58 protein-coding genes, 3 pseudogenes and 3 other annotated features are annotated in these 57,671 nt (G+C 36.6%); of the genes and pseudogenes, 42 read left to right on the top strand and 19 right to left on the bottom strand.

Annotated features, from left to right (window positions below; translation table 11 throughout):
• Positions 1 to 56 precede the first annotated feature (56 nt).
• From H0173_RS08875 to H0173_RS08820, 13 genes and pseudogenes are all read left to right on the top strand, one after another.
• Entirely contained in the window at positions 57 to 1,001 is a 945-nt protein-coding gene (locus H0173_RS08875) for an alpha/beta hydrolase (protein WP_221845996.1), read from the top strand.
• A gap of 130 nt (positions 1,002 to 1,131) precedes the next feature.
• The gene (locus tag H0173_RS08870; RefSeq protein ID WP_221845995.1) at positions 1,132 to 1,812 is read left to right on the top strand and encodes a response regulator transcription factor; all 681 of its coding nucleotides are present in this window, start codon (positions 1,132 to 1,134) and stop codon (positions 1,810 to 1,812) included.
• A 1-nt stretch (position 1,813) separates the two neighbouring features.
• Entirely contained in the window at positions 1,814 to 2,815 is a 1,002-nt protein-coding gene (locus tag H0173_RS08865) for a sensor histidine kinase (protein ID WP_221845994.1), read from the top strand.
• A 99-nt stretch (positions 2,816 to 2,914) separates the two neighbouring features.
• The gene (locus H0173_RS08860; RefSeq protein WP_221845993.1) at positions 2,915 to 3,598 is read left to right on the top strand and encodes an ABC transporter ATP-binding protein; all 684 of its coding nucleotides are present in this window, start codon (positions 2,915 to 2,917) and stop codon (positions 3,596 to 3,598) included.
• Positions 3,595 to 6,195, top strand: coding sequence for an ABC transporter permease (locus H0173_RS08855; RefSeq protein ID WP_221845992.1), 2,601 nt, complete (start codon positions 3,595 to 3,597; stop codon positions 6,193 to 6,195). The genes H0173_RS08860 and H0173_RS08855 overlap by 4 nt, the downstream gene beginning before the upstream one ends.
• Positions 6,196 to 6,286: 91 nt before the next feature.
• A pseudogene (locus H0173_RS22690) lies at positions 6,287 to 6,379 on the top strand (DUF6954 family protein); the annotation flags it as partial.
• 449 nt (positions 6,380 to 6,828) lie between these two features.
• Entirely contained in the window at positions 6,829 to 7,260 is a 432-nt protein-coding gene (locus H0173_RS08850) for a YfmQ family protein (protein ID WP_221845991.1), read from the top strand.
• A 123-nt stretch (positions 7,261 to 7,383) separates the two neighbouring features.
• The gene (locus H0173_RS08845) at positions 7,384 to 8,814 is read left to right on the top strand and encodes an aminotransferase-like domain-containing protein (protein ID WP_221845990.1); all 1,431 of its coding nucleotides are present in this window, start codon (positions 7,384 to 7,386) and stop codon (positions 8,812 to 8,814) included.
• Positions 8,815 to 9,022: 208 nt separating this feature from the next.
• Positions 9,023 to 9,433 carry a hypothetical protein gene (locus H0173_RS08840; protein WP_221845989.1) on the top strand — a complete coding sequence of 137 codons (411 nt, stop codon included), beginning with the start codon at positions 9,023 to 9,025 and terminating at the stop codon, positions 9,431 to 9,433.
• A 1-nt stretch (position 9,434) separates the two neighbouring features.
• Positions 9,435 to 10,097 (top strand): PspA/IM30 family protein, encoded by a 663-nt coding sequence (locus H0173_RS08835; protein ID WP_221845988.1) that lies wholly within the window; start codon positions 9,435 to 9,437, stop codon positions 10,095 to 10,097.
• Positions 10,098 to 10,232: 135 nt separating this feature from the next.
• Complete coding sequence (locus H0173_RS08830; RefSeq protein ID WP_221845987.1) at positions 10,233 to 10,907, top strand: response regulator transcription factor; 675 nt, start codon at positions 10,233 to 10,235, stop codon at positions 10,905 to 10,907.
• On the top strand, positions 10,897 to 12,306 hold the full coding sequence (locus tag H0173_RS08825) for a cell wall metabolism sensor histidine kinase WalK (protein ID WP_260631103.1): 1,410 nt from the start codon (positions 10,897 to 10,899) through the stop codon (positions 12,304 to 12,306). Before H0173_RS08830 ends, H0173_RS08825 begins: the two co-directional genes overlap by 11 nt.
• A gap of 165 nt (positions 12,307 to 12,471) precedes the next feature.
• The gene (locus H0173_RS08820; protein WP_221845986.1) at positions 12,472 to 12,891 is read left to right on the top strand and encodes an NUDIX hydrolase; all 420 of its coding nucleotides are present in this window, start codon (positions 12,472 to 12,474) and stop codon (positions 12,889 to 12,891) included.
• A gap of 58 nt (positions 12,892 to 12,949) precedes the next feature.
• Here H0173_RS08820 and H0173_RS08815 read toward each other — a convergent pair whose 3' ends face one another.
• From H0173_RS08815 to H0173_RS08805, 3 genes are all read right to left on the bottom strand, one after another.
• The gene (locus H0173_RS08815) at positions 12,950 to 13,417 is read right to left on the bottom strand and encodes a CBO0543 family protein (RefSeq protein WP_221845985.1); all 468 of its coding nucleotides are present in this window, start codon (positions 13,415 to 13,417) and stop codon (positions 12,950 to 12,952) included.
• On the bottom strand, positions 13,414 to 13,911 hold the full coding sequence (locus H0173_RS08810) for a CBO0543 family protein (protein ID WP_221845984.1): 498 nt from the start codon (positions 13,909 to 13,911) through the stop codon (positions 13,414 to 13,416). Before H0173_RS08810 ends, H0173_RS08815 begins: the two co-directional genes overlap by 4 nt.
• A gap of 148 nt (positions 13,912 to 14,059) precedes the next feature.
• Positions 14,060 to 14,560: a CBO0543 family protein gene (locus H0173_RS08805; protein WP_221845983.1), complete on the bottom strand. Its 501-nt coding sequence runs from the start codon at positions 14,558 to 14,560 to the stop codon at positions 14,060 to 14,062.
• A 422-nt stretch (positions 14,561 to 14,982) separates the two neighbouring features.
• On the opposite strand from H0173_RS08805, the gene H0173_RS08800 reads away from it, so the two are divergent.
• Positions 14,983 to 16,206 (top strand): MFS transporter, encoded by a 1,224-nt coding sequence (locus H0173_RS08800; protein ID WP_221845982.1) that lies wholly within the window; start codon positions 14,983 to 14,985, stop codon positions 16,204 to 16,206.
• 97 nt (positions 16,207 to 16,303) lie between these two features.
• Here the strand turns inward: H0173_RS08800 and H0173_RS08795 are convergent, their stop codons facing one another.
• Positions 16,304 to 17,188 carry a LysR family transcriptional regulator gene (locus H0173_RS08795; protein ID WP_221845981.1) on the bottom strand — a complete coding sequence of 295 codons (885 nt, stop codon included), beginning with the start codon at positions 17,186 to 17,188 and terminating at the stop codon, positions 16,304 to 16,306.
• A 173-nt stretch (positions 17,189 to 17,361) separates the two neighbouring features.
• Between H0173_RS08795 and H0173_RS08790 the strand changes: the two genes are divergently transcribed.
• The 6 genes from H0173_RS08790 to H0173_RS08765 all read left to right on the top strand — a co-directional run bounded on the left by H0173_RS08790 (position 17,362) and on the right by H0173_RS08765 (position 21,322).
• Positions 17,362 to 18,579 carry an MFS transporter gene (locus H0173_RS08790; RefSeq protein WP_221845980.1) on the top strand — a complete coding sequence of 406 codons (1,218 nt, stop codon included), beginning with the start codon at positions 17,362 to 17,364 and terminating at the stop codon, positions 18,577 to 18,579.
• Between the two features lie 375 nt (positions 18,580 to 18,954).
• Positions 18,955 to 19,494 (top strand): hypothetical protein, encoded by a 540-nt coding sequence (locus H0173_RS08785; RefSeq protein WP_221845979.1) that lies wholly within the window; start codon positions 18,955 to 18,957, stop codon positions 19,492 to 19,494.
• Between the two features lie 181 nt (positions 19,495 to 19,675).
• Positions 19,676 to 20,131 carry a GNAT family N-acetyltransferase gene (locus tag H0173_RS08780; RefSeq protein ID WP_221845978.1) on the top strand — a complete coding sequence of 152 codons (456 nt, stop codon included), beginning with the start codon at positions 19,676 to 19,678 and terminating at the stop codon, positions 20,129 to 20,131.
• Between the two features lie 125 nt (positions 20,132 to 20,256).
• Positions 20,257 to 20,769 (top strand): DNA topology modulation protein, encoded by a 513-nt coding sequence (locus H0173_RS08775; protein WP_221845977.1) that lies wholly within the window; start codon positions 20,257 to 20,259, stop codon positions 20,767 to 20,769.
• Between the two features lie 15 nt (positions 20,770 to 20,784).
• Entirely contained in the window at positions 20,785 to 20,967 is a 183-nt protein-coding gene (locus tag H0173_RS08770) for a hypothetical protein (protein ID WP_221845976.1), read from the top strand.
• A gap of 130 nt (positions 20,968 to 21,097) precedes the next feature.
• Positions 21,098 to 21,322, top strand: a complete 225-nt coding sequence (locus tag H0173_RS08765; RefSeq protein WP_221845975.1) for an ATP-dependent Lon protease — start codon at positions 21,098 to 21,100, stop codon at positions 21,320 to 21,322.
• 36 nt (positions 21,323 to 21,358) lie between these two features.
• On the opposite strand, the gene H0173_RS08760 is transcribed toward H0173_RS08765, so the two are convergent.
• A complete protein-coding gene (locus tag H0173_RS08760) occupies positions 21,359 to 21,805 on the bottom strand; it encodes a GNAT family N-acetyltransferase (RefSeq protein ID WP_221845974.1) in 447 nt (148 codons plus the stop codon).
• 126 nt (positions 21,806 to 21,931) lie between these two features.
• Between H0173_RS08760 and H0173_RS08755 the strand changes: the two genes are divergently transcribed.
• Positions 21,932 to 22,486, top strand: coding sequence for a DJ-1/PfpI family protein (locus H0173_RS08755; RefSeq protein WP_221845973.1), 555 nt, complete (start codon positions 21,932 to 21,934; stop codon positions 22,484 to 22,486).
• A 94-nt stretch (positions 22,487 to 22,580) separates the two neighbouring features.
• On the opposite strand, the gene H0173_RS08750 is transcribed toward H0173_RS08755, so the two are convergent.
• Together H0173_RS08750 and H0173_RS08745 are read right to left on the bottom strand one after the other, a co-directional pair.
• On the bottom strand, positions 22,581 to 23,942 hold the full coding sequence (locus H0173_RS08750) for a DUF4179 domain-containing protein (RefSeq protein WP_221845972.1): 1,362 nt from the start codon (positions 23,940 to 23,942) through the stop codon (positions 22,581 to 22,583).
• Entirely contained in the window at positions 23,935 to 24,465 is a 531-nt protein-coding gene (locus H0173_RS08745) for a sigma-70 family RNA polymerase sigma factor (RefSeq protein WP_221845971.1), read from the bottom strand. Before H0173_RS08745 ends, H0173_RS08750 begins: the two co-directional genes overlap by 8 nt.
• Positions 24,466 to 24,752: 287 nt before the next feature.
• Here H0173_RS08745 and H0173_RS08740 point away from each other — a divergent pair, with 287 nt between their 5' ends.
• The 3 genes from H0173_RS08740 to H0173_RS08730 all read left to right on the top strand — a co-directional run bounded on the left by H0173_RS08740 (position 24,753) and on the right by H0173_RS08730 (position 26,645).
• Positions 24,753 to 25,385: a class I SAM-dependent methyltransferase gene (locus tag H0173_RS08740; protein ID WP_221845970.1), complete on the top strand. Its 633-nt coding sequence runs from the start codon at positions 24,753 to 24,755 to the stop codon at positions 25,383 to 25,385.
• A 77-nt stretch (positions 25,386 to 25,462) separates the two neighbouring features.
• Complete coding sequence (locus H0173_RS08735; protein WP_221845969.1) at positions 25,463 to 26,020, top strand: hypothetical protein; 558 nt, start codon at positions 25,463 to 25,465, stop codon at positions 26,018 to 26,020.
• Between the two features lie 52 nt (positions 26,021 to 26,072).
• Positions 26,073 to 26,645 (top strand): nucleotidyltransferase family protein, encoded by a 573-nt coding sequence (locus tag H0173_RS08730; protein WP_221845968.1) that lies wholly within the window; start codon positions 26,073 to 26,075, stop codon positions 26,643 to 26,645.
• Between the two features lie 102 nt (positions 26,646 to 26,747).
• On the opposite strand, the gene H0173_RS08725 is transcribed toward H0173_RS08730, so the two are convergent.
• On the bottom strand, positions 26,748 to 27,245 hold the full coding sequence (locus H0173_RS08725; protein WP_221845967.1) for a CBO0543 family protein: 498 nt from the start codon (positions 27,243 to 27,245) through the stop codon (positions 26,748 to 26,750).
• A 495-nt stretch (positions 27,246 to 27,740) separates the two neighbouring features.
• Between H0173_RS08725 and H0173_RS22885 the strand changes: the two are divergent.
• The 3 genes and pseudogenes from H0173_RS22885 to H0173_RS08715 all read left to right on the top strand — a co-directional run.
• Positions 27,741 to 27,845: pseudogene (locus H0173_RS22885) on the top strand (DUF2935 domain-containing protein); the annotation flags it as partial.
• 55 nt (positions 27,846 to 27,900) lie between these two features.
• Positions 27,901 to 28,407, top strand: a complete 507-nt coding sequence (locus H0173_RS08720) for a hypothetical protein (RefSeq protein WP_221845966.1) — start codon at positions 27,901 to 27,903, stop codon at positions 28,405 to 28,407.
• Positions 28,408 to 28,419: 12 nt separating this feature from the next.
• Positions 28,420 to 28,923 (top strand): hypothetical protein, encoded by a 504-nt coding sequence (locus tag H0173_RS08715; RefSeq protein WP_260631102.1) that lies wholly within the window; start codon positions 28,420 to 28,422, stop codon positions 28,921 to 28,923.
• Between the two features lie 142 nt (positions 28,924 to 29,065).
• On the opposite strand, the gene H0173_RS08710 is transcribed toward H0173_RS08715, so the two are convergent.
• Both H0173_RS08710 and H0173_RS08705 read right to left on the bottom strand, forming a co-directional pair.
• Positions 29,066 to 30,709 carry a hypothetical protein gene (locus H0173_RS08710; protein ID WP_221845965.1) on the bottom strand — a complete coding sequence of 548 codons (1,644 nt, stop codon included), beginning with the start codon at positions 30,707 to 30,709 and terminating at the stop codon, positions 29,066 to 29,068.
• Between the two features lie 2 nt (positions 30,710 to 30,711).
• Complete coding sequence (locus H0173_RS08705; protein WP_221846203.1) at positions 30,712 to 31,491, bottom strand: ABC transporter ATP-binding protein; 780 nt, start codon at positions 31,489 to 31,491, stop codon at positions 30,712 to 30,714.
• A 306-nt stretch (positions 31,492 to 31,797) separates the two neighbouring features.
• Between H0173_RS08705 and H0173_RS08700 the strand changes: the two genes are divergently transcribed.
• Positions 31,798 to 33,273 (top strand): amidase family protein, encoded by a 1,476-nt coding sequence (locus H0173_RS08700; RefSeq protein ID WP_221845964.1) that lies wholly within the window; start codon positions 31,798 to 31,800, stop codon positions 33,271 to 33,273.
• A gap of 38 nt (positions 33,274 to 33,311) precedes the next feature.
• On the opposite strand, the gene H0173_RS08695 is transcribed toward H0173_RS08700, so the two are convergent.
• Entirely contained in the window at positions 33,312 to 34,139 is an 828-nt protein-coding gene (locus H0173_RS08695; protein ID WP_221845963.1) for a TetR/AcrR family transcriptional regulator, read from the bottom strand.
• Positions 34,140 to 34,239: 100 nt separating this feature from the next.
• Between H0173_RS08695 and H0173_RS08690 the strand changes: the two genes are divergently transcribed.
• On the top strand, positions 34,240 to 37,323 hold the full coding sequence (locus H0173_RS08690; RefSeq protein ID WP_221845962.1) for an efflux RND transporter permease subunit: 3,084 nt from the start codon (positions 34,240 to 34,242) through the stop codon (positions 37,321 to 37,323).
• A gap of 547 nt (positions 37,324 to 37,870) precedes the next feature.
• Here the strand turns inward: H0173_RS08690 and H0173_RS08685 are convergent.
• Complete coding sequence (locus H0173_RS08685) at positions 37,871 to 38,725, bottom strand: nuclease-related domain-containing protein (RefSeq protein ID WP_221845961.1); 855 nt, start codon at positions 38,723 to 38,725, stop codon at positions 37,871 to 37,873.
• A gap of 131 nt (positions 38,726 to 38,856) precedes the next feature.
• Between H0173_RS08685 and H0173_RS08680 the strand changes: the two genes are divergently transcribed.
• Positions 38,857 to 39,402, top strand: a complete 546-nt coding sequence (locus H0173_RS08680; RefSeq protein WP_221845960.1) for a hypothetical protein — start codon at positions 38,857 to 38,859, stop codon at positions 39,400 to 39,402.
• 71 nt (positions 39,403 to 39,473) lie between these two features.
• Here H0173_RS08680 and H0173_RS08675 read toward each other — a convergent pair whose 3' ends face one another.
• The gene (locus H0173_RS08675; RefSeq protein WP_221845959.1) at positions 39,474 to 40,448 is read right to left on the bottom strand and encodes a glycerophosphodiester phosphodiesterase family protein; all 975 of its coding nucleotides are present in this window, start codon (positions 40,446 to 40,448) and stop codon (positions 39,474 to 39,476) included.
• 117 nt (positions 40,449 to 40,565) lie between these two features.
• On the opposite strand from H0173_RS08675, the gene H0173_RS08670 reads away from it, so the two are divergent.
• Positions 40,566 to 40,979 (top strand): VOC family protein, encoded by a 414-nt coding sequence (locus H0173_RS08670; RefSeq protein ID WP_221845958.1) that lies wholly within the window; start codon positions 40,566 to 40,568, stop codon positions 40,977 to 40,979.
• Positions 40,980 to 41,157: 178 nt separating this feature from the next.
• On the opposite strand, the gene H0173_RS08665 is transcribed toward H0173_RS08670, so the two are convergent.
• Positions 41,158 to 41,586, bottom strand: a complete 429-nt coding sequence (locus tag H0173_RS08665) for a DUF2383 domain-containing protein (protein ID WP_221845957.1) — start codon at positions 41,584 to 41,586, stop codon at positions 41,158 to 41,160.
• A 237-nt stretch (positions 41,587 to 41,823) separates the two neighbouring features.
• On the opposite strand from H0173_RS08665, the gene H0173_RS08660 reads away from it, so the two are divergent.
• The gene (locus H0173_RS08660) at positions 41,824 to 42,057 is read left to right on the top strand and encodes a hypothetical protein (RefSeq protein WP_313770622.1); all 234 of its coding nucleotides are present in this window, start codon (positions 41,824 to 41,826) and stop codon (positions 42,055 to 42,057) included.
• 82 nt (positions 42,058 to 42,139) lie between these two features.
• Here H0173_RS08660 and H0173_RS08655 read toward each other — a convergent pair whose 3' ends face one another.
• Both H0173_RS08655 and H0173_RS08650 read right to left on the bottom strand, forming a co-directional pair.
• The gene (locus H0173_RS08655; protein ID WP_221845956.1) at positions 42,140 to 42,568 is read right to left on the bottom strand and encodes a VOC family protein; all 429 of its coding nucleotides are present in this window, start codon (positions 42,566 to 42,568) and stop codon (positions 42,140 to 42,142) included.
• A gap of 172 nt (positions 42,569 to 42,740) precedes the next feature.
• A complete protein-coding gene (locus H0173_RS08650; protein ID WP_221845955.1) occupies positions 42,741 to 43,052 on the bottom strand; it encodes a hypothetical protein in 312 nt (103 codons plus the stop codon).
• A gap of 202 nt (positions 43,053 to 43,254) precedes the next feature.
• Between H0173_RS08650 and H0173_RS08645 the strand changes: the two genes are divergently transcribed.
• The gene (locus H0173_RS08645) at positions 43,255 to 44,364 is read left to right on the top strand and encodes a YcdB/YcdC domain-containing protein (RefSeq protein WP_221845954.1); all 1,110 of its coding nucleotides are present in this window, start codon (positions 43,255 to 43,257) and stop codon (positions 44,362 to 44,364) included.
• Positions 44,355 to 45,491, top strand: coding sequence for an S-layer homology domain-containing protein (locus H0173_RS08640; RefSeq protein ID WP_221845953.1), 1,137 nt, complete (start codon positions 44,355 to 44,357; stop codon positions 45,489 to 45,491). Before H0173_RS08645 ends, H0173_RS08640 begins: the two co-directional genes overlap by 10 nt.
• Positions 45,492 to 45,512: 21 nt before the next feature.
• Here the strand turns inward: H0173_RS08640 and H0173_RS08635 are convergent, their stop codons facing one another.
• A complete protein-coding gene (locus H0173_RS08635) occupies positions 45,513 to 46,418 on the bottom strand; it encodes a DMT family transporter (protein ID WP_221845952.1) in 906 nt (301 codons plus the stop codon).
• 110 nt (positions 46,419 to 46,528) lie between these two features.
• Here H0173_RS08635 and H0173_RS08630 point away from each other — a divergent pair, with 110 nt between their 5' ends.
• Positions 46,529 to 47,398 (top strand): LysR family transcriptional regulator, encoded by an 870-nt coding sequence (locus H0173_RS08630; RefSeq protein WP_221845951.1) that lies wholly within the window; start codon positions 46,529 to 46,531, stop codon positions 47,396 to 47,398.
• Between the two features lie 28 nt (positions 47,399 to 47,426).
• Here H0173_RS08630 and H0173_RS08625 read toward each other — a convergent pair whose 3' ends face one another.
• Complete coding sequence (locus H0173_RS08625) at positions 47,427 to 47,903, bottom strand: DinB family protein (protein ID WP_221845950.1); 477 nt, start codon at positions 47,901 to 47,903, stop codon at positions 47,427 to 47,429.
• Positions 47,904 to 48,042: 139 nt separating this feature from the next.
• Between H0173_RS08625 and fabZ the strand changes: the two genes are divergently transcribed.
• The 4 genes from fabZ to H0173_RS08605 all read left to right on the top strand — a co-directional run bounded on the left by fabZ (position 48,043) and on the right by H0173_RS08605 (position 52,852).
• Positions 48,043 to 48,468 (top strand): 3-hydroxyacyl-ACP dehydratase FabZ, encoded by a 426-nt coding sequence (gene fabZ / locus H0173_RS08620; RefSeq protein ID WP_221845949.1) that lies wholly within the window; start codon positions 48,043 to 48,045, stop codon positions 48,466 to 48,468.
• 58 nt (positions 48,469 to 48,526) lie between these two features.
• Positions 48,527 to 48,753 (top strand) — a binding site (T-box leader).
• A 35-nt stretch (positions 48,754 to 48,788) separates the two neighbouring features.
• Positions 48,789 to 49,011: a binding site (T-box leader), on the top strand.
• A 36-nt stretch (positions 49,012 to 49,047) separates the two neighbouring features.
• Positions 49,048 to 49,271 (top strand) — a binding site (T-box leader).
• A gap of 47 nt (positions 49,272 to 49,318) precedes the next feature.
• On the top strand, positions 49,319 to 51,238 hold the full coding sequence (thrS, locus tag H0173_RS08615; RefSeq protein WP_221845948.1) for a threonine--tRNA ligase: 1,920 nt from the start codon (positions 49,319 to 49,321) through the stop codon (positions 51,236 to 51,238).
• A 218-nt stretch (positions 51,239 to 51,456) separates the two neighbouring features.
• A complete protein-coding gene (locus H0173_RS08610) occupies positions 51,457 to 51,915 on the top strand; it encodes an NUDIX domain-containing protein (RefSeq protein WP_221845947.1) in 459 nt (152 codons plus the stop codon).
• A 22-nt stretch (positions 51,916 to 51,937) separates the two neighbouring features.
• The gene (locus tag H0173_RS08605; protein WP_221845946.1) at positions 51,938 to 52,852 is read left to right on the top strand and encodes a phosphotransferase family protein; all 915 of its coding nucleotides are present in this window, start codon (positions 51,938 to 51,940) and stop codon (positions 52,850 to 52,852) included.
• 15 nt (positions 52,853 to 52,867) lie between these two features.
• Here the strand turns inward: H0173_RS08605 and H0173_RS08600 are convergent, their stop codons facing one another.
• Positions 52,868 to 53,254 (bottom strand): RidA family protein, encoded by a 387-nt coding sequence (locus H0173_RS08600; protein WP_221845945.1) that lies wholly within the window; start codon positions 53,252 to 53,254, stop codon positions 52,868 to 52,870.
• 224 nt (positions 53,255 to 53,478) lie between these two features.
• On the opposite strand from H0173_RS08600, the pseudogene H0173_RS08595 reads away from it, so the two are divergent.
• The 3 genes and pseudogenes from H0173_RS08595 (at position 53,479) to H0173_RS08585 (ending at position 57,625) form a co-directional block, all read left to right on the top strand.
• A pseudogene (locus H0173_RS08595) lies at positions 53,479 to 54,860 on the top strand (M28 family metallopeptidase).
• Positions 54,861 to 54,971: 111 nt separating this feature from the next.
• Positions 54,972 to 55,868 carry an HNH endonuclease gene (locus H0173_RS08590; protein ID WP_221845944.1) on the top strand — a complete coding sequence of 299 codons (897 nt, stop codon included), beginning with the start codon at positions 54,972 to 54,974 and terminating at the stop codon, positions 55,866 to 55,868.
• A gap of 587 nt (positions 55,869 to 56,455) precedes the next feature.
• Entirely contained in the window at positions 56,456 to 57,625 is a 1,170-nt protein-coding gene (locus H0173_RS08585) for a DUF4317 domain-containing protein (RefSeq protein ID WP_221845943.1), read from the top strand.
• Positions 57,626 to 57,671 lie beyond the last annotated feature (46 nt).

Genomic DNA, 57,671 nt, shown 5'->3' with positions numbered 1-57,671 from the left:
ACGCTTTTTCCCCTTAACCGTCTTATCAATATACAAAATGATGGGGGTCAATACTGATGAAAGAGCAATCGATTCAATTTGAAACTGATATTATCATAAAAGGTACGGTCAATTATCCAGAGATATTTGAGGGAAAGCTTCCTCTTGTAGTTATTTTACACGGATCTGGCCCGATAGATAGAGACGGCAATGTTAAGAATTTCTCGATGAATGCCTACCGTATGCTGGCAGAGTTTTTTGCTTCTTTTGGTGTAGCGACTCTTCGCTATGATAAAAGAGGGTCCGGGGAGAGCGGCGGTGACTTCTATGAAACTGGCATGTGGGATCTTGTAAATGATGGTGTTGCTGCGGTTCAGGCTGCAAGACAGCTGCCGGAAGTTGATCCAGAAAGAGTATTTTTGCTTGGTCATAGTGAAGGCTGTACGGTTGGGCCTGCTGTAAATAAACGGGTGCAGGCAGCAGGAATTATTTTTCTAGCCGGTCAGGCTGACAACGTCCGAAAAGCATCCGAATTCCAAACACACTTAGTAGAGAAAGAGGCTGCCGGCATGAAAGGCTTTCAAGGCTTCCTGCTTCGTGCATTAAAAGTTCATACTACTACAGTAAATAAACAGGCGAAGCTATTTCAAGAAATTTTAACCTCAAACCAGACAGTGTATAAAAAAGGAGTGGTTAAAATTAACGCCAAATGGATGCGTGAAATTTTTGAATACAATATGACACCTGACCTTGAAGCCATTACATGTCCAATTATTGCTATAACAGGTGATAAAGATGTCCAAGTCGATCCTACACATGTACAGGTTTTTGCGGAAAAGGTAAATGGTCCAGCGGAGGGCTATAATGTTGTAAAAATGAATCATCTTCTTAGAGATCAAGAAGAACCTGTTTCATCGATTAAAGTCAAAACCATTTATAAAAAGGGTTTAACCAACCCATTAAGTCATGAAATGCTAACACTTATCAAACAATGGTCGGAAAAATATATGCTTGCCAAATAATACTAATCCGAAACGTTTCTGCCACTGTGCGGAAACGTTTTTATGTATAGATATATCATTGGTGAAATTACTAGTTTACATATATGATAAAAAATGTAATTCAAATTTATAACGTAAGGATGAGCGTTTTATGAAAATTTTACTCGTAGAGGATGATAAAACGATTTGCTCAGGACTTCAATATTCACTTCAGCAGGAAGGCTATTCAACGATAATTTGTCATAATACCAAGGATGCGATAGATGTCATTGCTAAGGATATACATCAAATTCAATTATGCTTGTTTGACCTATCCCTTCCAGATGGAAGCGGGTATGAATTATGCAAGCTTGTGAAGGAAAAGAGTGATATCCCGGTTATTTTTCTAACAGCCATTGATGATGAGGTTAATGTTGTAATGGGATTAGATATGGGTGCAGATGACTATATTACAAAACCCTTTCGAATTCGTGAGCTTCTATCCAGAATGAAATCGGTCCTCAGAAGATACTATAAGCAAACGATGAATGTCGTATTGGAATTTGGAGCTATCAAAATTAATACGTTAGAGGGAAAGGTTTATAAAAATGGAGAGGAAGTTGTACTCACTGCGTTAGAATATCGATTACTGCTGATTTTCTTTAATCATATTGGACAAGTTCTCACACGGAATGGGCTCCTAGAGCAAATTTGGGATGTAGCTGGTGACTTCGTGAATGACAATACCTTAACCGTTTATATTAAAAGGCTTCGTGAAAAGCTTGAAGATCAGCCACAAAACCCAACTATTATCAAGACTGTACGCGGTTTAGGCTATAAGGTTGGTGAGTAGCTTGCTCCGAAATAAAGAAATTCAATTAATAATACTTTGCTTAAGTTTAGTAGCCCTTACCGGTTCGACAATTGCGTTTTTTCTATCAATAACGGCTGCATTTCTTGTCCTTATTACATCAATTCTCATTATCGGAATTAGTTTATGGTTCACGCGCTGGCGATATCGTGAAATTGAAAAGCTATCGGGCTATTTGCGGCAAATTAGCAGCGGTAATTATTCGTTGGATGTTCGTGATAATCGTGAGGGTGAGTTAAGTATTTTAAAGAATGATATTTATAAAGTGACGCTGATGCTTTCGGAACAAAGCACTCTTTTACAAAAAGATAAAGTACGATTAATGAATGCAATTTCTGATATTTCCCATCAGCTCAAAACACCGCTTACCTCTATGGTTGTGATGGCAGATTTATTAAGTGAACCGAATCTCCCTAATGAAAAGCGGGAGGAATTTACGCAAAATATTCTAACACAGTTAGAGAGAATAGAATGGCTGGTTTCATCATTATTAAAGCTATCTAAAATCGATGCGGGCACCGTTCATTTTAAAAAGGATGAAATAGACGCAGCGGCCCTTATTAAAAAAGCGCTCCAGCCAATGTTAATTCCAATGGATATAAAGGAGCAGAAGCTTACCATAAATGGTGAAAAAAATGTCACTTTTATCGGTGACTTAAATTGGACAACAGAAGCCTTTATTAATCTTTTTAAAAATTGTGTAGAGCACACTCGAAACGGAGGTCATATTTCAATCTCTCTTAATGAAAATGCTTTGTTTACTGAAATAAAAATAGCTGATAACGGCAAAGGTATTCCGAGAGAGGATCTTCCTTATATATTTAAGCGATTCTATAAAGGGAAAAATGCCGGTGAGGATAATGTCGGCATTGGACTAGCGATGGCTCACAGTATTATTTCCAATCAAAACGGGGTAATCGATGTGAAGAGTCAGGAAGGAAAAGGTACAGAGTTTACAATAAAATTTTACAAGCAAATCATTTAAGTCATCTTTAAGTGACTAAATTGTCACTTCAAAGTCACTCCAAAGTCATTTTGGACAGATAAACTATGATTCATCAGCTAATGTATGGAGGGTTTTACAATGGAAATATTGAAAATAGAAAATCTGTCTAAAATTTATGGCAAAGGGGAAACAGCTGTAACAGCACTTGATAATGTATCCTTTTCTGTGAAAAAGGGTGAATTTGTCGCCATTATTGGTCCATCAGGTTCAGGAAAATCTACTCTATTACATATGCTTGGAGGTGTAGACAGACCGACCAGCGGAAAAGTGTTAGTAGATGGTACAGATATTTACAAGCTTAATGAAACACAGCTAGCCATTTTCAGAAGAAGACAGATTGGGCTTATCTATCAGTTTTACAATCTAATCCCGGTATTGACTGTTGAAGAAAATATTACATTACCGCTTTTGCTGGATGAACATAAAGTCGATCAAAAGCAGTTCGATGAACTTGTACACATTCTAAATTTGCAAAATCGATTAAACCATTTGCCTAATCAGCTTTCAGGCGGGCAGCAGCAAAGGGTTTCGATTGGGAGAGCACTCATTAGCAATCCAGCTATTATGCTTGCCGATGAACCAACAGGAAATTTAGATAGTAAGAATAGCAGTGAAATTATTGATCTATTAAAAATGTTTAATAAGTCCTTGAATCAGACTTTGATTGTGATTACCCATGATGAGAGAATCGCCCTTCAGGCAGACCGTGTTATTTCGATAGAGGATGGCAAGATCGCCAAGGACGAGGTGATTCGTTCATGAATATTGTCAACAAAGTTACGATTAGGCATTTAAAGCAGAATAAAAGAAGAACTTTGGTTACTGTAATAGGAGTTATTATTTCTGCTGCAATGATCATGGCTGTTGCGACACTTGGCGTTTCTTTTTTAGATTTATTGAAAAGGCAAACGATTGCAACAGAAGGAGAATGGCATGTTCTTTATAATGATGTGAATCCAAAACAGCTTGAGGCCATTAAAAACGATGAAGAAACGAAAGAGCTTGTTGTATCAAAATCAATTGGATTTGCGTCCTTAAAAGGAAGTAAAAATGAAAATAAACCATACTTGTATATTAAGGCATATAACGATCAAGGGTTTACACAATTCCCTATTGAGCTAATAGATGGACGATTGCCTAAAACGGAAAATGAAGTTGTTTTATCAGAAGAAATTGCCAAAAACGCTCATGTTCATTATAAGATTGGTGATCAATTAACTTTCAATGTGGGGGAAAGGCAAGCAACAGAACAGGGTAACTTACTTGTCTTGTCTCAAACGAATCCATTACAAATGGAAAACGGAAAAATAGTTGAAACATTAGTCGAAAAAACAACTGCAAGTTATACAGTCGTTGGGTTTGTTAAAAGCCCTATATGGGAACCGACATGGGCACCCGGGTATTCAATTTTTACACATATAGATGAAGGCGCCCTAAGTCCGGATGATACAGTAGATGTAAGTGTTGTTTTAAAAAAGGTGAATAGATCTCTATATGCACATGCTGAAAAATTAGCGAATGAGAACCAAATTCATTCTTTTTATTTTAATAATGGTTTGTTGCGTTATTATGGCATTACGAATAATGATAATCTCCATGCTACTCTTTTCGGGCTCTCGGCAGTTATTATGACAGTCATTATTGTTGGATCTGTTTCACTCATCTATAATGCCTTTGCAATATCGGTTTCTGAGCGATCCCGCCATTTAGGCATGCTTTCAAGTGTAGGGGCGACGAAAAGACAAAAAAGGAATTCGGTATTTTTTGAGGGATTTATTATCGGACTCATCAGTATCCCGATCGGATTATTGGCAGGAATTGCTGGACTCAGTATCACCTTTTATTTTATAAACTCAATCATTCAAGGTGCATTGGGGGTCACGGAGAAGCTAGAAGTGACGATTACACCACTGACAATCGTAATCGCTTGCTGTGTTTCCATTATTACGATCTTTATTTCAACCTATATTCCAGCAGCTAGAGCCTCTAGGGTTTCCGCCATTGATGCGATCAGACAGTCAATGGATGTAAAGCTGACGAGCAAAGCTGTGAAAACATCCAAGCTCGTTCGGAAATTATTCGGGTTTGAAGCAGAAATCGGACTGAAGAATTTAAAAAGGAACAAAAGAAGGTATCAGGCAACCGTCTTCTCACTGGTTATCAGCATCGTATTATTTTTAGCCGTATCATTTTTTACCGAAAATTTAAAGAAGTCCCTTGTCCTTTCACAGGATGGCATCAATTATGATATACAGATAACTATGTATAATGGGATGACTCAGGCTAATGAAAGACAATTACACTCCTTTGCCGAATTGGAGAATGTGACAGATTCAAGTTTTATAAAAACAGTTAACGCAAGAGCATGGATAGAGGAAGCAGCTATTGCTGACAAACTGAAAAACGATATCCAAAATGATCAAACAATATTAAAAGATGGAAGATACCCTTACGATATTATGATACATGCACTGGATAATAAGAGTTTGAAGGCATATGCCAAAGATATTGGGGTTAATTATGATCAGCTCATAAATACGAGGCAACTAAAGTGTATTGTTATTGATACGATTCCATATAAGGACAATGAAGCTGGGAAATATACCGAAATAAAGGCGATCCATAAGAACATCGGGCAATCCATTGAGCTGCACTATGTAGATATGGATACGAATACAGAAAAAGACCTAAATAAAGTCATGATTGCCGGACTAACGGATCAGCATCCAATGGGAATTTTCTCCTCTGGTGTAGGAGGATTAAATATCATTGTTTCAGAAGAGGTATTAAAAAATATTATTGGTAACAATGGAATTGCCGATCATTACGCCTCGCTTTACTTAAAAAGCAAAGATCCAATGAAAACACAGCAGGAAATTGAAGAAATGAAAGAAAATGAAATGAATGTTCAAAATATCTATCTTGGCAGACAGCAGGAAGAACAGTTGATGATGATTATGTCTGTCTTTACGTACGGCTTTATTGTTTTAATAACAGCTATTTCAATGGCAAATATATTCAATACAATATCTACGAGCATTTCACTACGAAAACGTGAATTTGGTATGCTGAAATCAGTTGGTATGACACCAAAAGGGTTTAATAAAATGATTAACTATGAAAGTATTTTTTATGGAATCAAGTCGCTTTTGTATGGACTGCCGATTAGTATCGCTGTCATGTACATGATCCATCGTTCCTTAATGAACAGCTTCAGCTATACATTCACACTTCCGTTGGGAAGTATTATCTATGTCGTTGTCGCTGTATTTATCATAGTGGGCTCTGCGATGCTATATTCCAGTTCAAAAGTAAAAAGAGAAAATATAATAGATGCCTTAAAACAAGAAAATATATAGGATGATTGAGAAAGCCCTTTAAAGTTCATCATGACTTTATAGGGCTTTTTTATCTAAATTAGTAAAGGCCCAGTATTATTTTTCAGATGGGTCACCGCAAGAGAGAATGATAACACTAGGAGTTGTCCTTTTGATTTATATTGTCATCACGTGGATTTTTATAAGATGGAGAGGAAAAAGATAAGATTATGAATTCTATCGGGAGACAATTTTTCCTTCCAATTGTCTATGAAAAGGTATTTAGCATTCATAATTCACTTATCGGACAGGCCGTGGCTTAAATCAGTGAAACTTGTCCAATATCGGAGTTTATCGAACAGAACCTGAGATGAATCAGTGTGACTTGTCCACTATCTATGTTTGCTGGAAAAACAGTGTAAAATCACATTATTAAAACTTATGCTTCCTCTACCACATCAAGCTATTCTCTAGTGAATCACTTTTTTTTTATGAAGATTTGGTGACATTTCCAAGTGGATGGTGTGATTTTTGGGTAAGTGGATGGTCATTTATGATAGGAGTTACGTTATTATAATATTTGTTATGGTGTAATCATTTTTGCTGCGTTCCTTTCATTACGGGGCTAACATAATAATAAAACTTTTAATTTGATATAAATGGAGATGATGGAATATGTTTTGGACTGTGATAGCCATAGTAGTAGTAAGTCTTATCAAAATATTAATGACCTGTCTGCCCACAGGAATAGTGGAATGGCTAATCTCAAAATTTGAAACACATTCAAAGCTTCAAGACACAGAGGTCACTTTAACTGTAGACGGTAAAAAACTAGAAGGCGAGGAGAAAGCGACAATTATTCATGATTTTAATGAAGCTGTGTTTATAAAGGAGCAGTATATATTTCCGGGAACTGAAGAACATTATCTACACCCAGAGGATCATAGTAAACCATTAGTCATTGATACGACAAAGGGAAAAAAAACGATTAGATTATTCATATACGTATATAAGGATCATGTTGATGTTGTGAAACAATATAAGAAAAGGCTAGTAGCGTATAGCTTAGCTTCAGACAGCCTCCAAAGAAAACTAGCAAATGGTTAATGGGGGCAAGGAGCAGAAAAGACGATCTTTTTTTCAGATCGTCTTTTTGTGTATTTAGGATTTTGAAAGTAAAGGTATCCTAAGAGTGGGAATATAAGGAAAAAAGACGAAGGACTGGATGAAATGGACTGGAAACCTGATCGACAAGCGGCAAAAGCAATTTATAAACAACTAGCAGAATATATCGAGAATGGAATAGCGAATGGCATTTTTCCCTCAGATAAACCATTACCGTCGGAAAGATACTTAGCTAAGGAGTTTAACATCAACAGAAGCACCGTAGCTGCAGCGTATGCCGAGCTGGAGTCAAGTGGACTCATTCAAAGAAATCGGGGAAGCGGGACGACGATTAATAAAGATATTTGGGGAATGACGAAGAGGCGTGTGCCAAGCTGGAACAGATATATTGAGGCTGGATCTTTTCTTCCTAATCAGCCAGTTACTCAAAGAATACGAAAAGAAGCGGTTGAACATAATCTCATTAATCTTGCCAGTGGGGAACTGTCAGAAGATTTATTTCCACTTGAATTTTTGCGGGAGATAACATCAACGAGATCTTTCATTGGAAGCTTGGGCTATGACCACCCATATGGCAATGCCATTTTACGAGAAACGATTACGAAGCATGTGAAGGAGTATCGAAAAATAGAAACGAGCTCTTCTTCTATCTTAATTACATCAGGGGCACAACAAGCGCTGCATTTAATAGTTCAATGCCTTTTGAAGCCGGGAGATGCCGTTGCGCTGGAAGACCCGTCTTACAATTTTAATCTTCCTATTTTTAAATCAGCAGGAATAAAAACTCACTTTTTAACTGTTGGAAAGGATGGGATCAATCCGGATGATTTACTGTCACTGCATCAAAAACATCGAATCCGGATGATTTTTTTAAACCCATTTTATCAAAACCCAACTGGAACTGTCCTAAATAAAGAAAAGCGTAAGGGTATATTAGACATATCCTCTAAGTACGGAATTCCTGTAGTCGAAGATGACCCATACAGTCTAACCTCTTTTGCTGGAGAGGATGTATCTACCTTGAAATCAATGGATATCCATGGAAATGTGTTATATATTAGCTCTTTATCAAAAATAGTCGCTTCGGGATTAAGAATTGGCTGGATTATTGGGCCAAAGCCAGTTATTGAAAGATTATCTGATGCCAAACAGCAGATCGACTATGGGCACGCCTTTTTTAATCAGTGGATCGCCAATGACTTTTTACAATCGGAAAATTTTTATTCTCATATGGAAAGACTAGCAGGGGCATTAGAAGGACGTAGAAATCAAATCGTTTCTAGTCTAAAACACTATTTAAAAAATGATGTTGAATTTTCGATCCCACAAGGTGGAATTCATATTTGGTGCAAATTAAAGAGAGATTTTAATGAAATGCAACTACTCGAGGAATCGATAAAAAGAGGAGTCATTTATGTCCCTGGATCGACAATGGGGTCTAAAAAGAATTTTGTCCGATTCACATTCTCAAGGGAGAAAGAACAGTCGATAAATGAAGGAATTAGAAGGTTTGCGGAAGCTATTCATTCTCTTTAATTCAGGATTTGTAAGTTCCTTATAAACACTTTCATATTATTTTTGAGAAGGAGAAGGAAGGGGCCCCTGCTTCTTTTTTTATTAGACCGCCAAAAAAAACGGTCTATTTTTTTTGCCGAATTTTTTAAAAACTAGATTTCCTTTCACTAAGTTTTCACCAAGCTTAAATAAACTACAAACATCAAGAACGAAAGGAGGTAAAAATACGATGAATACAAAATTGAGAAAAGGTATTTTCTGGGGTGGAATCATCGCTGCGATGATCCTTGTCCTGAATGGAATCCACTTTTTAGTTGGCAGCTTTACCGCTATAGTCGCTGGTCCACACTGGCATAGGCAAAGAGGTATGGTTCCACATGATGGCTTTGGACCACATCATATGATGGGGTATCATCATCATCATAGATTTTCTTGGATGTGGCTGCTGTTTTTCCTGATCCTTACAATTGTTGTGCTGGCTCTCACAGTAAAATGGGTCAGAAGAAAATCAAATACATCCTCTATGCAGCAGTTTATTGATACATCTTTAATGAGTTCACATAGAACATTATCAAATCAAAATTCACATATATTAGATCAATGGGAAAAAAATATACTTAACAATAAGGAGAATAAATAAAATGGGTATTTTTAAAAGAATTAAATCAATAGCAAAAGCAGATATGAATAGCTGGCTCGATCATTTTGAAGATCCGATTGCGATGCTGAACGAATATTCTAGAGAAATGGAGCAGGAAATTGTTAATGCGGAAAAGGCTATAGCTCGTCAACTTTATGTTGAAAACAAACAAGGAGCTCTTATTCTAGAAACAAAAGCATTAGTGGAAAAAAGAACCCGTCAAGCGAAACTGGCTATTGAGCAAGGAGAAGAGGGCATTGCTAAATTAGCACTACAAGAAAAGCTAACTCATGACAAGCAGCTTAGCCTTTACGAGCAGCAGTACGAATCGATTAAAGAGCAGACTGAGCTTCTTCGAGAAAAATTAAATGAACTGCAGCAGACATATCATGAATTGCAGTATAAAAAAATTCTCTTAGCTTCACGTGCAAATGTAGCTAAGTCTATTAAACAAATTCAGAATGCAACGAGTTCCTTTCAAACTGATAATATTTTGAGAGGTGTTGCACGTGCAGAAGATCGCATTTTACTAATGGAAGCAGAAGTACAAGCTGGCAGTCAGTTTGCTAGCCCTCTAGTGAAACATGATTTGGCTTTTGTAAATGAAGAGGAAATTAATCGTGAATTAGACAAGCTAAAGAATGAAAAAGAGGTACTCGTTTAAGGAGAATAACGAAATAACCACCGTAACCTTTGTTGCGGTGGTATTCATCTTTCCTCATCCAAACTTTTCTATGTTCTTTAAAAAAGGTAATATAAATAACAACTGAATGCCATGTCAAAAAAAGAGGTGATTAACTTGAATATACTTCTAGCAGAAGACGATCTCCAGCTTGGGGATTTGATAGGTTACATGTTGAAGAAAAAGGGCGGCTACAAGGTTGATTGGGTAATGGAAGGTGAGGATGCGTATGAGTATGCGATTGCCTCTCATTATGATGTCTTAATTTTGGACTGGATGATGCCTAATGGCGATGGGATTTCAGTTTGCCGGAAATTAAGAAGTGAAGGGTATGCCGGTGCTATATTAATGCTGACAGCTAAAGATGCGGTAGAAGATCGCATAAATGGTTTAGATGCAGGTGCTGATGATTATCTAATTAAGCCTTTTGAAATTGATGAGCTTCTTGCCCGTATACGTGCACTTACACGCCGTAACTATGCTCCTATAGTTGAGGATCAAATATCCATTCAAGGGCTGGTGATTAACCGGACGAGTCAGACCATTCTTCAGGGAAAAGAAGAAATTCAGTTAAGCCCTCGGGAGTTTCAACTACTTGATTTATTAGTTCAAAATAAAGGACAAGTTCTGCCTCGAGAAGTAATTTTAGACCGAATTTGGGGTTTAGATGCAGATGTGTCCACTAAGACGATAGATGCAACGATTAAATTGCTGCGAAAAAAATTAGATATGTTTGGCATGCAGGAATTACTCCAAAGTATAAGAGGGGTTGGCTATAAAGTTGGAAACTAAAAGTCGGTCCATCCGTGGTTTTTTTCGCAAAAGAGATATTTTTGAAAGTACGCAATTTCGCTTAACCTTATTATATAGCGGTTTGCTTATGCTCTTTCTCGTCGTCTTTATTGCTGTTGTCTATGGGATTTTATATGCCACTATTTATAAGGATCAAGAACGGGAACTAGAATCTGATGTAGAAATGGAAGCAAGAAATATTGAAGAATACTTGAGCTATCAGAATCAAAAAGGCGGATTACAGTTCAGTAATCAACAGACTCTTGTCAAAGATGTGGATCAATTTTTCTTTTATGTCGTGAACCGTTCTGGTGAATTGGTGCTTGGTGACGAACTGATTCCTGAGCTTCGTCCGGATTTATTATCAACGATTTCAGCATGGAATCCGAAACGAAATGAAATTCTTCAAGAAACGTTCCAGATGAATTTTTCGAAAAGGAAACTAAAAGAGAAAGTGAAAGAAAGAAAAGAGGAGTTTCGTCCCGCTCACAGAACGGATACAATTCGACTTATGATCGCTGGTCACCCGATTATTTATCATGGAGAAGTTATTGGAACGCTGTACATCGGGAAAGAGTTTTCATTTGCGTATCAAGTATTTAAATGGCTTCTTATTATTCTATTGGGGTTAGCGGTTCTTTTTTCGGGAGTAGCCCTTTTTATTAGTTTTTATATGTCCAAAAAAGCAATGATACCCATTTCAAGCGCTTTTTCAAGACAGCGGGAGTTTGTCGCTGATGCTTCTCATGAATTGCGGACCCCCTTAAGTGTCATGCTTTCATCCATTAATGCAATGGAAATGACCATGGATGTAGAAAAAGAGGATTACACCAATAAGCTCCTAGTAAATATGAAAAATGAAGTAAAGAGAATGACAGGATTGGTCAGTGACCTATTAACATTGGCTCGTTCTGATTCGGGGACAGTCCAACACACAAATGATAGATTTAATTTTCGCTTGAAGGCAGAGGAGGCGGTTAGCTCCGTCCGAGCCATGGCTAAATTAAAGGACATTCAGCTCCATCTTGAAACCCCGGAAACACTCATGATAAATGGGGATTCACAAAGAATGACGCAGCTGCTGTATATTTTATTGGATAATGCGATTAAGTATACGCCAAATGGTGGGGAAGCAAGCCTTTCTCTAATTATGAAGGGTAAGGAACTTCATATTACAATGAAGGATACAGGGATTGGAGTCAGTCCAGACGATCATAATCGCATTTTTGAACGTTTTTATCGGGCGGATAAAGCAAGGACAAGACAAGAGGGAGGACATGGTCTTGGACTTTCAATAGCCAAGTGGATTGTGGAAAGTCATGGGGGTACTATTCAAGTTTTCAGTGAGCTTGGAAAGGGAAGTACATTTTTCATTCGAATTCCTGTTATAGATAAGTAGGAAGCATGAGAAGGTAACGGATCTCATGCTTTTTATTGTATATTGGAACTTTTTGCTGGAAATTACGTAATAAAGCATAAATATAGAACAAGCAGGAGGGGATAGAGCGGGAATATGATAACTAGCTGTGAAAGCTGGGATAGAAAAATTTAAGGAGAATACATAATGGAGCCAATAAAAAAAGCCTATGGATATGTTACAAGATTAAAGGAAGGTAATAAACAGGTTTTAGTTTTTCAGCACCCTATTCCGGAAGCAGGGATTCAAATACCGAAAGGGACTGTAAAACCAGGAGAAGATACTTTTGATGCTGTTACTAGAGAAATTCAAGAAGAAACCGGGTTAAGCGATTTTAAAGTCGAAGGGTTGCTGGCTGAAGATCTTTGGAAGAACGATGACGGTGCGATTCATAATCGATATTTTTATAGTATTTCTGTCTCAAATGCTCCAGATGAATGGAATTGCCAACCATCAGGCGGTGGAGAGGAAGATGGGTTGACCTTTCGTTTCTTCTGGATTTCAGGTGAAAATGAAGTGGATCTCATAAGAGGACATGGAGATTATTTGCACCTTGTCTTTAAGTAGAGTCTTTGATAATAAAAAAGGCTAAGGGTGCGACTCTTCCATAAGGAAGATCGCTCCATTAAGCCCTCGACTGATCGAAAAACCACATACAAAATAAGCGGCTTAGAAAAAATGAAAGATATATTGTACCCCAAGAAATATACCATTCCCAATGAATATACTCGATAAGATCGGTGTATTTTTCAATAATGACTTCACCGATAGTCAGCACAGAACTAAAACCAACATAATAGCCCACTTGTATAAGAGTACTCCGATGATTGGGATACCAAACATTAAATATGGCACACGTAACTGGGAAAGCATAATACTCATATGTAAAGCTTGTACGATTGATAGAAGCAAATAATCGAACAGGGTATTCGAGGAGTCCTAACTCTACAACGATTAAGCCAATAAGAAAAGTAATTACCTGTTTAAACAAAAATACTGCGACCGCTAATCGAATTTTATTTTTGGGTATGAGGAAAAGGATTCCTGTTGCCACTACATATACGAATAACAGGATCCACCATTCTATTTTCATTTGGTATCCCACCGTTCAGCATGGAATAACTCTTGATCTTTAAAAAACCAATTACAGCAGAGTTCACTCACAAAAAAGAGAAATGCGAGATACATCCCCATCCCATATCCATTTATTAACCCATAGTGTAATAAATCTGTATACTTCTCAATAGCAGCATCGAATATCGTAAGGCCACAAATCCAAACAAAAAAATACTTTAATTTAAGTGTAATGGAGCTCTTTACTCGCTTCTTGACGTAATATATGGAAAACAAGACGGGATAGAATAAATAATTAATTGTTATGGTAAGATCTGTAGCTTTTGGGAGCGTTCTAACAGGAGCACTAATTAAACCAAATTGAAAAGCAGGCATATCACAAAGCCAGACAATTGCTTGGAACATTGAGAATGCTAAAAAGCCCTTACGCCGGTCTTTTTGGGGAATAAATGTGATAAATCCAACAATCCCCAACGCCCACATTGCTGCTAGAATCCAATGCTCTATCAACATGGTGTCAGCCCCACTTTCTGATCAAATACTTATTCCAATTGATCAATTACAAAATGATTAAAATCAAAAATGTCTTGTTGACTTTCGAACTTCCAACAAGACAAAAGTCCGATATAATAGAATCGAAATACATTTCCAAATCATGCTATTATTTTACGGGAACATGATTTAGGTACAACAGTAGAATCGTAATGGGAATAGACAGAAGATATGCAGCTATTGGCCGGGAAAAATGAAACCTAATCATTGAAAAAGAGAGTATGTTGAACAAAAACGATTTAAAAAGCGACCAGCCATGAAAGTAAGTAAACACACCGAACCATTGCAGACCCCATTCAAGTGTGGTATACAATACTACCCAGAAGCTAATCCAGAGAACGGATTTCCATTTTCCTTTGGGAAAACGTCCAAGATAAATTAAGATACTGCAAATAAAAATGCCAAGCTCTATTACGATTGCTAGGGTGTGATTTGAAACTACGCCTTTTGGCTCAAGTCTCCAAAGAGGATAATGCGAAGTAAGATAATAGTAAAATATATCACAAATGCACATGTATAGGATGCTGTGATGATACTGCCGCCAATTTCTCCAATCACCCCAGCGCCATGCTGAGAAAAGCCAGCCTGCCGCAGCCACAAGATAAATCATAATATATACCACAATTCCATGGCTCTCACACCTTACCAAAATTCTCACTAATAAGAATGCCCAACGATTTATTAATCTATGTAGATTTTTGATTACGTTTTAGAATACTTATCATAAAAATAATCAAGCATATGAAACACAATATCATAACTCTCAAAAATCAAATGGCAGCCTTTTTGTTTTTTCATATGCTTGGCACCCTAGGCTAGATATATGGCAACAAAATTTAATAAAATAGCACGTAAATATTTTGAAATCTTCCGAAAAATTGATCATAATAGGGAATGGGAGGTAATTTATGGTTAATATGTATCGAATTATTTAAATATAATGGTATGGAACCGAAAAAATGAGCAAAACGTAACCGGTGGCTGGTTGCGTTTTTTGAAGCCGCACAAACTAGAAAAGAAAAGAGTGAGTGGATGAAGTTATGGAAGAACCCCATTCTATTAATCTCGGGTATTGGAATATCCTATTTAGGAAATTGGATTTACTTAATTGCATTAAATCTTTCTATTTTAAATTTAACAGGTTCCGCAGCTGCTGTTGCTGGGCTGTATATTATTAGACCGATCGCTGTCCTCATTACGAATACTTGGTCAGGAAGTGTGATTGATAGAATAAACAAAAGAAAATTGATGATTATGGTGGATATTATTCGAGGTTTATTTGTATGTTTAATTCCATTTATTAGTACGTTATGGGTTATCTATTTCCTTCTATTGCTGATTAATATGGCTGGGGCCTTCTTTGGGCCAAGCTCATCTGTGTATATTACTAAATTAGTTCCAGCCGAAAATCGAAAAAGATTTAATTCCATAATGAGTATGACAAGTTCAGGTGCATTTTTACTAGGACCTGCCATAGCTGGTGTTTTGATTATGTACGTTGGAACAGAGATTTGTATTATTATCAATGGCGTTACCTTTTTAATTTGTGCCTTTTTCATTTATCTCCTTCCTAATGTTGATGAGAAGATTGACCAAGTCAGAGACCCAATACGCTTGCAAACTCTATTAAATGACTGGAAGGAAGTAAGGCAATTCTCAATTAATGCTAAATTTTTTATATTTGTCTATATCCTATTTCAAACTGCCATGTTAATAGGCTTTGCTTTAGATTCACAAGAGGTTACTTTTATTAAACAACATCTTAAATTATCAGACCGCGATTATGGACTTATCGTAAGTATAACTGGGATTGGGGCATTAGCAGGAGCCTTTGTCTCTGCCTTGGCTGCAAAGAGAGTGCCGCTTAAAATGTATATTGGTGGAGGAATGTTTCTAACAACTATTGGTTATGTTGCTTTTTATTCGTCCTTTGACTTTTTGACAGCAACTATCGCATTTATCTTTTTAGGTTTCTTTATGGCATTTGCGAATACTGGATACGCAACCTTTTTCCAGAATAGTGTACCTGTTGAAATTATGGGCAGGTTCGGTAGTATAGCAGATATGCTGCAGGGATTGATCCAAATCGGGTTTACCCTTCTATTAGGATTTTTTGCGGAATGGTTTTCTTTACAGTTCGTATGTCTAATATTTTCTATCGTTGGGACAGTATTTGCATTCATTCTTCTTATTATGATTTTAATCCCTTCTAAAGGTAAGTATTTTAGCGAGAGTTCGAGAGTTGTTAATGGATAAAGGAGATTGACCTAATAATATTAAAGGAAACCCTTTAAATTGTTTTTAGACGTGTAAAAAGATTATAGAGTAACTCATTATAAAAAAACGGCCATTCCTATTCCAATTCATGGGAATGGTCCAAAATAAACTGTTTAAATTTTTCAGTTGCAGGTGATAAATATCTTCCTTCTACCCAGGCAATTCCGATTGCCCTTTGGCATTGTGGGCTTTTGACAGGTATTTGTGCAATTTTGCTTTGATCTGTTCCTTTCAAATTTGGCAGAATGGATATTCCGAGTCCAGCGGCAACAAGCCCTGCAACCGTGTCTGCCTCTTCTCCTTCAAATGTAATTCTTGGTGAAATCCCTACTTTTTTAAACAATTGATCAATGGTGATCCGCAGGGAGAATCCTTCCTTTAAATGAATAAAAGATTCGTCTGCAATTTCTTCCAAAGTAATATGTTGACGATTGGCGTATTTGTGATTTTTCGGTACAATCACAAAAAGTTCTTCGTTCCAAAGCTCTTTCCAGACTATTGGAGATTTAATCCCAATTGGGGAGATTAGACAAAGATCCAGCACTCCAGATTGCAGCCCATGAATAAGACTATGAGAAGGGCCTTGTCCAAGTTTAAAATTTATTTTAGGATAGTCTGCACGAAAAGAGGCGAGCAAATCAGGTATCTGACTTGTGCTTAACGTGTGAAGAAATCCAAGTGACACTTCTCCATTATCTGGATGGAGCAAATCCTTCAATTCTTGTTTGCCTTCTTCAAATTCTTTCATGATGTTATCCACACGCTTTAAAAACATCTCACCATATTTATTTAATCTAATGGAACGTCCTTGACGTTCAAATAAAGGTACTCCTATTTCATCTTCAAATCGGGCAATTGAACGGCTAAGGGCTGATTGGGATATGGATAGAGCTTTTGCAGCATGTGTTACGTGCTGCATCCTTGCTAGTGTTTGAAAATATTCAAACTGCTGCCATTCCATTCTAATACACCACTTTCAATATAATTCGCTAATTACATAAATGCATTAAAAACATCAATATAATGCATTATACATCATGAACAGTTGGTGGTACTATGAAATTAAGATATATTGGTGGATATTATTTAAAGCTTTGAGCTCGATAAATTGCTAACTTCATATGGGTGATGATGATGAATTATATTCAACAAGGTACACCTCAATTTCGCAAAATCAGCTTTGCTTTTTTTGCGGCTGGCTTCAATACATTTGCTATTCTTTATTGTGTTCAGCCCTTGATGCCGGAATTCACTAAGGAGTTTACTATTACTCCTGCATCAGCTAGTCTGCCACTCTCCATAACAACAATGGTTCTGGCCGTTAGTATGTTAATAATTGGTTCCTTGTCTGAAGTATGGGGACGCAAACGGATCATGGTTACTTCCATGCTTGCTTCTTCAGTATTTTGTATTCTGACAGCCTTTAGTCCAAATTTTCATTTTCTCCTAGTGTTTCGAATGATTGTAGGCATTTCATTGGCGGGACTTCCATCAATCGCAATGGCTTATTTAGGTGAAGAAATAGAAACAAAGAGTTTAGGAACAGCTATGGGGCTATATATATGTGGGAATTCAATTGGTGCTGTCTTTGGGAGAGTTTTCTCAGGGATGCTGAGCGATTATTTTAGTTGGCATATTGCAATAGGAGGAATTGGTTTTATAAGCTTAATAGCAACCATTATTTTTTGGAATAGCTTACCGCCTTCACAAAATTTCAAAGCCCGTCCATTAGAAATCGGAAAGCTAGGTCAATCATTAATCAACCATCTAAAAGATCCTGGCCTTGTTTGTTTATTTGTCATCGGATTTTTACTGTTAGGCAGTAATGTAGCGCTGTTTAATTATATTGCTTATGTTTTACTTGGAAAGCCTTATTCTCTAAGCCAAACATTTGTAGGCTGGATATTTCTCATCATGATCATTGGGATGTTTAGCTCCGTCTGGACAGGAAAATTGGTCGATCGTCATGGGAAACAAAAAATCTTATTCATTAACTTATTGATTGCCTTAACTGGCGTCTTTTTGACTTTAGAATCTAGTTTATTTATGAAAATAGCAGGACTCGGATTGTTTACGTATGGGTTCTTTGCCAGTCATTCGATTGCCAGCAGCTGGGTTGGACAGAGAGCATTACAAAATAAGGCACAAGCTTCGTCTTTATATTTATTTCTTTACTACACAGGTTCAAGTGTTGGCGGAACGGTCGGAGGAATTTTTTGGTCCTCATTTGGCTGGAGCGGAGTGATCTTTATGATTGCAGGCTTTTTAATACTTGCCTTTGTCCTTTCGGTAGTTCTTTCAAAAATTGCACTACAATCGAAGAAAGTTTCGGAAGTGGTTAAATATAATTGACTGATAACATCACTGGGCTGTTCAAAAAGCTGATTTTTGGATAGCCCTTTTTCTTTTGACGAAAGCTGTGAAAGTAGGATTCGATTTTCTTGGGGGAGTGTTAGAATAATAGGTAAATACCACAATAAGGTAAATGTGTAAGAAAAGGAGAAAACAAGTGCATAAAAAGAAGTATTTTATTCTTTTGATCCCAACTCTAATCATGGGGATTATTTTATTCATCTATTTGCCAGAAAATCAGATGCAGTATGTATTAATAGCTCCTATCTTCCTTTGGACCGTATATTACTACTGGATTTATGTTGAAAAAAAGCAAAAAAGTAAGGGAAGTTAGCATAAACATACTTTATAACGAAGCAGGTGGAGGGAAAATGTGTGGGCCATATGAAAAAAACGGGGTGGCTAATCATAATTTCTATCTTATTTTTAGCTGCTTGTTCAAGGGATGCAGGCTTTGAACTAATTTCTGCAAAAGCGGATATTGTAAGGGACAGTAGGAAGACAGGGACAATTGTGATTTCTAATGAATCAACAGAAACTGAACTAATCCCCACTTCCTTATATTATGAATTTGAACTAAAAAACAAAGGGAAAACAATTCTATCATCTGATAAGTTTCAAATAAGAATAGAGCCCTCTAGTGAATTAAATGGAGAAATTCATCGGATTGTAGGCCAAAATGTTATTTCGCCGAACGGTTTAGGCGGCGGCTGGGAAATACCGTCCATGCCTTTTAAAGCAAAACAAAATGGAACTGTGAACATATTTTTCCATTTAGGAGCCTATAAGGACGGCTCTAAGATCCCAACTTTTCCATCTGACGAACAACTTATTCCGATAAAAGAAAAAGCTTTGAAAGCGGACTTAGTTTTGCTTGTGGAAAATAAGGAAGTGGCTCGTTTTGATTTAAAATAAAAGAGGAATATATAGGAAAATGTCGTATTATAAAAAGGCAGCTATTTATTAAAACAAAATTTGTTAAGGAGGCGGTCATTATGACAAACAGAACGAGCACGATCAATATTACCAACAAGGGGATAACGTCGATTTAACAAACTGCTTGGCGTTTTTCCCCAATATGAAAAGGGGAAAATAAATGAAAAACACGAATGTAAGACTAGTTGATGTGGATTCAGAAAATTGGTATGAATGCTGTAAGTTAGAAGTAACAGATAATCAAAAAGATTTCATAGAGCCTAACGCCATTTCCATTCTTCAGTCAAAGTTCGAACCTTCATTAAAGCCTTATGCTATTTATCTTGAGGATAAGGTTGCGGGTTTCTTGATGTATAATTCTGTAGAGGAAGAACTTGATGGTTATTGGATTTATCGAATCATGATTGATAAAGACTACCAAGGTAAGGGCATTGGTAAAGCCGCTACAGAGCTAATGCTTTCAGAAATGGCCAATGCGCTGAAAGCCAAGAAAATAATTGTAGGTTATCATCCAGACAATGAAGGTGCCCATCAATTATATTCTAGTTTGGGTTTTGTTGATGAGGGTAATAGGTTCGGAAAAGAGATGGCAGTTATTAAATATATCGAGGATTAAATTATAGTGGAGGTCTAAATTCTGTCCTCTTTTATTCTACTAAGATTTGCGGTTCTTCAGTGAAGGATCGCTTTTCTTTATTAAAATTCATTTTGAATATTGAGAGTTTTAGAGAGGATGAGGAAATGAGGAAAATTGTAATTATTGGTTCAGGAGGAGCAGGTAAATCTACATTTGCAAGAAAGTTAGGGCATATATTAAATAGAAATGTTTATCATCTAGATGTTTTATTTTGGAAACCTAATTGGGAAGGTGTACCGAGAGATGAACAAATAAAGATTCAAAATGAAATAATACAGGAAGAAGAATGGATTATGGATGGCAACTATAGTGGAACAATGGAGATCAGACTCCAGACAGCTGATACGATCATTTTTTTAGATATATCCAGAACAATATGTCTTTTCCGTGTGATCAAAAGAATGATTAAGTATCGAAACAAAACAAGGCCTGATATGGGAGAAGGCTGCAAAGAAAAAATTGACATTCCATTTCTCAAATGGGTTTGGAATTACCCGAAAGCAAAGAGACCTGAAATTCTAAAAAAACTTCATGGACTGTCGAGCTGTAAAAAGGTAATAATCTTAAGGTCACCAAAGGAAGTGCAGCAATTTTTAGATAAGGTGGAGAGGAAATAAGCGGGAGGGTGTCTGATGTCGGAGGAAGAAAGAGAAAGATTGAAAGCAAAAGAACAAAGGAAAAACCCAGGAAGCATCCTAAATAATGTGTGGGCTCAAGCATATACGGGTTCTCCTAGCGGTGGTTGTTTAGTAAATATAATATCTGTCCTACTCATTATAGGTTTTTTTCTGCTGATAAGAGCTTGTTCAAACTAAGATAAGGCTATACAAAAAGAAGAATCGAGCTTAATGAATTCATTAGGGGTTTGCCAATAAAGGATGCTATAGAGTTCTTTTTTATATAAAGGATAAAAAATCAGATGATAAGAAAGGTGGATTACTCGCAATGAAGCTACTGCTCTCCATTATTTTAGCCGGGCTTCTCGGTCTACTTTCCTTCTTAGGGCCAATAGGTATTTATATAATATGTGCCATTATTACAGGTGTAATTTTCAGGTCATTTTATTTAATACATGAGATTCATAAACAGGTTGTTCAGGGCAGGACTATAGATAGAGCAAATGAAGTTTATGAGAATTATTTAAAAGGAAAAACAAAGGAAGGTCAATAGTTAGTCCCAGGTAAAACCAAAATTTTATTCATTTATTTATATGGATGGTAAGTGTTTATACATAATAATATGCGGCCCAATAGGAGGATAGTCAAATACCTCACCGTATACCTTAAACCCTAGTTTGCTGTAATAGTCTTGCACACTAGTTCTCCCTTTGCACCATAAAAACTCATATCCATGCTCTTTCATTAGGCTTTCTGCATAGTCAACAATTGCCCGTCCAGCTCCCAACTTCCTGTACCCTTCAAGAGTGGCCATGCCGCGTAAGTGATATTGCTTGTCGACCGGAAAATCAGGATTTTTTTCTGTACAGAAGGATGCAATGCTAATAAGATTTTCATCATAGAATGCTCCAACATGAAATGCGCCTGTTTCATAATCAGTTTCATACATACAATCCTCAAGTGACTGATGAGGACGTAAAACCCTATGTCTAAGATTATAAGTATGTTCAGGCTCGATTTTTCTAACATCAATCATGTTTTTCCCCCTTTTTTAGTATTAAATTTATTATTCTTTTTAACAAACTTAAATTCCTTCTAGAATCAACAATATGTAAGCAAGAAATATAGAGATAGATTACTGATTAAAAGGAGAGAGAAGCTTGTGAAAAAAACCGCTGTACTACTATACCCGCAATTTAGCGAATACGAATTAAGTGTAGCCTTATCTATACTAATGCAAGGCAATAAACCGACTGTCACTGTCGGGCTAACGAAACAGCCAATCCATGGAGAGTCTGGATTGACTTGTATAGCTGATGTCACTATTAGTGAATTAGATTTGAATGAAATAGACAGTATTTTGCTGCCAGGCTGTATGGATTTTAAAGAAATTATACATGAACAAAAGTTCATCCATTTTCTTCAACAAGCTGTCTCAGAAGAAACGGTTGTTGCAAGCATATCTAGCTCTCCAGCACTCTTGGCACGGGCAGGTCTATTAAAAGGGAAAAAATTTACGGCTGGACTGACAGACCAGCAAATGGACATGTTAGGGGGATTCGAAAAAGAAAACTATTCTGATGACTTAGTCGTACAAGATGGAAACCTCATAACTGCAAGAGGGAGAGGATTTATCCAATTTGGCATTTGCCTGGGGAATGCCTTGAATCTTAAATACAATGAAAATTGGTATTATGAAAATATAATTTACAATTAAACCTAGCTTAAGGATTTAGTCTCTTAAAGGTAGATGTTCTTTCTAGAAAAAGCCCCAAGGAAATCTTGGGGCAGATAGGGGGAAATATCATGATTTAATCTAAACTTATCTTAATTTGCTTCACTTCTGTATTTGTTTTATCAACTTGAGTCATTAATGTAATTGGACCTGTTGTTTTAGCAAATTCTCGTTTAAAAGATAGCCCATCAAGACTAGTTCGTTCAGCATCCATATTAGAGGTGATACTTTCACCATTTTGATCTTCAAGTATAATAAAAGTATTCTGCAAGCGGAGGCTTCCTTTAATATCATAATAAAGCACTGTTTTATCTTCTAACTGTTCATAGTTGGTAATCGTTAATTCACTGCCATTAGGGTAAGTGATTGTATACGGGAATTTCGTTTCATTTAAAGGTAACTTCACTTCTTTACTATTGGACGGATCATACATTTCTCCGTGATTGTTAAAGACTTCGATTATTAATCCTTTAGGTGCTGAATCACGGCCAGGAAGTAAGATGGTATTTTTAAAGTTCACAAGACCATTTCCTTTGTCAATAATGGAACTTCCAGAACCGCCAGCAACGCCGAGTGATGTTCCATTTTCATCATAGATAGCAAAACGGTAATGATCGTTATCTTCTCTTGGCATTGTACTGTCAATAATGATTTGTGATCCGGCTGGAGTAAACTCTGCTTTTTCAACAACAAACGTCGCTTTATCCCAAGTAGTAGAAACCATAGGTGTGAATACTGTGGTTGCAGCCTTCGTTTCCTTATTGCTTACTGGAATATTGAAATTCCAAGTACCTTTAATTCCACTTATTTCATTAACATTTAATTGGAGAACAGGCTTCTCTGGCAGCTCAGATTCCAATCCAACGCCCATGTCTAAAATACCTCTCGCTACGCCGTCGTTAACATTTTGTTCAAAGCCGGCCATGTAAGTAAACGGTTTCTCGTTAATAGATGCTTGAAAGGAGAAACCATTGCCTTGATTTTTCTCAAACAACTTTAAATCAGCTTTATCCGTTTCAATTATATAGCTAATGGCTAATCGTCCACCCCCAAAGAATGCTTCGGTAATGGTAAGTGAAACTCCGTTATCAATAACCGTTTCATTTAACTTCGATGCAAGCCCTTTTTCTTCTAATTTTTTCAAAGAAGAATCGGATGAACCAGCAAAAATAGAGCCAACAATGGGAACTTCACTTAATACTTTGGCCATTGTAGGCGAGACAAAGCCTGATCCAATGATCCCAAATGTGAATACCGCAGCCGAGACAGCAATTGTTTTTGCAAATGGCTTCCTTTTTTTCTTTCTTGCTCTCTCTAATGGACTATGTAAGTCTGGAAGATTATTTAATGCATCATCAATTCCTTTAGAGAAGAATTCTGGAACCTTTTCCTCTTCTTTTCCCCAAACTTGAAGCTGATCCTCTAATTTTTTATTCATGAAGCATTCTCCCTTCAGAATTATTTGTGCTTAATAAACTAAATAATTTCGTTCTTGCTCGATTTAGCCGAGACTTTACTGTTCCACCGGCAATATCCAAAATAGCTCCGATATCCTTGATTGACAAATCTTCATAATAATAAAGCGTTATAACAGTTCTAAGATCGGAATCCAAGCTATTAACCGCTGTTTGTAAATCGATAATGGCATCACGCTGCTCGTTTATAGATGGCTCCGACATTCCATCGAGTTTGACAATCTTTGTCTGGTTTCTTCGAATTTTATTGCATTCATTGATCAAAATTCTAGTAATCCATGTTTTGAAAAATTTCGGCTCACGTAATTGGTGAATCGTTGTATAAGCAATCAGCACCGCTTCTTGTACCGCATCTAAGCATTCTGAATCAGATAAAAGAATCGCTTTAGAAACTTTATAGAGTGAATGCTCCATGTTTTTTATCAGTTTTGTAAATGCTTCCTTGTTCCCTTGTTGAGCACTTATCACTAATGCTTCTGAGTTCAAGTTCAATCCCTCCTTTTTGTTTTGTCATCTATTAGAGGAGAATTCCATTCATTTGGTTCACGGAAATATTAAATTTTTCTCTCAATCATCAACTTACCTATTATGACATGAAATATCGAAATTCATGGATAATTTAATATATTATGTTAAAATTTAACTAAATCAAATGAGGAGTGATTGATATGACTATGTATAATCTATCTAAACCATTCGAAGGGAATCGAAACGAGTAATCATTTGCGATGAATGAGTGCTCGTTAATGAATTTTAATACTGGAGGAGCATTCATGTTAAATAATTTAGGGTTTAATCTTTGGGCAGATCATTATGATAAAACGGTTCAAATAAGTGAGGAAAATAATTTGTATCCTTTTGCAGGATATATGGAAATTCTAAATACAATCTTTAATGAAGTGATGCAAATTAAGAACTCGAACGTATTAGATATTGGCTTTGGAACCGGAGTTTTGACAAGTAAATTATATGAAAATGGGCACAACATAGATGGTATAGATTTTTCATCAAAAATGATCTCCATTGCCAAAATGAAAATGCCGAGCGCAAATTTATTAGAATGGGATATTACAAATGGAGTGCCGCCTGAATTTCAGCAATACCAATATGACTCGATTGTGAGTACATATGCTTTACACCATTTAACTGACAAAGATAAGGTCCTATTTATAAGAAATTTGTTATCTCTTATAAAGGAAGATGGAAAAATTTTTATTGGCGATATCTCTTTTGAAACAAGAGAACAGCTTGAAGAATGCAGACAAGAGAGTAAAGATTACTGGGATCACGATGAGTATTATTTTGTCAGCAATGAAATAAAAGCTGCATTAAAAGATGATTGTCATTGTGAATATTATCCGATTTCTCACTGTGGAGGAGTCTTCGTTCTTTCAAAGAAATCATAGATGATAGGGAGCAGCAGATACAGACTTTGCTGCTCATTTTTAATTAAAGCTTGCTGATGATCGAAAAGGAGATATTTATGCAGAATTTAACAGTCAATTGTATCAACGAGTTAGTATTTATGGAAAGGAAAAATCTTTTTGATGTTCCGGATGTTATTCTCTATCATCCAGGACACTTTCCTGAATTAAATAAGCAATTATTTGATTTCTATAGTAAGTCAGGTGCAAAAAAGATTATGATCCCGGAAAACTTTAATAGTTTCCTAAATTGCGGAGAATTTGATTTCTACGAACCTCTCCTAATAAAGGCGGGGATTGAAAAGGAAAAGTTGTCCCCTATTAAAGATAATCAAGAAAAAGCAGGTGTCGAAGGAGTCATTCAGTCTGCATTTGAGTATCTTAATAATACAGACTATAAAGATATTCTATTAGCAGGAAAATCATTCTTTTGCAGGCGATTTTATTTGCTGGCTACGATTTATGCAAATTCTGATAAGGTTTTGGATGTATTGCCCCTTCAAGATGAGAGAAATATTACTCCTGACGAATGGATGAACAGTGAAAAAGGCAAATATCGAGTTCAAAACGAAATAGAGCAATATGGAAAAATATTAAAGGTGATTTGTGATATTTAAAGAAGTGAACGAGTACGTATATATTGCAAAATGAATAGAAATGGTGAATAGAATGACCATCAAAAATGAAAAAGATATTACACGAGTGATATGTGAAGATAAATGGATGATGGAATTATTACATATTGTTAAAACCTTAAATCTACCTGATTGGTGGATTTGCGCAGGATTTGTACGTTCAAAAATATGGGATGTGCTGCACGGCTTTGAAACACGGACCCCGCTATCCGATATTGATGTGATCTATTATGATCCCGATGATACTGATGAACGAGTGGAAAAAAGGATTGAAGGTAGGCTGCGAGAATTACTCCCTAATGTCCCATGGTCTGTAAAGAATCAGGCAAGAATGCACGCTATCAATCATTTGCCTCCTTTTACTTCCTCTGTAGACGGAATAGCTAAATTTCCTGAAACCGTTACAGCGTTAGGGGTCAAATTGAATGAACAGAATAATATTGTATTAACAGCTCCTTGGGGAATTGATGACGTAATCCTTTTAGATGTGAAACCGACACCGATATATTTAGAGACTAAGGATCTGTTCAAAGTCTACGAAAATCGAATGAAAAAAAAGGCTTGGGAAGAGGTCTGGAGTATGGTACGTGTTCATTATCCTAATTAAATTGTCTTGAGATATTGTTCCATCTTTTAAAAAATTAATATTTAATGACAAAGCAGATTAATAAAGCGGTTTGCATATACAAACCGCAAAAAAGGATTAAATTCAGTTTTCTTTGGCTTCATATTGTTCTATAGTCGTCTTATCAGCTAATCTTACCAAATAGAGTGTTGCTCTTACCAACCAAAAAGTACATGTTAAAGTAATAAAAGAAAAAATCCAATTCCAGCTTTTTTCATATCTAATCAATCTTGTATTCCTTTCAGCCCATATTTCAACAAGGGTAATTGGGATGCTAAAAATAAATGCAATTAAGGCAGTTTTGATCAAATTGGTACGATAAGTGATTTGATTATAAAGAACACACACAATAGGGAACAATAAGAGATCAAATAAAATATTGATTTTAAATACTTTAGGAAAAAATCTTACCGGATAACTGATATGTTTTTGAGCTACGACAAATGAATCGATGAATCCTGAGTAAAATGCTTTAATACAAAAAATAAAAATCCAATCCTTTATCGGCTGTTTTCTGAATAAAAAGGGCAAAAATCCGCATCCTATATATAAAAGCAGTTTTAATATTTGTCTATCACGCAATTTACACACCTACCTTAAATGGCTATATATAGGTTGTGTGTTTTTTTATAATCCATACATTCGTTAAAAATAAATACTGCCATTGAGGCAGTTTTTTCTTTTTATTGTTGGCAATGAAAAAAGGAAATAACTTCTTTATTATGGAAGAAACATGCTTAAAGAGCTTTTATATAAAGGTTAAAGGAAATCCTGATCCTTATTCTCTTAGTAATATGATTGAAAAAACTTTAAATCAAATGGGGTAAACTGGAGATTGGTTCGTTTATATTTTTAAAATCAAGCGCTTAAATATGTATCTAAAAGAGGGCACCTGTTCATAAAACAGGTGCCTTCTTTTAGATAGTTTTTGCAATAACTTCGAACCTGCCTCCAACTTAAGGGTTATAAAGAAATTACTCCTGTCCAAGACATATTGGATTTGTTCAGTAATATCTTTAGTAATATAGCCATAGTAAAGGAGGTTTGTCTTAATTGTAAGTAAGTGGTTTTAATTTTCCTTTTCACGCGGACCATTTTTTACGTGAGGCTGATCATTTTCTGTATATGATTCACGTATTAGAAGATAGATTAAATAAAAAAATGAAGGAGCAGCATGAATAATAAAATAACATGTCCTTACGTTATGGTAAAAAAAACTGAATAGGAGAATTATGATATGTCAGATACCAATGATAACCTGTATCAACAAGAAAGAAATTCATATCTTAACGCAATTTACGATGTCATTGAAAGGGGAATGGCTGCCAAAGAAGTAGTATGCTCGATAACAACCGGTTTTCGATCCATACCTTCCTTGAGAACAAAGCCTGGCCTCAATCCTTACCATGCATCTGTTGCTGATATTGGATATGGGTTTGATTCAGTCCAAGGCACTATTAGTCGGATACAAATAGGTGAGATGCTTCCGTTCGTTTATGAAATGCTTGTGTTTGAGCTGGATACATTGAGGATTAGTGAAAAACAGTTAAACCCAAACTTTGAACTTGCAGTAAAGGGTGCAGGTCCTGACGTTTATTATTTGGTTGAGCTTAGTCGAAATTTAAACAAGCAAATAAGTGAAATGATAAAAGAAGCAAATAGATTAATAAAGGAATTATTAGGGGATAAGTGGCAAGAAATACATTCCAGCATCGAGAATATTCAAGCAATCCCGCGATTGTGAGGAGAATCGATTTTGCAAAATAATTCAATGATAATGAATCTGGAAGAAAGACAGCGCTTGATGGATTGGTGGAACACGATGGAAAAGGCAAAACCAATGGTAAGAAGACTAATGTCATTAATTAGTGAGCTCCGATTACATCCAGGATCTAGTCACGCGGATGGGATGATTCTTTTTTACAGAGCTGCATCAGAAATATCATATGGATATGCAGGTGTAAGAGGATGTATAAGAAGAGCTTTTACAAACGAATATCGCGAGCCCCTTCGAATGAATATGGTTAAGTGTCATAGTTTCGCAGAAAGATTTTCGATTGATACTAAGGTATTGCTTGAACGGGTTGCCAAACAAATTACTGATCATTCCGCGCAGCAGCTTATAGAAAGAATTAGAGAAGCCCTGGCTGCAAATGATGCAATGTTAAAAGAAATTAAAAGAAAAGCCGATGCTTTTTTTGGTAGAGAAACGTTTCATATAATGCAAAAGAAGTTGGATCAAACCCAAACATTAACTTAATAATAAGTGGTGAAATTTATGTGAAGTTATAAATAGGGAGTATCCAATAAAATTAATATTTTAAGTAGTGAGAGCCAGAGAATAGATAATCTTTTGGCTCTCTTTTTGTATTATGCTGTTTACATCTATAGTGAGGATGAAACTATTCAATAATTTTTTCCCAAGTAATATTGAAAGCTAGTTTCCATAGAGTAGCTAAACAAATGGCGGTAATCACCATATATAGATAGATTCCGTAAGAGAACAACGTGCTGACAAAATGTAGACCAGCAAACAATGCAACAAACAGAATTAAACCGAATACAAGGGCACCATTACTGTTTTGATTGTATTGATTAAAAGACTCGGAGAATGGAATAGCCTTTTTAAGAATCATAAAACAGATGACAGCATAAGTGCAGGCATTTAAAAATACAACTACAAGATCTGGTAGAATTCTCACTCCAAATAAGGCAATAAATACTGCGCTTAAAATCAAGTAAACTGGTAAATATAGCTTAAAGATAAACGCCTTTATCGTACCACTAAATATCGGTTTTAGTTGTTGTATCGGAGCAACCCTGTAAATCCACGCACCCTTATATTTTCCTGAAAACTTCAAGAGAATCATAATAGTAGGGATGATGATTAAGCTAAAGTAAATGGCTAAATATGATTTGCTTGTGGAAAGATTTTTTAGAGTTTTATCAAATTCATTCATCATTAAAATAAAAGGCATCACGATGGAAAAACCTAAAGACGGATAGACCTTCAATTTAAAATCTCGTTCATTTCGCATCATGGAACTGGCAAATCGGAAAAAGGCTCTTTCCTCATTTGAATGACAAATAACTTTTAGGAACAAATGACGAAGCTTATTATGTTTTGTTTCCTTTGCTTTCCCATGATAAGTGAGTTTTTGAAGATTTTGTTCAAAAGCATGATTAAATTTCATATAAATCCAAATTGATAGAAGCGGAATCAGAATACCTAAAGCTGTAAAAATAAGATAGAAGGGCTGAAAGTCACCTTTCATCATCATTTCCATATTTGCCCCATACCACATCGGAAAGATAAATATTTGCCACCACTCCGGTTCAAGGGAAACGGTTAAGTCAATAAACTGGAAAGAGCGTACAAGCAATTGGTATCCAACCATAATCATAAGTGATAACCCAATTTGGACATAATTAATAATGTCTTTTAATTTTTCTCCATCAAAGAATCGAAGAATAGTTAAATAGATAAGAGCGGTTAACGCAACCACCAACATGTCAATTAAGATGATATTTACGACTGAAACTAGGAAAAAAAAGATACCATTTTTAACAAGCCCTACAATCAAAGGAATACTAACAAGCGCTATAGTAAGGAATGAGAGATAAATGACAACATGCACCATTTTCGCAGTGCTAATTGTTTTTCGATCAACTGGCTTTGGGTACAGGATATTCCGATCACGGATGTCTAGTAAAACAGTAGAAAAATCGGCAATCATAGAGGTCATGACAAAAAAAGTGAAAACCCCAAAGAAGAGACTCATTTGAAAAAGATAATTATCACCCATTAGTACAAACGGAATCATAAACAAACCAAATAACACGTATATCCATAAAGACTTTATATACTGATTGTTCGTTTCTTTATCTTGTTTTTTCGCATTTTGTGAGAAAATGGTTGGCACACGCCGGCCATCCATCGTTAACTTAACTTGCAGTATTCTTCTCATTATCTTGTAATCTACGCCAAAGCTGCTAAAAACCTTCTCAAAACGATCCAATAGTTTCAGCGTGCGATAATCCTGCATTCTTACATCTCCCTTACAACCGATACAAATCTTGCACCAAGTTCTTTATGTTCATTAAATCCTGTAAGCTGGTTGAAAATTTGTTCAAGTGACCCCTTCGTATTTTGCTGTTTTAGCTCTTCGAATGTACCATCTGCAGCAATTTTACCGTCATGCAGGAGAATGATGCGGCTGCTTATCTTTTCGACAACATCCATAATATGAGATGAGTAGAAAATCGTTTTTCCCTGTTCGGAAAGCTGTGTCATGATTTCTTTAAAAATCATCACGCTGTTCGCATCCAAACCATTGATCGGTTCATCAAAAAATAAAAGATCTGGATTATGTAAAAGACTAGAGATAATTAAAAGCTTTTGCCGCATTCCTTTTGAGTAAGATGCAATTCTAGAGTAATAGACTTCTCCTACTCCGAATAGCTCCATTAGATTTTTTGCCTTATAATCAGCGAGGTCAAGATCAAGGCCATACATTTCGCCAATAAAAGTCAAATATTCTTGGCCCGTTAAATTGTCGTATACCTCGGCGATTTCCGGTACATAACCAATTTTTCTTTTATACTCAATATTGCCATTGGAGATGCCCTGACCGAAGATTTTGATTTCACCGAAATAATCATCAACAATGCCAAGAATGATTTTAACAGTCGTACTTTTCCCTGCTCCATTAGGTCCAATATACCCAATAATTTCTCCTTTTTTCACTTGAAGAGAAACACCATTTAAAACCGACTTTGATCCATAATTCTTCTTCAAATCAGTAATTTCTAAAATAACTTCTTCCATCATTTTTATTCTTAATCCCCATTTCTGGATTTAATATCCATTTTGTTTATTTTAGTTTAACATTAACTTCAGTAGAAAAATACTTAAAACTAAGTCTAAAATCGATTCAGTCGAAGAGTAAATTCACAACAAATTATTGCTTTTCATTCTAGGAGTCAAGGAGAAAGATGACAAATTAAAAAATTCAGTAGATTGTGAATATACAACAAAGGAATTATACTATATAATGTTTTTTGTAATAAATATCCATTTCTAAACGTGCAGAGGCACTTTTTTTATGAAACTATTATTTGATCGGAGAATGTAATGGAAATTAAATTTAATCACTTATTAAAAAAAGAATTAACGATATTTGAAATACAAGAGGCTATGGATCGTGGAGAAGTAACAGCAAAAGAACTCGTCATGTACTATCTATACAGAATAGCAAAGCTTGATCAGGATGGCCCTTATATTAATTCTATTATGGAAATAAACCCTGATGCCATCTTCATTGCAGAAGCATTAGATGAAGAAAGAAAAACAAAAGGAGCCAGAGGACCTTTGCACGGCATCCCCGTTTTGCTTAAGGACAATATTGAAACTAAAGATTTTATGCACACAACCGCAGGAACTATTGCACTTGAAAATCACCTTAGCAGCAAGGATGCATTCTTGGTGGAAAAGCTTCGACAAGCAGGGGCTGTAATCTTAGGTAAAACCAATATGACAGAATTATCTAATGCGATGTCTTCAGAAATGTGGGCAGGATACAGTGCCAGAGGCGGCCAGGTTCTAAATCCATATGGTCCAGGAGAATTTTTTGTAGGAGGCTCCAGCTCAGGATCAGCAGCTGCGGTAGCAGCAAACTTTACAATGGTTTCAGTGGGAACAGAGACAGATGCATCGATTCTTAGTCCAGCCACTCAGAATTCAATCGTTGGAATTAAACCAACAGTTGGGTTAATTAGCAGAGCCGGGATAATCCCATTTACCTATTCTCAAGATACCGCAGGACCATTGGCTAGAACAGTTTCAGACGCAGCCTTATTATTAGGTGCCATGACTGGAATGGACAAGAATGATGCAGCAACTTATAAAAGTGAAGGGAAATCCCTGCAGAACTATACACAGTATCTAGATCCAAATGGTCTGAAAGGTGCTCGTATAGGTGTATTTAATGCTGATTATGAAGACTATTATAGTTCTGGAGAATACGATGAAGTTCTATTTAATAGTGTAATAGAAACGATTCGTCAGCTTGGTGCAGAAGTGATCACGGATATAGAAATACCTTCCTTTCAAAGGGAGTGGAGCTGGGCTGTACATTTATATGAATTGAAACATAGCTTAGACAACTATTTTGCAAAAGTTCCAGGTGCTTTACCAGTACATACAATTTCAGAGTTAATTGAATTTAACAGGAACAATGAAGAAAAAACTTTGAAATATGGGCAGGACAAACTTGAAGGCAGAGAGAAATTGCCTAATACTTTAAAAAGTGCGGACTATATACTTGCAAAATTAGAAGATTTATATTTTTCACAGGAACAAGGAATTGACTTCACATTAAAAAAGTACAATCTTGATGCGATTTTATTCCCTTCCTATATTGGTTCTACCATTAGTGCGAAGGCAGGATATCCATCAATCGCTGTTCCCGCTGGATATATGGAAAATGGGAGACCTTTTGGCATCACTTTTGCGGGGACTGCCTTTAGCGAAGGAAGTCTAATAAAAATTGCCTACTCCTTTGAGCAGGCAACTAAATATCGAAAGCCTCCAGCTTTAAAAAATGTATAATTAACCTTGTATAGAGTGACTAGAAATAGTCACTCTTTTTACAACTTATAGAAATTCATTAATAGGTAAGAAATCCATTTACACTCTGAATGCGTTCGGATATTTTCAATTAATCCTTTCACGATGGCAGAATTAAAATTAGGTTCATCGAGGTTTTGTTTTAATAGAATTAATGATTCCTTTTCTATTGAGTCCTCCATTTCCTCTATTTTTTCCTCAAGGAGCTTACCGATATGCTCCTTTGTTACTTCTCCTTTGTCAGGCTGCTTAAATAGGTCAATTAGTTCCTTAGTTATGAATGGAATGGAAGATTTCTCGGCTAATAGATTAGTCTTTTCCACGAGAGATTTAGACAAAAGATCTAGATCAAATGGCAACTCCATATATAAAAATAGATGTGAATATGTATTCATAAATCCTTTAATACAATAAATGAGATCGAATTTTGTATGATTTATTTTTTCTCCGTATAGACGTTCAATCATAAATAAAATGGTTTCGTCCATTAATCTGTCATAGTAACGAACTTTGAGAAAGAGTTCCTTATTTATGGATTGTGTTTGTTCTTTAATAAGCAGTTTGGCAAAATCTGAATGCTTTTGAAAGGAATGAAAGGTTGCGTAGAAAAATTTATATAAAAGGTCTTCATTCGAGTTTCTGACTATCTGGTCAATGTCGGAGGTGAATTGAATCATAAAATGGTCAATTAAGGCTAAAATCAATTCATCCTTTGATTTAAAAGATAAGTAAAAAGCACCTTTTGAAATTCCGCAATATTCAGTTATTTGCTGAACAGTGGTTGCACCAAAACCTTGAATAGCGAATAATTCTAATGCTTTTTCCATAATTAATTGTTTTTTCATCATATTTTTGTTTTCGCTCCTAGTGTCTTTGATTGACAACTGACTGATTGGTCATTATTATAGTAAAATGAGACTAATAAGTCAATAAGGGGCAGGTGTCGATGTGAAAGGGTTAGTCAATTTTGTACTTAGGAATAAATTAGCAGTTTGGTTACTTACCATTATCATAACATTTTCTGGAATATATTCTGGGATGAGAATGAAAATGGAAACAATTCCAGATATATCTATCCCATTCCTGATGGTGATGGACGTATATCCAGGAGCAACTCCTGAGCAAGTAATGAACGATGTCTCCATGCCATTGGAAAAAGTGGCTGAAAGTTTGGAACACGTTAAATCAGTTAATTCAAATTCCTATTCCAGTGTGGCAAATCTTCAAGTGGAATACGAATATGGGATTGATATGGACGAGGCAAAACGAGCACTAGAATCGGCGATTGATTCAGTTAAATTACCAGAAGGGGCTCAAAAGCCTACAATAACAGCTATTAGTATGAACATGATGCCGGTTGTGGCGCTAAGTGTCAGCAGCTCTAAAGAGGATATAGTTGATTTAACATCAACTGTAGAGGATATTTTACTGCCAAAGATCGAGAAAATCGAAGGTGTTGCTTCTGCAACCATTACAGGTCAGCATATTGAAGAAGTCGACCTAACTTATAACAAGGCAAAAATGGCAGAGCTTGGCCTGACAGAAGATTCTGTTAAGCAAATGATCCAAGCGAGTAATATGGGAGTTTCTTTAGGACTTTATCAATTTGAGAAAGGCGAGCAGGCTGTTGCTGTAGATGGAAAGTTCACAACGATTAATGAATTAAAGAACATGCTCATTCCAGTAACGCCATCAGCTACACAACCCGCTCCATTTGTAAAGCTTAGTGATATTGCAACTATCCAACTAGTGGGAAAAGTACAATCTGTTTCACGAACTAATGGAGAAGATGCTATTACGATTCAAATTGTGAAAAGCCAACAAGCAAACACTGTTGATGTCGTAAACAAAGTAAAGAATTTAATTAAAGAAGAACAGAAAAGAATCGATGGTCTTGTTATTGATGTCACACTTGACCAAGGTAAGCCAATCGAAGACTCTGTTTCAACGATGGTTGAAAAAGCAGTTTTCGGCGGTTTAATTGCTGTGTTAATCATTCTTCTTTTCCTAAGAGATTTCAAATCAACGATTATTTCAATCGTATCAATTCCAGTTTCGATATTAATGGCTTTATTAATTTTAAATTGGATGGATATTACGTTAAATATTATGACGCTTGGAGCGATAACGGTTGCCATTGGGCGTGTAATTGATGACTCCATCGTCGTAGTTGAAAATATATACCGGCGTCTGCATTTAAAAGGGGAAAAGTTAACAGGTCGTGCGCTCATTCGTGAATCAACGATTGAAATGTTTAGACCAATACTGTCATCAACAATTGTCACAGTTGCAGTGTTTGCACCTCTAATCTTTGTTAATGGTATGGTGGGCGAATTATTTATGCCTTTCGCATTAACGATGACATTTGCTCTCGGAGCTTCGTTAATCGTAGCGATCACCATTGTTCCAGCGCTATCTCATTTCTTATTTAAGAAGAAGCTATATAGTGAAAAGACGGAAAGCAGTCATAAAGAAGCTGGTGAATTAGCAAAATGGTATAAATGGTTCCTTGAAAAGACGCTTAATCATAAGGTGATCACTTCCATTCTAGCTATTGTTCTTTTAGCAGGAAGTTTAGCATTAACACCATTAATCGGCTTTAGCTTTATGGGCAGTGAAGAAGACAAAGTCATGTATTTAACTTACACGCCAAAAGCTGGAGAACTGCCAGAGGAAACGTTGAAAAATATAAAAGTTGTCGAAGAAAAGATGCTTAAGCGTGATGATATTGATATTGTACAAATATCTGTAACTGACAGCGGCGATCAAATGGCAGCGATGATGGGCGGGGGGGGAAAAGGCGGATTAATGTATTTAATATTTGATCCGGACATGAAAGACTTTCCGAAAGTGCGCGAAGAAATTGAGAAATACGTAAAGAACATCGACCAATCAGGCAAATGGAGAAGTCAAAATTTCGCATCTTCATCCATGTCAACTAACGAAGTCAAGTATACCTTCTATAGCGAAGATTTAAATAAGCTGGATCAATCCGTTAAAGCAGCTGAAGATGAGTTCAAGAAAAATAAACATTTAAAAGAGGTAACCTCTAGCGTAGAGGATGCGTATGTGGAGTACACATTCAAAGTAGCTCAAGACGAATTACTAAAGTATGGTTTAACAACAGGACAAATCGTCATGATGTTAAGCCCAGAAAAAACAAAAAATGTATTAACTACGATTAAAAAGGATGGAAATGATTTAAATGTCATTGTTCAGCAGGAAAAATCTGAACAGCCAAAATCAATTGATGATATTTTAGACAAACAAATTCCAACTCCAATGGGTATAACAATGCCGCTTTCTAAGCTGGTCAAAGTGGAAAAGGGAACAACATTAAATACACTAAAACGCAGTAAAGGCGAATATTTCGCAAGCGTGTCAGGTACTATCATTGGGGATGACATTTCAAAGGCAACTGCTGAGGCAGACAAAGCCATTAAAAAATTGAATTTACCAAAAGGAGTATCTGTTGAAGTCGGAGGAGTAGCCGCAGATATGCAAGAAACCTTTACACAACTAGGCTTAGCGATGCTTGCAGCTGTTGCGATCGTTTACTTTGTATTAGTTGTTACATTTGGTGAAGGACTTGCGCCATTTGCGATACTATTCTCACTGCCATTTACAGTAATCGGTTCATTTGTTGGCCTATTAATTGCCGGTGAAACGATTTCTGTATCTGTTATGATGGGGCTATTAATGTTAATTGGTATCGTCGTCACGAATGCGATTGTCCTTATTGACAGAATCGTACGTATGGAACGCAGCGGCATGACAATGCGTGAAGCGATTCTTGAAGGTGGAGCAACACGTCTCCGTCCAATCCTAATGACAGCCATTGCCACAATCGGTGCCCTAGTACCATTAGCATTCGGTGCAGGAGGCAGTGGACTAATTTCCAAAGGCCTCGCTGTTACCGTAATTGGCGGATTAATCAGTTCAACACTGCTGACATTAATCATTGTTCCAATTGTTTATGAGATTCTATCGAAGATGTTGAAAAAGAATCGTAAAGAAATAGAAGAGAATTAATGTTGATGAACCCTGCAAGTTGATGTGTTAGCTTGCAGGGTTATTTGTTATTGATTATTGCTCGTTAATGATGTTGAAAGTGGTTGATAAATCTGGAGAGTCGCTGATAAATCTGTGGAGTCGACTGATAAATCTGTGGAGTCGCTGATAAATCTGTGGAGTCGCTGATAAATCTGGAGAGTCGCTGATAAATCTGTGGAGTCGCTGATAAATCCCGAAAGTCGCCGATAAAATCGGAAAGTCGCTGATAAATCCCGAAAGTCGCCGATAAAATCGGAAAGTCGCTGATAAATCCCGAAAGTCGCCGATAAAATCGTGAAGTCGCTGATAAATCCCGAATGTCGCTGATAAAATCGTGAAGCCGCTGATAAATCCCGAAAGTCGCTGATAAAATCAGGAAGTCACTGATTTATTAGCGTATATGATACTTATCCTCATCCAAAAGTGTATGGAGATGATAAATTCGACCTTTATAACAGCCTGAGAAGGGTAATTTCATTGAATTAAGCAGTCTTTTGGCTACATCTGGAGAAGATATTTGCAGAAATTAACAGAATTGCCCATTAGTAATAGAAGTCCCTATTAAAAGTCGGTAGTCTATTAATGCATTCAGATGGGCCGCTTTATCCTTATATTGGCATACAGTACATTGCCATTGACCATATATACGTTCCATTATTCCAATCTTGCATTTTGAGCATTGAACCCCTTTTTTTAGGCTGTCAGCAGAAATTTTATAGTATTCCAGAATATTAAAGGTTTCAGGAGTATGATTTTTAATAAGAATTCTAGCCAATTTCTGAATATCTCTTTTTGCAAGCTTTTCCTCTCTATAAGTCGTTTTTAGTTTCCCCACCCTTTCAATGATTTCATGGGCATGTAATACATACTTAAAGGCCCGATAATTTTGTGGATCTGTTTTGATAATCGTCGATGGATTACTGATAACCACTAGAAACTCAATAGGAAGTATGATGTTTTTCTTTGCTAACCAATTCCCCAATTCTCTTTTTTGCCTTTCAGCTTGGGAGATTGGATCTAAGAAACCATCCTCATGATCATTTTTATAACGGATCAACTGCTTGAATTTGGAATCGAAGTAGAGGGTTCCAGAAATGTTTTTAATTTCAAGAATAAGAGCAAATGTTGGTGTAATGATGAGGGTATCAATTAGGAAGAAGTCTTGTCCATTTGATAATCGGAGGTCATGAAAAATGGTAAAATCCTTGTCGGGGAGCTTGTGTACGTAGTAGTCAGCCGATTCTTCACCACGGCGGCCAGCTTTGCGGATGGCCAAATCTTTTTCAATTAATAATTGATTTTCAACATCGTCTGGGAGGCGTCTTAGTAATGCTTCTGTTGCTAGAATTTTAATAGGTAAGGGACGTTCTTTCGCAATCAACTCTTTCACTCCTTTAATTAGTTTATATATTACTTCAATATTTTTTCAGAAGTTCCTCTTTTCTCTATAGGGTTAAGTCAAAAATTGAAACTTTTGGAAATAAAACACGTCTAGTGTGTTGGGGGTGTGTTATGAAGAAAATTCAATTAGTCTTTTATATAGTTTTACTAATTTTAACAGGATGTCAGCAGGAAAGCTCAGTAAAATCGAACCAGCTAGGAGATCATGCAGGATTTGCAGAGCCAGAGCCTTCTGACTGGATGAGCTATTCGAAAATTGTTACAGAGTATATGTATTATCGAACACAAGCGGTTATTAAAAATAATATAAATATTTTGTGGGACCAGTATCCAGAATTAAGGAAGGGTTCAGATCCCACACAAGGCATTAATGCTGAAAAATATGAGGTTGAAACGTTAAATAATGGCTTTGATTTCATCGATGCGAATTTCGTTATTGAAAGTTATGAGCGAATGAAAGTAAAAAACATTAATGATCATGAATCCATTGTTCTTGTTCATGGGAGTATGTCTTTTTTAAGAAAGGATTTTGAAGAGTCTGGCGGGGAATATTTAATAGAACTGTATGTAAAGAAACAGACTAATAGATGGACTATTGTCAAAACAGATGAATATACCTTACCAGAATATAAAGAATGGCTAAAGAAAAAGGGGTAATTGTGATATCGAATTTGAGTAGACATAAATTAACTCCCCAAGAAAAAACCAGTTTTCGAGGGGAGTTAATTTTATTTGATGATTGGCGCAACAATATCAATTCGATTCGTCCAAATGCCGCCATGAAATTTTTTCGGGATACGTTCCAAGTCTTGTTCTCCATCAAAGCCCTCTGACCAGCCGCCATCACCAGCTACTAAAATGACTCGAGTGTCCACTCCATCCATCCGATTAATAAACTTAACAGGCCAGCCCCACATCCAAGAGGCATACGTCTCCGGTAGGTGAATTTGCGTATGATGACAGGATGAAGGAACATAGCCAGTCCATCCGATAGTTATATATGGAAGCATACAGCTTTTCAAGGTCGCCTTCGACATGACTCGAAGATTAGGCAAAGCCTCTTGAAGCGAGTAAATTGGTTCGTCACCACCATAAACAGTAAACTGAATTAATCGTTCCTTTGGCAGTTTACCGAGATATTCCGCAAGCTGAACGCCTTCAGCGGGATCGTTACTCTTCACGTGAATTAAGAATTCGGCTTTAGGGAAATGATGTAGCACTTCATCAAGCGAAGGCATTAAGCCAACCCCTTTTCCGCGGAAGGGATATGTTTTTCCAGCGTCAGCCGTGTAACCATATCCTATATCTAATCGTTTCAGTTCTTCCATTGTGTATTCTCTGGTAACCCCTTTTCCATTCGTCCTGCACTCTAGAGTCCAATCATGGAAAACAGCAAATTGGCCATCTTTTGTTGGCTGAACATCTAATTCGACCATGTCAGCTCCAGCTTTAAAGGCTGCCTCCATTGATGGAATAGTGTTCTCCAAATAAGGATGCTCCGGAGCAAATATTCTTTCAGCAGTACAAGTATCTCCAGTGATCCCTTCCATTGAAAAAGTTTGACCCATTCCCCTATGAGCTAACAGGAAAGGAACATTTTCACTGTCTTTTGTAAAAAAGGAACTATTATTGAAAAACATAAAGGCTGCTAAAATCACGATAAAAATAGAAAATCCCTTAAAAATGCGTTTTAATCTTTTCATAAAGCCTCCCGTCAACCTACTTTTCAATAGTTTAGCATAGAACATGCATAATATTTTGAAGGATTTATACAGCAAATAGCGAAATACAAATAAATCCATAATTAGGGGGGGAATCCTATGAAAGAAGAATTATTAAGAGTTGGCACAACCTATATTCCGACATTAAATGTCGATCTCGCAGCCCAATGGTATGTAAGTAAATTGGATGCTTCTCTAAATTACCAAGATGAGGATAAAGCAATTTTGGGGTTTGCCAATCAAAGCTTTTTTCTCGTTAAATCATCACCTAACCAAAGCTCAAATTTTATTGATGCTTATGGAAAAGAACGATTTTCAATGACATTTGAAGTAAATGGTATAGAGGCATTAGAAGCAATACATAAGGATTTTCTAGAGAAAGGAATAAAAGCTGGTAAAATTGAAAACCGAGGCCATGCTGGAAGGAATTTTGTTTTTGCTGATTTAGATGGAAATCTATTTGATGTGTGGAGTGAGCTGAGCCCAGATTTTAAGGGGAAATTATTGAAGTGATTTATTAAGACTAGTAAATTATGATTTACTCTTCTTTGGAAGATTCACATAGGCTATAAGGAGGGCACAAAATAGAGGAACTAAGTTTTGAGTACCACTTGTTGCCCCTCTATAAAATGCAAAATGTAGGCCAAATTGAAGATTAACATGGGCGTTAATCTTTTTTTTATAATCGCCATTAGTGCAATAATCGCTTTAACTCCTCCGCCTGTCTCCTGCTCGTATCAATAACATCTTCAGCAATCTCCATGCTCTCCTGATCTAAATCTCCTCTAACAAGCTCCTCTGAATATTGGACACCATAGTTTTCTAAACCTTTAATTGCGTCTTCAATCATTTTATTACGCTCATTCTCTAGCATCATTTTGTGCATGAAGCTATGCATAGATCCTGAAACCCCTTCACTATCAGCAGGAATCCCGCCTAAATTCTGAATTCGTTCTGAAAGCTTCTGAGCATTATGTTTTATTTCCTGCTGCATAGATTGGAATTGTCTTTTCAGATCCGTATCGCCTACTTTCTCAATATAGTGTTCAAAGGAACGAATGCCCATATACGTACCTCTTAATAAAGTATTCAGTTCCTCAATAATGATCTTGTTGTTCATATGTATCACTCCTTTTTCATTATTGTCCTTCAAAAAATGGTTAATTATTCATTCGGCGTTTTAATTTATGGGATAATTGTAAAATAGTGTAATATATAAATATAATCAGATAGCCTTTTAAAGGGGGAGAAGGGTATTCGCGCGAAAAAATTAATCATTTTACTTGTAACTTTTGCTATAGAAACAGCTATAACGTTTTTTGTTGCCTCCAAATTCTCTGTAAGATTTATAGAGGTCATGTTTTTCACTGGCATGGCTTTTGCTGCTATTAGTTTTTACTTTTCAAGCAGCGGAGGAGCAATTTCTGGATTTAGTTCTTCGCAAGTCAGTGCCCAAACAGGGATCATTCAAAAAAGAGAGCCATTTGTCTTTAGAAGGGGACCTATCTTTACTGCTTCGATGATTTTTTTCTTAATTGGTTTAGTGCTGTTTATTCTACTGGTTTCAGGTATAATCCCGCCTGCTTACTAAATGGTCTTTAGTTTTTAATTCGTGTGGAGTAATGTGTGTAGAAATTAAAACGGCTTGGTCACTGGAACCAAGCCGAGGCATATTATTGGTGCATTGATTCTGTATAAATTTGGAACATAACACCAAACTTATCAGTTATGATTCCATATGCAGGACTAAAGTCAGTTTTTTGAAGTGGCATGCTTACTTGTCCATCTTGCTGAAGGGATTCAAAAATTTGTTTAGATTGTTCCGGGTCATTTGAGGTAACACAAATGGTTACTTGGTTTCCAATTTGATGTGCTTGACCAGGGAAAGTATCCGAAAACATAATATCTGAATCTCCAATTTTAATAGTTGCATGTGCGATAAGATCCCTTGCTTCCTCAGGCAGTGGATATTCTGGGTTAGCAGGCATTTCACCAAACGTGACAATGCCTAAAATCTTAGCATCAAATACCTTTTCATAAAAATCGATCGCTTCTTTCGCATTTCCATCCATTACTAAATACGGAATAACCTTTATCGACATTTTCTCATCTCCTAATAAATTTGGACTTGTCCACTATTCAATATGTATATAGTGTTTGGTCTTAATTATATTTTAACCTTAAAAATCAGAATATAACATAAATTGCAGATAGAAGATGAGAAAAGATAGGTGATATCAATATTTTTCTCAATTAACTTGATCTGCTGATTGTTTAGAGAAAAAATGATAATCCCCAGCATACTACTAAACAAACTATAGATCCTGTTAAAAATGGCCCAATTCTCAATGCTAGCTTCTCATGCTTTGGGGTATATGCTCCTAAGAAAGCGTGAAATGTAGCGTGTTCAGAGCCTTTTGTTAAAGCGTCACCACTCGAGCTGAATATATAGGCTAAAAAGGCAAAAATTGTAGATCCCCAAAACAATGTATCTGCCAAACTTGTATTGAAAAAGAACGAGATTCCGATAAATAAACTGAATTCAATGATAAATACAATTAATGAAGCAGATATATGTCTTTTCATCTTAACCCCTCCAAATTTACGATTCATCTTAAAACCAGTATTTGTAAATGCATACGTTATAAAAGTTTAAAGGTTTCAAATACTATGGATTTTCCACCTTATGAATTACACTAAAAATTCTCCTGATTCACTACATTTGTTATACAATTCTGGTATTTATGGTATATAATAGGAATTGTTACCAAATATTAGGAGTGATGATTTGAAGAATTTAAGAAAACTAGGAATATTAACATTGTCTACTGGTTTAACGATGGGAATATTAGCACCGGGAGTAAACGCGGAATCGCTTGTACATGGGGAGCGAAATCAAGTAAAAATACAAATAGCTCAGGCTGAAAAGGTAGTAACCAAAAGCGAACTCATTAAGAAATTTAAGCAATTTTTCCCTAACGAGTTTACTTTTTTAGATGATAATGATTTCCATATGTATAGTGGTCATTACTACATTGATGATGATACGCTCCGTTATGACTTAAGTTTCCATAAAAATATAAATGGGAAGAGTATTTATGGAAATATTGGCTTTTTTGGGGAGTCTTTAGAAATTGAACGATTTAGCTATCAGCCTGCAGACGCTGCAGATGCTTTATTCCCTGCAAAAATAACAAAAGAAAAAGCAAAAGAAGCTGCGATGGCCTTTTTGAAAAAATTTCCTGAAAGCAGTGAATACCAGCTTGATGCTCAACATAATGATTTCTTTCCAGGGTATCAAATACTGACAGAACCAATTCGCTATTCTTTTTCATTTGTAAAAATGAAGAATAAAATTCCAGTCACAGACCAGCAAATTCAAATAACAGTGCTCGGAAATGGAATGGTTAGTAATTTTTATCGCAATTTAGGGGAAACTGGATCTCATACATATGATGATGCAGGGAAGGTTTTATCTGAGAAAGACATTATTTCAAAGATTAAAGAGAGTCTTTCGGTAGATTTAAGATATGCCATTCATCATGACTATAAAACAGGAAAAAGTCAGGTAAATCTTGTCTATCTACCAGTAAGCGAATTACATGGTGTACATGCTTTAACCGGTGACTGGCGTACGGCAAAAGGTTTCTCTTCGGAGCTTCCAAAAGAGAATAAACTAGAGCGTATTGTAAATGAGCCAATCCCTCCTAAGCAATCAAAAATTTCATTAGAGGATGCGAAGAAATTCGCTGAAAAACTGCTCGCTATTGATTCAGATGAGTATAAACTGAGAATTGAATCAGTAGATGAACGAAAAAATCATAATGGGCAAAAGTTATTAGCATTCAATATATGTATGAATCCCGTAATGGCGGATCGGGGACGAACTTGGAATTAGATAAACATACAGGTGAGATTGTCCAATATAATGATCTTAAAACGGAGCTTCTTAAACGAACAGGTAAAGAAGGAAAACAAGATAAGCAGATTTCTAGTGATGAGGCTCTGAAAAAATCAGTGGAATACTTAAAACAATACGCACCATCGCATCTTTATAATTATGCAATGGTTAGTGAAGAATCGATTTATGAAACTGAAAGAGGCGTATATTATTTCAGCTTTCCAAGAATCGAAAATGACATTCTTGTAAGTGGAGACCAGATTTCAGTAAGTGTTTCTGGGGATGGCTCTTTACTAGGTTTGAATGTTTATCGTTCAGATATCAAAGACTGGCCTTCTATTGAAAAGATTATTACGAAGGAAAAAGCATTGGAGAAGTATACTGAGCAACTGGCTCTAGACCTTAATTACACTAAAGTAGGAGCTGAAAAGGATAACAAACATTATCATCTTGTATATTCACCAAAGTTTACCGATATCCCATTTAGCTTTTTAAATGCAAAAACAGGTGAGTGGGAAAGTTTCTTAGATGAAAGAAATGATAGAAAAGTAGTTTCGCATCCTTGGGCAGAGAAAGAACTTAATCATCTGATTAATACTGGGATTTTAAAAGTAGAGGATGTAAAAAAGTTTGATCCTGATGCACAGATAACAAAAGGTGAAGCTATTGAAATTATCATGAAATCACTTACATGGATCTATCCTGATTATTATTCTGGTCAAAGAAATAAGGTTCAATCATTTAAAAATATTAATCCTGAACACGCTTTGCATCAAGTTGTAGAACGGGCTGTTTCTCAGGGCATCCTCAAAAAAGATAAGGATAACTTTGATTTTGATAAGCCTCTGACAAGAGAGGAATTAGCAGTCTGGTATGTACGAACATTAGGCCTTGAGCAAGCAGCAAAAAATCAGGGAATCTACCAGCTTAATTTTGCAGATGCAAAAGATGTCAGCAAAGAGAACATTGGATTTGTTGCATTAGCCCATTCATTAGATTTATTGTCCGCTAGTAATAATAAATTTAATCCAAAGCAAAATGTCACGTATGCACAATTAGCTGTTTCCGATGTTCGCTTGGCTCATGAAGTATATAGTAAGGGAATAGAGATTCGTCATTATTGATAGGCAGAAAAAGGTTGCTTCTTAATGAGGCAACCTTTTTTCTCCACCTAGGGTATCTTTTATAGGTATCTTTACTTCTTTTTCTCCTCTAACAGTTACGAAAAAAACACTGAATAATACAAGAAGCGCACCAAAAATCTCCTTTCCGCTCATAATTTCATGTGCAAAAACATACCCAAAAGAAGCAGCAGATACTGGTTCTAATGAAAAGATAAGCCCAGTCTTTGTTGGAGATGTATATTTCTGGGCAACAGTTTGGATAACGAAGCCTAAGGCACTGCATACAATGCTCAGCATAAGAATGGCAATCCAGCTGCTTTTAGTTGCTGGAAATGTTGGATCTTCAAAAATAAGAGAAAAAATAAAGCCAAATAATCCTGCAAACCCTAGCTGGATAATACCTAGATTAATAGAATCCACTTTATGGGCGGCGTGGCCAACGATCATAATATGTAATGCGTAAAAAACGGCAGTCATTACACATAGCAGGTCACCCGATGAAATATGGAATGGCAGCTGAATCGTAAGAAAGGCAATTCCTATTAAGGCCATGAAAATACTAATCTTCAACCTAATTTTTATTGTACTTTTCATAAATAGGGAGCTTAAAAGAGGGACGAAGATGACCGTCAAGCTCACTAAAAATCCTGCATTCGATGTTGCAGTCGTCCTTAATCCATATGTAAGTGTCACAAAGACAAGAAAAAGGATAAATCCTAAAAGCATGGCATATTTTATTGTTTTCCAATCGACAAACTTAAGTCGCCGAAAAAATAATGCTGCTGCTAGTAAAAAAGCGATTCCAAACCGTAGAGCTATTAAATTGAATTCGGATATGGTACCCAATCCCATTTTCATAAAAAGATAGGATGAACCCCAACAAATAGTCACCAATACCATCATTACATCGGCTTTAAACGCATTCATCCATTAACCCCTCCAGTTTGTAAATAAAGTATACTAAGCTTATAAGCACAAGTAAAACGAATGTTTTTAATGTTAAACATGAGGAAAACTAATGGAAAAAGAGGTTAGTTATGAGCATCAGTAAATACAAAGTATTCATGAATGTGGTCAAGTATGGAAGTCTCACAAAAGCAGCGGAAGCACTAGGCTATACACAATCGGGAGTCAGTCATATCATCAATAGCCTAGAAGAGGAATTTGGCTTTTTGCTCATTAGGAGGGGACGATCAGGCATCAGATTAACGAAAAACGGAGAACAGATCATCAAAACGGTTAGAGAAATTTTGAAATGGAATGAGCATTTAGAACAAGAGGTTGCTGCTATTCATGGAATCGAGACGGGAACCGTTCATATTGGTACTTTTACGAGTGTTTCAGTCCATTGGCTGCCAGGAATTATTAAAAGCTTTCAACAGGATTACCCAGGGATCGATATTCATCTGGCTGAAGGAGATTATCGGGAAATTGAGGAATGGATTCTAAACGGAGATATTGATTGCGGATTTCTTTCACTTCCTGCTCGAGGCAAAATTGAGACCATTCCATTACACCAAGATCAGATGCACATTTTACTGCCTCTAGACCATCCTTTAAGCTCTAAGCAGGTTATTTCATTATCTGAAATTAAGGGTGAGCCTTTTATTATGCCTCGCAAAGGGGGAGATGACGATATTAATCGTGTTTTCCAAAGGGCTGCAATAAAACCAGAAGCAAAATTCATTGCGGGAGATGACTACGCTATTATGGCTATGGTGGAAATGGGACTCGGCATTAGTATACTTCCTGAGCTCGTTCTCCGAGGACAGCAGCGCAATATCCATATAAAGAAGATGGATGAGCCCATTTTCCGTACCCTTGGTATTGCTGTCAGTTCAATGAAAAATGTTTCTCCCGCAACTCAAAAATTTTTAACGTATGTTCAGAATTTCCTCCTTTCGTAAAGCAAGAGAAGGATGAACTTCTGCTTTATCACTGATTTAAAGATATGGCTCTATGGATTTGTTTTATTGTTTCCATATGCAAGGCCTCATGGTAAAAACTAAATAAAAATGTTTCACCCGCCGTGTAAAAAGTGATACCGGATTTGTTTGTAAAAGGAGTTGACAGCTTTTCGTGCAATCTGCCAGGCAGGAACTCTTTTATTCTCGTTTTTTGTTCACTTAAGACGATGGCAATCTCTGAAAGTGTTGGAGCCTGAATATCCCACTGAGCTGGTTTGGTACCAGCTCCGAATAGCTTTTCGTACTCATTTGGCACGTTTTTTTCCTCTCCTAAAATTTCAAAAACAATCTTTTCCTGAACAAAAGCAATATGACCGAAATTCCAGCGGATATTGTTATTAAACCCTTTTGGAATGATATTTGCCAATTCCTCAGGTATTTTCGAAATGGCCTTTTCTGTAATACTGCGTACCGTGTCCATATGTTGAAAAATTGTTTGCTCCACTGTAGCTCCTCCTTATTCGTTTCTTGTATAGAGTATTTCGAGAGAAACAGGTTAATTCCCTACTATATAGAAAAAATATCTAGTAATTATTACTAGATATTAGTACCAAGTGTTAAAATATGTTGAGGAGGGATTTTTAATGCTTGATATTCAAAATATAAAGGACATTATTAGACACCGTTATCCATTTCTTCTTGTTGACAAAATAATAGAATTGGAGGAAGGAAAAAGGGCAGTTGGCTTAAAAAATGTAACAGGCAATGAGGAATTTTTTAATGGACACTTTCCCGATTATCCTGTAATGCCTGGAGTGTTAATTGTTGAAGCGTTAGCACAAGTCAGTGCAGCTGTCATGCTAACAAAAGAAGAGAATAAGGGAAGGCTGGGTTTATTAGCGGGAATCGACAAATGCCGATTTAAGAAGCAAGTTAAACCAGGTGACCAGCTTCTGCTTCAGGTTGAAATTACCCGTTTAAAGGGTCCAATTGGAAAGGGGAAGGGAATCGCAACAGTTGATGGGGAACTAGTATGTGAGACTGAGCTGATATTTGCTTTTGGGGATTAAAAATAGTGATTGCTTTTCTAAAAAAAATATTGTAGTATGTAAAAAATAACAATTTAATTTCCAAGCAATGACAAGGACATGAGCTGCTTTTACGGTTTCCAGAGAGGGAAGGACTGCTGAAATCTTCCTAACGCAGAAAGGCATCTTACCACCTTTAAGCTGTATTGGTGAACTGACAGTAGCCAATACCGTCCATGCAACGTTACTGCACCAAAGCCATAAGTGAAAGTTTGCTTATGGGAAATTGGGTGGAACCACGGGTATATACACGCACTCGTCCCTTTCTATAGGGATGAGTGCGTTTTTTTTATAATTAAATATACAAAGCGAAGACAAGGACATGAATTATTTTTACGGTTTTCAGAGAGGGAAGGGCAGCTGCGAACTTCCTAGCTTAGGGAAATAATTTACCGCCTTTAAGCTATATCAGTGAACAAAAGTAGCTGATATCGTTTCTGCAACGTTATTGCACCAAAGCCATAAGTGAAAGTTTGCTTATGGGAAATTGGGTGGAACCACGGGTATTACGCACTCGTCCCTTGCCATAGGGATGAGTGCGTTTTTTTTTATAATTAAATATACAAAGCGAAGACAAGGACATGAATTATTTTTACGGTTTTCAGAGAGGGAAGGATGCTGCGAACTTCCTAGCTTAGGGAAATAATTTACCGCCTTCGAGCTATGTCAGTGAACAAAAGTAGCTGATATCGTTTCTGCGACGTTACAGCACCAAAGCCAAAAGTAGAATTTTACTTATGGGAAATTGGGTGGAACCACGGGTATATCACACACTCGTCCCTTGCACAGGGATGGGTGTGTTTTTTTATATAAAAAAAAGGAGTGTTTTAAAATGAGTGAAAAATTAATAAAAATTGAATTTCAAGATGGAAGTATAAAAGAGTTTCCAAAAGGCATTACAGTTGGAAGTGTTGCCCAATTCATTAGTTCCAGTTTAAAAAAGAAAGCAGTAGCTGGGAAAGTGGACGAGCAGCTTGTAGATTTAAGCTTCGGGTTGGAGCATGATAGTAAATTGTCCATTCTTACTCTTGAATCTGAAGAGGGTATAGACATTTTAAGGCATACTTCCGCACATGTATTGGCTCAAGCGGTTCAAAGGATTTATGGAAATGTGAAATTAGGAATAGGTCCTGTTATTGAGGACGGCTTTTATTATGATTTTAAGTCGGAGAATAGCATAACTATAGAGGATCTTCCAGCCATTGAAAAAGAAATGGAAAAGATCATCAAGGAAAATCTAGAAATCAAACGTATAGAGGTTTCTTATGGAGAAGCAGAGCAATTATTGATTCAAAAAGGTGAGCCATACAAGATCGAAATCTTGAAGGGGATTCCAGAAGATGAAAAGATCACTCTTTACCAGCAAGGAGAGTTTATTGATTTATGCCGTGGACCGCATTTGCCATCAACTGGTTTCATAAAAGCATTTAAGTTAACTCGTGTTTCAGGTGCATATTGGAAAGGTGACAGCAAAAATGAAGTTCTCCAACGTGTATATGGTATTGCTTTTAAACAAAAAAGGGATTTAGATGAGCATCTTCATTTTTTAGAGGAAGCGGCTAGAAGAGATCATCGCAAATTGGGGAAACAATTAGAGTTATTTATGTTTTCTGAGGAAGCGCCGGGGATGCCATTTTATTTGCCGAAGGGACAATTGATTCGAAATGAGCTAGAAAATTTTTCTAGAGAACTTCAGAGTAAGGCTTATTATGATGAGGTCCGTACACCTTTTATGATGAATCAGCAATTATGGGAGAAATCAGGGCATTGGGATCATTACCATGAAAATATGTATTTCTCTGAGGTCGATCATGCAAAGTTTGCTCTGAAGCCAATGAATTGTCCAGGGCATATGCTGATTTTTAAAAATAACCTTTACTCTTATCGTGATTTGCCGATTCGCTTGGCTGAGTTTGGGCAAGTGCATCGTCATGAATTCAGTGGTGCTTTAAATGGAATGCTCCGGGTCCGGACTTTTTGCCAGGATGATGCTCACATCTTTGTACGTGAGGATCAAATTGAAAGTGAAATTAAGCATGTATTTCAGCTAGTCGACGAAGTGTATCGTACATTTGGCTTCGAGTATTCTGTGGAGTTATCGACTCGGCCTGAAAATTCATTAGGTGAAGATAGTCTTTGGGAGGTTTCTGAAGGAGCTTTAAAGAAGGTGCTTGAGGATTTAGGCATTGTTTATCAGCTAAATGAAGGAGATGGAGCATTTTATGGTCCGAAAATCGATTTTCATATTAAAGATGCCTTAAAACGCAGTCATCAATGCGCAACAATCCAGCTCGACTTCCAGATGCCAGAAAAATTTGATTTAAGCTATGTGAATCAAAACAATGAAAAGGTTCGCCCAGTTGTCATTCACCGCGCGATTTATGGTTCCATTGACCGATTCTTCGGCATATTAATTGAACATTTTGCGGGAGCCTTTCCTGTTTGGCTGGCCCCTGTTCAAGTACAAATCATTCCAGTTTCCCGTGTTCATCTGGATTATTGCCTAAAAATACAATCACAGTTAAGGGAAGCGGGAGTAAGAGTAAAGATTGATGATAGAGATGAAAAACTTGGATATAAAATGCGAGAAGCACAAATACAAAAGGTGCCTTATATGTTGGTGATAGGAGATCAGGAAGTGAGTCATGATGAAGTAAATGTTAGGAAATATGGAGATCAAACATCTGAAAGTGCTGCTATCGCAGAATTTAAAGAGGAAATTGTTAGGAAGATAAGGGAACGGAGTATTTAAGTTTTCCATACAGTTCAGGAACCAATAGAAGGTGCCTTGGGAAGGATCATGGCACCTTTCGTATGTAAAATCTAGAGACGAGGGCGTCCAAGTGCAATTCATGTCTCTCTTCGTATGAAAATTTACTATATTCTTAATGGAAGTATATTACATTGTTTGAAAAGATGATAAGATTCTAATAGGTCTTGAAATTCCATTTAAAGGGTGCTTGAGAATATATGAATATACGTAATTCTGCAAAAGCAATTATCATCAAAGAAGACAAGATATTGCTTACGAAAAATAGAGATGATGAAGGGTATTTTTATTTATATCCCGGCGGTGGTCAGGAGCATGGGGAGACTCTTCAAAATGCTTTAATTAGAGAATGTGTAGAGGAAATTGGGGCCAATGTTGAAGTTGGTGAACTTCTTCATGTACGGGAATATATCGGAAAAAATCACGAGCATTCATCAATAGATTTTAATATTCATCAGGTTGAATTTTACTTTGATTGTACGATTAAAGATGGGAATGGTGAACATTTTGAGCCTACTAATCCGGATAGTCATCAAATTGGGATAGAGTGGATCTTAATCAATGATTTACCTCAATATCGAATTTATCCTCGGGAATTAAGCAAATTTTTATTAACTGCTTCAACTAAGTCTCCGGTGTACTTAGGGGACATTAACTAATTTGCAATAAAGGACTAATACTATGACATTAACAAATTTACAAATAGAAGAACTAAAAGCTAGTATTCATCATGTTCTAAGGAATAAATTTGATTGGGCAATAGATGAAATTTCATTTTTTGCAAATGGGGTCATAAACGCCGTTTTCCTTGTTAAAGAAAAAAACCTAGGAAGGCTTGCTGTGAGAATTCCATGGAGATCCGAAGAGCAAATGATGGATAAGGAATCGAGCGCCATATTATCTTTGAAAAAAGAAGCTGCACTTTCAGAGCATTGCTTCAAACATCACCTTCCTGTTCCAAAAGTTCATAAGCTTTATTTAAGTGAAAATATTAATTTTCTAGTTTCTGATTTTATTGATGGGGATGATAAGGAAATATCCTCCTTTGCAATTGGTGAACTAACATCTCAATTGCACCATATACCAATAGATGGACTTTCTATTATTGGTCAGGATGGACGATCATTACCAAGTATTATTTCAAAGCGAATCACTAGCCGGGCTGGAACACTTGGAGGTTTAATGAAACAAGATTTTTTGATTCCGAGCACTGAGGAGCTTGAAAGAGTTTTAAATTCGTCCCAAATTAACGATTGTCTTCTCCACCTTGATATAAGACATCCAAATTTAATAGGAAAACAAGGGCATATAAAGGCAATAGTAGATTGGGATAATGCTTTTATAGGCAATCCGATAATGGAATTGATGAGAATCTCAGAGTCTCAGGAATTACATGTAGAAGAGTTTTTAAAGGGTTATAGGGATCTTTCTATTCTAGAAAGAACGGATGGATTGATACAAAACATTTATAGACTTGATACTGCACTAATGCTAGCGATCTTATTTACCACGTTTGTACCAGACTCTTTAAAACGAGAATACTATGTTAATCGTGTACAGATGCTTATTCAAGAAATCAAAATTATGGTAGGATAGGGGGAATCTCCCCCGTTATCTTGCTGCCCACGCTTCTACCTCCACCTTAATTTCCGGACGCGCTAAAGCTTGCACATATGCGAGTGTTGTTGCAGGCGGGGATTCCTTATGAAATTCACTCCATTTTTCTAAATAAAATTCCCTATTGATACTTTCAGTAAACCAAAAGTTAATTTTAAAAACATTTTCCGCACCAATACCTTCACTTTTTAAAATAGATTTAATATTTTCGAGTGCGTTGGCAAACTGGCTTTCAATATCAGCTGGCAGTATTCCGTCCTTGTCATTTCCGATTTGACCGGATATAACGATGAGTTCAGCATTTCTAGGAACAACGGTTACATGATGATATTGACCAATTGGAGGAGCAACATTATTAGGATTAGATTTTATTATTTTCATAAGATTTCTCCTTATATGTATTAAAATAATAATAAGCTAACAATTGATTTTTTTCAAAATTTTAACTAATTTTAGTCGGGGGGTGAATATATACAAATCTAGTCTAGGTAATAAAAAGCACTAAAAATTATCGGAATATTATGAATTAATCCTCTTACCTCGAAATTATGTTCCGCCTATACTAAATTTACGAAGATTATGCTATTAAATAGGAGGTTCGGATGATGAGGAATTATAAAATGCCAAAAGTATTAGCGTCATTATTAGCAGCTTCATTAGCTTTCAGTTCAGTAGGGTATGCTGCACCGGTTGAGGGAGAAAAAGGAAAGTCGACGTATTCGCAAGATCAAAAAATAGTAGCAAGAGTGGACGCTGAACGTGCCATTGAACACATTAAATATTTATCAAAGGAGATTGGGACAAGACCAGGCGGATTAGAGGCTGAGAAAAGGTCAGCTGATTATATTGCAAAAACACTAAAAAGCTACGGATATGATGTGGAATATCAATACTTTCCAGTAGCAGACCAGTACATAGCGAATGTTGCATTTTCTGATGGTTCTGTTTGGGAAATGGGAGCTGCTCCTAATGGTGTTATTAGTAATAACGGAGTAAAAGCAGAGGTTGTATATGTTGAAGGCGGAACAAGTGCCAGCGATTTTTCAGATGTTAATGGAAAAGTTGTGCTAATGGCACGGGCAGCTTCAACAGCTGATTATCGTGCCCAGGTAGGGAGTGCAGTGCAAGCTGGCGCATCTGGTGTTATTCTTCAGAGTTTAGTAGGCAGCCGAGGAAATTACGGTCAATCCTTTAACCCAAGTTTAGCAGCTAAATATGATGTTCCTGTCTTTGGAGCTGCATATATTCAAGGAGAATGGCTAAAGGAACAAATGGAAAAAGGTACTGTAGAGATCAGTTTATCAGCTGAGCACTTTTCAAACCTTCAATCCGTAAATGTAATTGCACAAAGGAAGCAAAATCAAAGGATAAGAATGTGAAAGAAGTTATTCTTGGCGCCCATCACGACAGTGTTGTAGGTGCACCTGGTGCTAATGATAATGCTTCTGGTGTAGGCTTAATGCTAGAGCTTGCTCGCGTTTACAAGGGCTATAACACGGATAAAACATTGAAGTTTATTGCTTTCGGCTCTGAGGAAAGAGGCCTTCTAGGCTCTAAATATTATGTTGAGCAGTTAACGCAGGAACAAAGGGATGGAATTGAAGCTGTTTTTGTCCCTGATATGGTAGCAACGAATTATGATAAAGCGAAAAATCTTTATGCGATGACTGTCGATGGCAGCACGAATATTGTGACAGATTCTACAGTTGCTGCAGGTGCCAGACTAGGAAACTCTGATATTTTGCCAGGCACCTTTGGTTCCAGTGACCACGTGTACTTCCACCGCGCAGGCATTCCGGCAGCACTATTTATCTGGATGGGAATCGACAGCTGGGACCCTCTCGTCTACCATATCGAAAAAGTTTACCACACTCCTCAGGATACCATTGAGGATAATATCTCTGTTGAGAGAATGCAGTCTGCGCTTGACATTATCGGATCGGGGCTATTTGATGTTGTGAGGAAGAAGACTCCTGGGAATAATTAAAGAATCTAAGATTAGGAGAAGTGCGTACAGCACTTTTCCTTTTTTCGTTTACCCTTCAAAAATTATAAATATGGTACAATTATCCTAAAATTAGTTAACGGAGAGTGCACAATGGTCGTTTTTCGTGAGATTGGAAAAGTGGTAAATACGGTTGTAGGGGGAGCAGCTAAAACAGGAGTAAAAGCTGTCAGTAAAGCAGTGTCTATTAGGAACGATGAACTAGGAAAATATCTTGAAGATGTAGGTAATAGTGTTGTAGATGCCTCTAGAGGTGCAGTGGATTCCGTTACACAATTTGCGGATGGAACTGTTCGCGGTGTGTATGGTGTAGTCAAAAAAGACGATTACCATAAAAATAGAGGCTGGAATGATATAAAGGATTCGTCAGGTCGTACTGTTAAAGGAATTGGCTCCAGCATTAAATATACAGCAAAAAGTGCTGGACTCACATTACAAGGTTTGAAAAATAAAGATAGGGAACAAATTCTGAATGGTGTTAAAAATCTTGGCAAGGTAGCTGCTGTAACCACTTTTGCTGTTGGGGTTATTGATATTATTGACGGGGCTGATTTGATCCAGGCCGAAGAAATCGATACGAGAAATAGTCATTTAAATGGATTAGAGCATTCTGAAACAGGCGTACCTTTCGAACAAAAGATGATCGAATTACCTAATGGCGACCATCAAATAGGTACATTCCCTGTATTCCAATCCCAGTTTAGTGTTGTTTTAGCCGAGGAATTGTATTATGAAAGTGACCATACCCATTTTAGCATAGCAAACGAGACTTTATATCAGTCAATTCAAGAGAATCCTAGTCTAGCGAGAGAGTTAGGTTTATCTTCTCAGGATATACGAGGACTAGAAAACGGAGTAACTCCAGATGGTTATGTCTGGCATCATAACGAACAGCCGGGTGTCCTGCAATTAGTAGATGAAGATATTCATCAAAATACGGGCCATACAGGAGGAAGAGAAATTTGGGGTGGGGGAAAAGAGTATCGGTAAAGTTACTTTTTCACTGAAAGAAGTAGGAGTAGGACTGTATGGTTAGACAGGTTATGGTCCCTGGGGGAGCCCTGCCGATAAATTAATTTATTGGACAGGTTCTGTTACTAGAGAGTCCAACTTGTCCAATAAGAGATTTTATTGGACAGCTTCTGTTCCCGGGGAGTCCAACTTGTCCAATAACTGATTTTATTGGACAAGTTCCTTTCCCGGGGAGTCCAATTTGTCCGATAACTGATTTTATTGGACAAGTTCTGTTCTCAGAGAGTCAACCTTGTCCGATAAGTGATTTTAGTAGACAGGTTCTGTTGCAAGTCAGTTAAATCCGTCCGCTAACTCATTTATTGAAAAGGTTCCATTCCTGACCACTCAAACCTAACTAATAACCTAATTCAAAGAAAATCCAAAACTAAATCTCACCAAAAAATAAATTACCAATCCGATATCAAGAGAATTTCCTCTTCTTCCTCTTTTTATTACATAAACCACGAAATAAAATGGTGTCTACTTTTTACTCATTCCCTAATAGAACGGGATTGCTTATAATTTACTAATAGACTAAACAACGTAGGAGTTGGACTTTTTAGATGAATAAAAAGGATATAGCAAACATTCGGAAACAATTTAAGCTTGATAATGATTTATTGAAAATATCGGACATTTTTAATGTGTATATCAGGAAGGAGAGTAGTGAGATATATCATGAGGAGAGCCATCCGTTTGGCATGCTGGATCAGGAGCAGCAGGAGTTGTTTATGAGCAACTTCAAAAAGGTGCTGACAGGTCAAATCGATGTGAAGCTCTTTGAGGTGAAATTTAAACGTGAGGCTGAAAATCATAGTCGGTTTATTCTTCATGATGGGCTGCAGTCCGGTGATGTGGAAGATTGGAAAGAGTATATGCTGCAAATGGTTGAGAAGATGTTTAAGGATGTTCAATATGAGCATGACATGGTCGTAACGTTTATTCGGGGAACATATTTTAAGCCGACAAGAAGAAGCAATGAAGAAGCGGAAACAAGTGATCGGGACGAGGTGTATACAACACCATTTATTCTGTGCAGCATCAATCAAACAATTCAGCCTAAGAGATCCTTGATGTTTGATTATATTGAAAAGGAATTTAAGTCTAGCATTATCGTCGATTCCATTATTAACTTAACGTCACCTGTAGCGGGCTTTTTATATCCAAGCTTTACGGAGAATTCAGCTGATGTAAATCGTGTTCTCTATTCAGCAGGAAAGCCAAACCAGCCGGATTATCATTTTATTGAGAATGTTTTGAATGGTGAAGAGATTATGACGGCTCTAGAAGATAAGGCTGTGTTTGAGGAGATTGTGAAAGTAGTAGCTGGCGATGAATTAGATGCGACAACCATTGCGAATGTGTATGAAGAAATTAACAGAATGATGGACGAAGAAGAAGAGGAAGATACACCTAAACTCGATTACAAGGATGTTGAACGAGTTCTCAAGGTCAGCGGGGTAGAGGATGTTAATCCGGAAAAGGTAGAAATGGCTTTCCAAAGAGTCATTGACGATGAGAAGTATGAACTGAAAGCAAGCAGTATTTTGCCAAAGTATAATGCAAAATCGATCAAGATTAACACAAAAGTAGCCAACATTTCTATTAGTCCACAGGATTTAAAATATGTTAGACAGGTGAATTTTAATGGCAAACGCTGTCTACTAATTGAAGTCGATGAAGATACTTTAGTGGAAGGCTTCAAACTCATTCCAGAAACGTTTTTAAATTAACAAAAGGATGGCAGGGTGCTGCACCCCAAAAGTTAGAGTTAAAAAA

It is taken from the genome of Bacillus sp. S/N-304-OC-R1 (genome assembly GCF_019749375.1).
Lineage (GTDB): Bacteria > Bacillota > Bacilli > Bacillales > Cytobacillaceae > Cytobacillus.
The sequence above is the reverse complement of the archived record's forward strand: the minus strand, read 5'-3'. Positions and strand labels throughout refer to the sequence as shown.

Coding starts and splice junctions, on each gene's coding strand:
- H0173_RS08875 (WP_221845996.1), top strand. CDS start 57: ATGAAAGAGCAATCGATTCAATTTGAAACTGATATTATCATAAAAGGT.
- H0173_RS08870 (WP_221845995.1), top strand. CDS start 1,132: ATGAAAATTTTACTCGTAGAGGATGATAAAACGATTTGCTCAGGACTT.
- H0173_RS08860 (WP_221845993.1), top strand. CDS start 2,915: ATGGAAATATTGAAAATAGAAAATCTGTCTAAAATTTATGGCAAAGGG.
- H0173_RS08855 (WP_221845992.1), top strand. CDS start 3,595: ATGAATATTGTCAACAAAGTTACGATTAGGCATTTAAAGCAGAATAAA.
- H0173_RS08850 (WP_221845991.1), top strand. CDS start 6,829: ATGTTTTGGACTGTGATAGCCATAGTAGTAGTAAGTCTTATCAAAATA.
- H0173_RS08845 (WP_221845990.1), top strand. CDS start 7,384: ATGGACTGGAAACCTGATCGACAAGCGGCAAAAGCAATTTATAAACAA.
- H0173_RS08840 (WP_221845989.1), top strand. CDS start 9,023: ATGAATACAAAATTGAGAAAAGGTATTTTCTGGGGTGGAATCATCGCT.
- H0173_RS08835 (WP_221845988.1), top strand. CDS start 9,435: ATGGGTATTTTTAAAAGAATTAAATCAATAGCAAAAGCAGATATGAAT.
- H0173_RS08820 (WP_221845986.1), top strand. CDS start 12,472: ATGGAGCCAATAAAAAAAGCCTATGGATATGTTACAAGATTAAAGGAA.
- H0173_RS08815 (WP_221845985.1), bottom strand. CDS start 13,417: ATGAAAATAGAATGGTGGATCCTGTTATTCGTATATGTAGTGGCAACA.
- H0173_RS08810 (WP_221845984.1), bottom strand. CDS start 13,911: ATGTTGATAGAGCATTGGATTCTAGCAGCAATGTGGGCGTTGGGGATT.
- H0173_RS08805 (WP_221845983.1), bottom strand. CDS start 14,560: ATGATTTATCTTGTGGCTGCGGCAGGCTGGCTTTTCTCAGCATGGCGC.
- H0173_RS08800 (WP_221845982.1), top strand. CDS start 14,983: ATGAAGTTATGGAAGAACCCCATTCTATTAATCTCGGGTATTGGAATA.
- H0173_RS08795 (WP_221845981.1), bottom strand. CDS start 17,188: ATGGAATGGCAGCAGTTTGAATATTTTCAAACACTAGCAAGGATGCAG.
- H0173_RS08790 (WP_221845980.1), top strand. CDS start 17,362: ATGAATTATATTCAACAAGGTACACCTCAATTTCGCAAAATCAGCTTT.
- H0173_RS08780 (WP_221845978.1), top strand. CDS start 19,676: ATGAAAAACACGAATGTAAGACTAGTTGATGTGGATTCAGAAAATTGG.
- H0173_RS08775 (WP_221845977.1), top strand. CDS start 20,257: ATGAGGAAAATTGTAATTATTGGTTCAGGAGGAGCAGGTAAATCTACA.
- H0173_RS08770 (WP_221845976.1), top strand. CDS start 20,785: ATGTCGGAGGAAGAAAGAGAAAGATTGAAAGCAAAAGAACAAAGGAAA.
- H0173_RS08765 (WP_221845975.1), top strand. CDS start 21,098: ATGAAGCTACTGCTCTCCATTATTTTAGCCGGGCTTCTCGGTCTACTT.
- H0173_RS08760 (WP_221845974.1), bottom strand. CDS start 21,805: ATGATTGATGTTAGAAAAATCGAGCCTGAACATACTTATAATCTTAGA.
- H0173_RS08750 (WP_221845972.1), bottom strand. CDS start 23,942: ATGAATAAAAAATTAGAGGATCAGCTTCAAGTTTGGGGAAAAGAAGAG.
- H0173_RS08740 (WP_221845970.1), top strand. CDS start 24,753: ATGTTAAATAATTTAGGGTTTAATCTTTGGGCAGATCATTATGATAAA.
- H0173_RS08735 (WP_221845969.1), top strand. CDS start 25,463: ATGCAGAATTTAACAGTCAATTGTATCAACGAGTTAGTATTTATGGAA.
- H0173_RS08730 (WP_221845968.1), top strand. CDS start 26,073: ATGACCATCAAAAATGAAAAAGATATTACACGAGTGATATGTGAAGAT.
- H0173_RS08720 (WP_221845966.1), top strand. CDS start 27,901: ATGTCAGATACCAATGATAACCTGTATCAACAAGAAAGAAATTCATAT.
- H0173_RS08710 (WP_221845965.1), bottom strand. CDS start 30,709: ATGCAGGATTATCGCACGCTGAAACTATTGGATCGTTTTGAGAAGGTT.
- H0173_RS08705 (WP_221846203.1), bottom strand. CDS start 31,491: ATGGAAGAAGTTATTTTAGAAATTACTGATTTGAAGAAGAATTATGGA.
- H0173_RS08700 (WP_221845964.1), top strand. CDS start 31,798: ATGGAAATTAAATTTAATCACTTATTAAAAAAAGAATTAACGATATTT.
- H0173_RS08695 (WP_221845963.1), bottom strand. CDS start 34,139: ATGATGAAAAAACAATTAATTATGGAAAAAGCATTAGAATTATTCGCT.
- H0173_RS08680 (WP_221845960.1), top strand. CDS start 38,857: ATGAAGAAAATTCAATTAGTCTTTTATATAGTTTTACTAATTTTAACA.
- H0173_RS08675 (WP_221845959.1), bottom strand. CDS start 40,448: ATGAAAAGATTAAAACGCATTTTTAAGGGATTTTCTATTTTTATCGTG.
- H0173_RS08670 (WP_221845958.1), top strand. CDS start 40,566: ATGAAAGAAGAATTATTAAGAGTTGGCACAACCTATATTCCGACATTA.
- H0173_RS08665 (WP_221845957.1), bottom strand. CDS start 41,586: ATGAACAACAAGATCATTATTGAGGAACTGAATACTTTATTAAGAGGT.
- H0173_RS08660 (WP_313770622.1), top strand. CDS start 41,824: ATGTTTTTCACTGGCATGGCTTTTGCTGCTATTAGTTTTTACTTTTCA.
- H0173_RS08655 (WP_221845956.1), bottom strand. CDS start 42,568: ATGTCGATAAAGGTTATTCCGTATTTAGTAATGGATGGAAATGCGAAA.
- H0173_RS08650 (WP_221845955.1), bottom strand. CDS start 43,052: ATGAAAAGACATATATCTGCTTCATTAATTGTATTTATCATTGAATTC.
- H0173_RS08635 (WP_221845952.1), bottom strand. CDS start 46,418: ATGAATGCGTTTAAAGCCGATGTAATGATGGTATTGGTGACTATTTGT.
- H0173_RS08630 (WP_221845951.1), top strand. CDS start 46,529: ATGAGCATCAGTAAATACAAAGTATTCATGAATGTGGTCAAGTATGGA.
- fabZ (WP_221845949.1), top strand. CDS start 48,043: ATGCTTGATATTCAAAATATAAAGGACATTATTAGACACCGTTATCCA.
- thrS (WP_221845948.1), top strand. CDS start 49,319: ATGAGTGAAAAATTAATAAAAATTGAATTTCAAGATGGAAGTATAAAA.
- H0173_RS08610 (WP_221845947.1), top strand. CDS start 51,457: ATGAATATACGTAATTCTGCAAAAGCAATTATCATCAAAGAAGACAAG.
- H0173_RS08605 (WP_221845946.1), top strand. CDS start 51,938: ATGACATTAACAAATTTACAAATAGAAGAACTAAAAGCTAGTATTCAT.
- H0173_RS08600 (WP_221845945.1), bottom strand. CDS start 53,254: ATGAAAATAATAAAATCTAATCCTAATAATGTTGCTCCTCCAATTGGT.
- H0173_RS08590 (WP_221845944.1), top strand. CDS start 54,972: ATGGTCGTTTTTCGTGAGATTGGAAAAGTGGTAAATACGGTTGTAGGG.
- H0173_RS08585 (WP_221845943.1), top strand. CDS start 56,456: ATGAATAAAAAGGATATAGCAAACATTCGGAAACAATTTAAGCTTGAT.